Source organism: Candidatus Sericytochromatia bacterium, assembly GCA_035285325.1.
GTDB lineage: Bacteria > Cyanobacteriota > Sericytochromatia > S15B-MN24 > JAQBPE01 > JAYKJB01.
Window position 1 is genome coordinate 1 of the sequence record JAYKJB010000057.1, and the last position, 57,671, is coordinate 57,671.

The 57,671-nt window shown below is 64.1% G+C and carries 50 protein-coding genes (1 of these 50 running past the window's edge); 31 read left to right on the forward strand and 19 right to left on the reverse strand.

The genetic code is table 11. The features are described from left to right. From coaD to VKP62_07155, 3 genes are all read left to right on the forward strand, one after another. Positions 1-435 (forward strand): pantetheine-phosphate adenylyltransferase (gene coaD / locus VKP62_07145; GenBank protein MEB3196965.1); only part of this gene is annotated, 435 nt, incomplete at its 5' end. A 278-nt stretch (positions 436-713) separates the two neighbouring features. Continuing rightward, positions 714-1,121 (forward strand): hypothetical protein, encoded by a 408-nt coding sequence (locus VKP62_07150; GenBank protein ID MEB3196966.1) that lies wholly within the window; start codon positions 714-716, stop codon positions 1,119-1,121. A 118-nt stretch (positions 1,122-1,239) separates the two neighbouring features. Further along, positions 1,240-1,515, forward strand: coding sequence for a hypothetical protein (locus VKP62_07155; protein ID MEB3196967.1), 276 nt, complete (start codon positions 1,240-1,242; stop codon positions 1,513-1,515). Between the two features lie 23 nt (positions 1,516-1,538). Here VKP62_07155 and VKP62_07160 read toward each other — a convergent pair whose 3' ends face one another. Together VKP62_07160 and VKP62_07165 are read right to left on the reverse strand one after the other, a co-directional pair. After that, entirely contained in the window at positions 1,539-2,687 is a 1,149-nt protein-coding gene (locus VKP62_07160; protein ID MEB3196968.1) for a cystathionine gamma-synthase, read from the reverse strand. A gap of 31 nt (positions 2,688-2,718) precedes the next feature. After that, positions 2,719-4,080 (reverse strand): cystathionine beta-synthase, encoded by a 1,362-nt coding sequence (locus VKP62_07165; GenBank protein ID MEB3196969.1) that lies wholly within the window; start codon positions 4,078-4,080, stop codon positions 2,719-2,721. A 216-nt stretch (positions 4,081-4,296) separates the two neighbouring features. Between VKP62_07165 and VKP62_07170 the strand changes: the two genes are divergently transcribed. From VKP62_07170 to VKP62_07220, 11 genes are all read left to right on the forward strand, one after another. Further along, positions 4,297-5,814, forward strand: a complete 1,518-nt coding sequence (locus tag VKP62_07170) for an AAA family ATPase (GenBank protein MEB3196970.1) — start codon at positions 4,297-4,299, stop codon at positions 5,812-5,814. Positions 5,815-5,891: 77 nt separating this feature from the next. Beyond that, positions 5,892-6,920 carry a hypothetical protein gene (locus VKP62_07175; protein MEB3196971.1) on the forward strand — a complete coding sequence of 343 codons (1,029 nt, stop codon included), beginning with the start codon at positions 5,892-5,894 and terminating at the stop codon, positions 6,918-6,920. A 91-nt stretch (positions 6,921-7,011) separates the two neighbouring features. Beyond that, positions 7,012-8,307: a S8 family peptidase gene (locus VKP62_07180; protein ID MEB3196972.1), complete on the forward strand. Its 1,296-nt coding sequence runs from the start codon at positions 7,012-7,014 to the stop codon at positions 8,305-8,307. An 85-nt stretch (positions 8,308-8,392) separates the two neighbouring features. After that, the gene (hpt, locus tag VKP62_07185; GenBank protein MEB3196973.1) at positions 8,393-8,938 is read left to right on the forward strand and encodes a hypoxanthine phosphoribosyltransferase; all 546 of its coding nucleotides are present in this window, start codon (positions 8,393-8,395) and stop codon (positions 8,936-8,938) included. A 301-nt stretch (positions 8,939-9,239) separates the two neighbouring features. Then, positions 9,240-9,731: a ribosome maturation factor RimP gene (gene rimP, locus VKP62_07190; GenBank protein MEB3196974.1), complete on the forward strand. Its 492-nt coding sequence runs from the start codon at positions 9,240-9,242 to the stop codon at positions 9,729-9,731. 14 nt (positions 9,732-9,745) lie between these two features. Then, positions 9,746-10,879: a transcription termination factor NusA gene (nusA, locus tag VKP62_07195; protein ID MEB3196975.1), complete on the forward strand. Its 1,134-nt coding sequence runs from the start codon at positions 9,746-9,748 to the stop codon at positions 10,877-10,879. 379 nt (positions 10,880-11,258) lie between these two features. Further along, entirely contained in the window at positions 11,259-13,694 is a 2,436-nt protein-coding gene (infB, locus tag VKP62_07200; protein MEB3196976.1) for a translation initiation factor IF-2, read from the forward strand. A gap of 51 nt (positions 13,695-13,745) precedes the next feature. Then, a complete protein-coding gene (gene rbfA, locus VKP62_07205; GenBank protein ID MEB3196977.1) occupies positions 13,746-14,132 on the forward strand; it encodes a 30S ribosome-binding factor RbfA in 387 nt (128 codons plus the stop codon). A 94-nt stretch (positions 14,133-14,226) separates the two neighbouring features. Further along, positions 14,227-15,096, forward strand: a complete 870-nt coding sequence (gene truB / locus VKP62_07210) for a tRNA pseudouridine(55) synthase TruB (GenBank protein ID MEB3196978.1) — start codon at positions 14,227-14,229, stop codon at positions 15,094-15,096. Between the two features lie 27 nt (positions 15,097-15,123). Continuing rightward, positions 15,124-17,028, forward strand: coding sequence for an alkaline phosphatase family protein (locus tag VKP62_07215; GenBank protein MEB3196979.1), 1,905 nt, complete (start codon positions 15,124-15,126; stop codon positions 17,026-17,028). Then, positions 17,025-18,380 (forward strand): MATE family efflux transporter, encoded by a 1,356-nt coding sequence (locus VKP62_07220; GenBank protein ID MEB3196980.1) that lies wholly within the window; start codon positions 17,025-17,027, stop codon positions 18,378-18,380. Before VKP62_07215 ends, VKP62_07220 begins: the two co-directional genes overlap by 4 nt. Before the next feature lie 33 nt (positions 18,381-18,413). Here the strand turns inward: VKP62_07220 and VKP62_07225 are convergent, their stop codons facing one another. Next, complete coding sequence (locus VKP62_07225; protein ID MEB3196981.1) at positions 18,414-20,708, reverse strand: hypothetical protein; 2,295 nt, start codon at positions 20,706-20,708, stop codon at positions 18,414-18,416. A 219-nt stretch (positions 20,709-20,927) separates the two neighbouring features. Between VKP62_07225 and VKP62_07230 the strand changes: the two genes are divergently transcribed. Next, positions 20,928-22,238, forward strand: coding sequence for a clostripain-related cysteine peptidase (locus VKP62_07230; GenBank protein MEB3196982.1), 1,311 nt, complete (start codon positions 20,928-20,930; stop codon positions 22,236-22,238). Between the two features lie 2 nt (positions 22,239-22,240). Here VKP62_07230 and VKP62_07235 read toward each other — a convergent pair whose 3' ends face one another. Both VKP62_07235 and aroA read right to left on the reverse strand, forming a co-directional pair. Further along, positions 22,241-23,077 carry a hypothetical protein gene (locus VKP62_07235; GenBank protein MEB3196983.1) on the reverse strand — a complete coding sequence of 279 codons (837 nt, stop codon included), beginning with the start codon at positions 23,075-23,077 and terminating at the stop codon, positions 22,241-22,243. Positions 23,078-23,115: 38 nt separating this feature from the next. Continuing rightward, positions 23,116-24,450 (reverse strand): 3-phosphoshikimate 1-carboxyvinyltransferase, encoded by a 1,335-nt coding sequence (gene aroA / locus VKP62_07240; protein MEB3196984.1) that lies wholly within the window; start codon positions 24,448-24,450, stop codon positions 23,116-23,118. A 138-nt stretch (positions 24,451-24,588) separates the two neighbouring features. Here aroA and VKP62_07245 point away from each other — a divergent pair, with 138 nt between their 5' ends. The 8 genes from VKP62_07245 to VKP62_07280 all read left to right on the forward strand — a co-directional run bounded on the left by VKP62_07245 (position 24,589) and on the right by VKP62_07280 (position 31,977). Beyond that, entirely contained in the window at positions 24,589-25,500 is a 912-nt protein-coding gene (locus VKP62_07245; GenBank protein MEB3196985.1) for an isoaspartyl peptidase/L-asparaginase, read from the forward strand. 239 nt (positions 25,501-25,739) lie between these two features. Further along, positions 25,740-26,537 carry a hypothetical protein gene (locus VKP62_07250; GenBank protein MEB3196986.1) on the forward strand — a complete coding sequence of 266 codons (798 nt, stop codon included), beginning with the start codon at positions 25,740-25,742 and terminating at the stop codon, positions 26,535-26,537. A gap of 153 nt (positions 26,538-26,690) precedes the next feature. Next, the gene (locus VKP62_07255; GenBank protein ID MEB3196987.1) at positions 26,691-28,337 is read left to right on the forward strand and encodes a hypothetical protein; all 1,647 of its coding nucleotides are present in this window, start codon (positions 26,691-26,693) and stop codon (positions 28,335-28,337) included. A gap of 43 nt (positions 28,338-28,380) precedes the next feature. Next, the gene (locus VKP62_07260; GenBank protein MEB3196988.1) at positions 28,381-28,995 is read left to right on the forward strand and encodes an adenylate/guanylate cyclase domain-containing protein; all 615 of its coding nucleotides are present in this window, start codon (positions 28,381-28,383) and stop codon (positions 28,993-28,995) included. Beyond that, positions 28,988-29,797, forward strand: coding sequence for a hypothetical protein (locus tag VKP62_07265; GenBank protein MEB3196989.1), 810 nt, complete (start codon positions 28,988-28,990; stop codon positions 29,795-29,797). The genes VKP62_07260 and VKP62_07265 overlap by 8 nt, the downstream gene beginning before the upstream one ends. 21 nt (positions 29,798-29,818) lie before the next feature. Beyond that, the gene (gene lepB / locus VKP62_07270) at positions 29,819-30,475 is read left to right on the forward strand and encodes a signal peptidase I (GenBank protein ID MEB3196990.1); all 657 of its coding nucleotides are present in this window, start codon (positions 29,819-29,821) and stop codon (positions 30,473-30,475) included. A gap of 75 nt (positions 30,476-30,550) precedes the next feature. Beyond that, positions 30,551-30,814 carry a hypothetical protein gene (locus VKP62_07275; GenBank protein ID MEB3196991.1) on the forward strand — a complete coding sequence of 88 codons (264 nt, stop codon included), beginning with the start codon at positions 30,551-30,553 and terminating at the stop codon, positions 30,812-30,814. 8 nt (positions 30,815-30,822) lie between these two features. Further along, positions 30,823-31,977 (forward strand): SpoIID/LytB domain-containing protein, encoded by a 1,155-nt coding sequence (locus VKP62_07280; protein MEB3196992.1) that lies wholly within the window; start codon positions 30,823-30,825, stop codon positions 31,975-31,977. On the opposite strand, the gene VKP62_07285 is transcribed toward VKP62_07280, so the two are convergent. Together VKP62_07285 and dnaE are read right to left on the reverse strand one after the other, a co-directional pair. After that, positions 31,934-32,677 (reverse strand): hypothetical protein, encoded by a 744-nt coding sequence (locus tag VKP62_07285; protein MEB3196993.1) that lies wholly within the window; start codon positions 32,675-32,677, stop codon positions 31,934-31,936. The genes VKP62_07280 and VKP62_07285 overlap by 44 nt on opposite strands. 122 nt (positions 32,678-32,799) lie before the next feature. Further along, positions 32,800-36,825, reverse strand: a complete 4,026-nt coding sequence (gene dnaE / locus VKP62_07290; protein ID MEB3196994.1) for a DNA polymerase III subunit alpha — start codon at positions 36,823-36,825, stop codon at positions 32,800-32,802. A 289-nt stretch (positions 36,826-37,114) separates the two neighbouring features. On the opposite strand from dnaE, the gene VKP62_07295 reads away from it, so the two are divergent. Continuing rightward, positions 37,115-37,423, forward strand: a complete 309-nt coding sequence (locus tag VKP62_07295; protein MEB3196995.1) for a hypothetical protein — start codon at positions 37,115-37,117, stop codon at positions 37,421-37,423. Positions 37,424-37,615: 192 nt separating this feature from the next. Further along, on the forward strand, positions 37,616-39,451 hold the full coding sequence (locus VKP62_07300) for an AarF/ABC1/UbiB kinase family protein (GenBank protein MEB3196996.1): 1,836 nt from the start codon (positions 37,616-37,618) through the stop codon (positions 39,449-39,451). Between the two features lie 12 nt (positions 39,452-39,463). On the opposite strand, the gene VKP62_07305 is transcribed toward VKP62_07300, so the two are convergent. The 3 genes from VKP62_07305 to VKP62_07315 all read right to left on the reverse strand — a co-directional run bounded on the left by VKP62_07305 (position 39,464) and on the right by VKP62_07315 (position 41,589). Continuing rightward, positions 39,464-40,168: a DnaJ domain-containing protein gene (locus tag VKP62_07305; GenBank protein ID MEB3196997.1), complete on the reverse strand. Its 705-nt coding sequence runs from the start codon at positions 40,166-40,168 to the stop codon at positions 39,464-39,466. Positions 40,169-40,184: 16 nt separating this feature from the next. After that, positions 40,185-40,895, reverse strand: a complete 711-nt coding sequence (locus VKP62_07310) for a hypothetical protein (GenBank protein MEB3196998.1) — start codon at positions 40,893-40,895, stop codon at positions 40,185-40,187. A 94-nt stretch (positions 40,896-40,989) separates the two neighbouring features. Further along, positions 40,990-41,589 (reverse strand): lytic transglycosylase domain-containing protein, encoded by a 600-nt coding sequence (locus tag VKP62_07315; protein ID MEB3196999.1) that lies wholly within the window; start codon positions 41,587-41,589, stop codon positions 40,990-40,992. A gap of 88 nt (positions 41,590-41,677) precedes the next feature. Between VKP62_07315 and VKP62_07320 the strand changes: the two genes are divergently transcribed. Continuing rightward, a complete protein-coding gene (locus VKP62_07320) occupies positions 41,678-41,962 on the forward strand; it encodes a winged helix-turn-helix domain-containing protein (GenBank protein MEB3197000.1) in 285 nt (94 codons plus the stop codon). Between the two features lie 17 nt (positions 41,963-41,979). Here the strand turns inward: VKP62_07320 and VKP62_07325 are convergent, their stop codons facing one another. Continuing rightward, positions 41,980-42,690, reverse strand: coding sequence for a phosphodiester glycosidase family protein (locus tag VKP62_07325; GenBank protein ID MEB3197001.1), 711 nt, complete (start codon positions 42,688-42,690; stop codon positions 41,980-41,982). A gap of 233 nt (positions 42,691-42,923) precedes the next feature. Further along, complete coding sequence (locus VKP62_07330; GenBank protein ID MEB3197002.1) at positions 42,924-44,036, reverse strand: aminopeptidase; 1,113 nt, start codon at positions 44,034-44,036, stop codon at positions 42,924-42,926. Positions 44,037-44,114: 78 nt separating this feature from the next. Here VKP62_07330 and asnS point away from each other — a divergent pair, with 78 nt between their 5' ends. Next, on the forward strand, positions 44,115-45,431 hold the full coding sequence (gene asnS / locus VKP62_07335) for an asparagine--tRNA ligase (protein ID MEB3197003.1): 1,317 nt from the start codon (positions 44,115-44,117) through the stop codon (positions 45,429-45,431). 223 nt (positions 45,432-45,654) lie between these two features. Continuing rightward, positions 45,655-46,941 (forward strand): D-alanyl-D-alanine carboxypeptidase family protein, encoded by a 1,287-nt coding sequence (locus tag VKP62_07340; GenBank protein ID MEB3197004.1) that lies wholly within the window; start codon positions 45,655-45,657, stop codon positions 46,939-46,941. 76 nt (positions 46,942-47,017) lie between these two features. Here the strand turns inward: VKP62_07340 and VKP62_07345 are convergent, their stop codons facing one another. From VKP62_07345 to clpB, 4 genes are all read right to left on the reverse strand, one after another. Next, positions 47,018-48,220 (reverse strand): GNAT family N-acetyltransferase, encoded by a 1,203-nt coding sequence (locus VKP62_07345; GenBank protein ID MEB3197005.1) that lies wholly within the window; start codon positions 48,218-48,220, stop codon positions 47,018-47,020. Beyond that, positions 48,217-48,840, reverse strand: coding sequence for a cyclase family protein (locus VKP62_07350; protein MEB3197006.1), 624 nt, complete (start codon positions 48,838-48,840; stop codon positions 48,217-48,219). The genes VKP62_07345 and VKP62_07350 overlap by 4 nt, the downstream gene beginning before the upstream one ends. Beyond that, on the reverse strand, positions 48,830-49,753 hold the full coding sequence (ylqF, locus tag VKP62_07355; protein MEB3197007.1) for a ribosome biogenesis GTPase YlqF: 924 nt from the start codon (positions 49,751-49,753) through the stop codon (positions 48,830-48,832). Before ylqF ends, VKP62_07350 begins: the two co-directional genes overlap by 11 nt. 100 nt (positions 49,754-49,853) lie before the next feature. Further along, positions 49,854-52,472 (reverse strand): ATP-dependent chaperone ClpB, encoded by a 2,619-nt coding sequence (clpB, locus tag VKP62_07360; GenBank protein ID MEB3197008.1) that lies wholly within the window; start codon positions 52,470-52,472, stop codon positions 49,854-49,856. A 209-nt stretch (positions 52,473-52,681) separates the two neighbouring features. Here clpB and VKP62_07365 point away from each other — a divergent pair, with 209 nt between their 5' ends. The 3 genes from VKP62_07365 (at position 52,682) to VKP62_07375 (ending at position 54,618) form a co-directional block, all read left to right on the forward strand. Further along, positions 52,682-53,440: a hypothetical protein gene (locus VKP62_07365; GenBank protein MEB3197009.1), complete on the forward strand. Its 759-nt coding sequence runs from the start codon at positions 52,682-52,684 to the stop codon at positions 53,438-53,440. Continuing rightward, the gene (locus VKP62_07370) at positions 53,424-54,011 is read left to right on the forward strand and encodes a hypothetical protein (GenBank protein ID MEB3197010.1); all 588 of its coding nucleotides are present in this window, start codon (positions 53,424-53,426) and stop codon (positions 54,009-54,011) included. Before VKP62_07365 ends, VKP62_07370 begins: the two co-directional genes overlap by 17 nt. 184 nt (positions 54,012-54,195) lie before the next feature. Next, complete coding sequence (locus VKP62_07375; protein ID MEB3197011.1) at positions 54,196-54,618, forward strand: YlqD family protein; 423 nt, start codon at positions 54,196-54,198, stop codon at positions 54,616-54,618. Here the strand turns inward: VKP62_07375 and VKP62_07380 are convergent. From VKP62_07380 to recJ, 3 genes are all read right to left on the reverse strand, one after another. Further along, positions 54,594-55,403: a menaquinone biosynthesis protein gene (locus tag VKP62_07380; GenBank protein MEB3197012.1), complete on the reverse strand. Its 810-nt coding sequence runs from the start codon at positions 55,401-55,403 to the stop codon at positions 54,594-54,596. The two genes, VKP62_07375 and VKP62_07380, sit on opposite strands and share 25 nt — an antisense overlap. Positions 55,404-55,471: 68 nt before the next feature. Further along, entirely contained in the window at positions 55,472-55,750 is a 279-nt protein-coding gene (locus VKP62_07385; GenBank protein MEB3197013.1) for a hypothetical protein, read from the reverse strand. A 238-nt stretch (positions 55,751-55,988) separates the two neighbouring features. Further along, positions 55,989-57,671: the 3' portion of a single-stranded-DNA-specific exonuclease RecJ gene (gene recJ / locus VKP62_07390; protein MEB3197014.1), read on the reverse strand. The gene runs 600 nt beyond the window's last position; 1,683 of the gene's 2,283 nt are visible here — the last part of the coding sequence; its start codon lies beyond the right edge, outside the window — the gene reads right to left on this strand; it ends in the stop codon at positions 55,989-55,991.

Sequence of the window (57,671 nt, forward strand, 5' to 3'; positions counted from 1 at the left end):
GACATTCTGGAACGCGCGAGTCGTTTGTTCGATGAGGTGATCGTCGCCATTCTGGTGAACACCAGCAAACGCGGCCTTTTCACCCAGGAGGAACGACTCACCCTGTTGCGAGACGTCACGCGCGACCTGGCGAACGTCCGGGTGGAAGCCTTCTCGGGCTTGACGGCCGAATATGCCCGCCAGCAGCAGGCCCACGTCTTGATTCGTGGCCTACGGGCGGTGTCGGACTTCGATTCGGAGTTGCGTCTGGCACTCACCAACAAGAAGCTGAATCCAGGCCTGGAAACGGTGTTCCTGATGACCAGCGCGGAAAATTTGTTTCTCAGTTCCAGCACCATCAAGGAATTGGTCTCCCTGGGCGGGTCTCCCGAGGGCATGGTCCCCCCTGCGGTGGTCGGCCCGCTGGTCCGCAAGTTGACCTCCACCGACGCCTGAAGGCCGCGCGCACATCCTTCCCAGCCGTCCCTGGATTTCCGAACTCAGAGCTGCCAGCCGAGCCACTTCGGGAAAGAACACCTCGCTGCAGGCAAGGAACTTATTGACCAGAATCGGGTTATTCGGAACAATAACTGCTGCGTTCCGTCTGTGCGGATGCTCCCACAAATTTCTCATTCTTCACCATTGCCCGTCGCCGATTGAGCTTGCGACCCGGCTTTTTGGAGGGAATAACCATTCGTCTCGAGCAACTTTTCCGGCAGTTGGAAGACCTCATCTTGGGCTGCCCCAAGGTCCCCCTGACCAACCGCATCATTATCGACGAAGACGTCCTCATCAACCTGATCGACGACATCCGGCAAGAGTTGCCTGGAGAGTTTCGCAACGCCCAGGAAATTTGCAACACCAAGGACCAAATGCTGGCAGAAGCGCAGCGGGAAGCCGAGGCCATCCGGACGGGAGCTGAGCGTGACCGGATGCGCGCGGTGTCTGAAACCGAAGTCTATCGGCAGGCGCAAGTGGAGGCCGACCGGCTGATTCGCGAGGCGCACATTCAAGTCCACGAACAGCAGGCCAGCGCGGATCAATACGCAGACGAGGTGCTGGCTGAGCTCGAAACCAAGATCGGCAAGGCGCTGCAAACCATCAAAAACGGGCGTCAGCAACTCGCCGGCACGCGCAACTGACCGGCGCCACTGCGCGGCCGGACCAATCCTTCTCACGCAGCCCTGTTGGAGTCCCCAATTTGGGGAACAATCAACATGGGCGCCGGTTCCCACCTGTTCACCCAGAGAGGCACTCGCTATGCATCTGCGCGATCGCCTGATTCGGCTGAAAGACGATGGTCGTCTGGTTGTCCTGTTCTTCGGCCCTCACCAAGACTCTTACCTGGCACGAATCCTGCGCGTGGGAGTTGACTACATCGAATTCGAAGCCTGTGAGCCAGACGAAACCGTGACAGCGCATCAAATCATGCCGCTGTCCTTGCTCGTCGGCATCACGGTGTCTTCCGTGGAACGCCAACGGGAGCAGCTCGAAGTCCTCTACGAAAAAGAACCCGAAGAAGGGGAAGCGCGCTGAGCCACGGGCCCAGCGCCTCCTGCTCAGGCCAGGTCGTCGAGCGCCAGTTGAACGTCCTGCAGCAAGTCGCCCGCATCCTCGATGCCCACGGACAGCCGCAGCAAACCATCCACCACGCCACGCGCTTCCCTCACCTCCTTGGGAATCGACCCGTGGGTCATCGAGACCGGGTGGCACATCAACGATTCCACACCCCCTAAACTCTCGGCGAGTGTGAACAACTTGACGCGTTGTCCCACGTGTCGGGCGGCCTCAAGGCCGCCTCGCAAGGTGAAACTCACCATGCCGCCGAACCCGCGCATCTGCCGGGAGGCCAGCTCGTGCTGGGGATGGTCGGGGAGCCCTGGGTAGTAGACCCGTTCCACGGCGGCGTGCTCCACCAGCATGGCGGCCATCAAGCGGGCGTTGTGCTCGTGCTGACGCATCCGCAAGGCCAGCGTCTTCAATCCACGTAGCGTCAGCCAGCAGTCAAACGGACTCGGCACCCCACCCACGGCGTTCTGATGGAACTTCACCCCTTGAAACAGGTCTTCGCGATTGGTCAGGACCGCCCCCCCCACCACATCGGAGTGGCCCCCGATGTACTTGGTGGTCGAATGAACCACCACGTCAGCCCCCAGGTCCAGCGGGTTTTGAAGGTAAGGCGTGGCAAAGGTGTTGTCGACGGCCAAAATCACCCCAGCCTCCCGCGTCAGTTGGGAGAGGGCGGAGATGTCCGCCAGTTTTAACAGGGGATTGGTGGGAGATTCGATCCAGACCATCCGGCTATTTGGCAGGAGGGCCGCTTGCACCTGGGCTGGGTCAGAGGCATCTACCCAGCTGTAGGTGATCCCGTAGCGGCGGAAGACCTTGTCAAACAGCCGAAAGGTGCCTCCATACACATCGTCCCCCACCACCACGTGGTCCCCTGCCGAGAGCAGGTTCATGACCGCTGAGGTGGCTGCCACCCCGGAGGCAAAGGCGAGACCGAAGCGGGCATTTTCCAGGGAAGCCAGACAGGCCTCCAGCGAGGCCCGCGTCGGATTGGCCGTCCGCGAGTAATCGAAGCCCCGGTGCTCCCCGGGCGCTGCCTGGGCATAGGTCGACGTAGCGTAGATGGGAGGGATGACCGCCCCCGTGAGCGGGTCAGGGGCCTGGCCCACGTGGATGGCCTTGGTGGCAAAGTTCAACATGGCGTTCGTCCGTGCCTTTCGCGCGTCGGGTTCAGGAGGAAATGGTGGCCTGGTCGGCAAGGAAATGAATGAAGTCGATACGCGTCAAGACGCCGACGGGACGTCGCTCCGACACGACCAACACGGCAGAATCTCCCTCTGCCAAGGTGTAGCAGGCATCCGCGACGTCCACATCGGCGGACAGTTGCGGAAAGGGGCGCCCCATCACATCCCGCACCAAGGTGCTGGCCAGATCGACCTTTTCAAGGGCCAAACGCAGAACATCCCCCTCCTGGATCGCGCCCACGACCTCATCGCCAGCCATCACGGGCAACTGGCTGATGTTGTACTGGCGAAGCAGGTTGGCCGCCCGCTGAACCGGCTCGGAGGGCCCCACGTGAATGATGGGCTGAAGGCTGGCCTTCTGACGCAGCAGGTCCGCCAATTTGCTGGCGGGGGGTTCGTCGATGAAATGGTGGTCGGCCATCCAGGCGTCCGAGTACAGTTTGCTGACATAAGAACGTCCCCCACTGGGAAGGATCACGACCACCACGGCATCGGGCGGCAACTGACTGGCGACGCGCACAGCGGCGGTGACAGCCGTGCCACAGGAACCTCCGCAGAAAATGCCCTCCTCCCGAGTCAGGCGACGGGCCATCCGGAAGCTGTCCCGATCGCTGACGCGTTCGAAACGGTCCACCAAGCTCACATCCGCGGTGGGGGGGACGCAACTCATCCCAATCCCCTCCACGTAATAGGGTTTGGGCTCGTCTCCCGAATAAATCGACCCTTCCGGGTCCGCCCCGATCACGACAATCTCAGGATTCTGCTCCTTGAGGAAGCGGGCCACCCCAGAAAGCGTTCCGCCGGTTCCCATCGAGGCCACCAGATGAGTCACCCGACCCTCCGTGTCTCTCCAGATCTCCGGCCCGGTGGTCCGGTAGTGGGCTTCAGGGTTGTCGAGATTTTTGAACTGATTGGGCTGAAACGCGTTGGGCAGTTCGGCCGTCAGACGATCTGCCACCGAGTAGTAAGAGCGAGGGTCCGAGGCTTCAACATTCGTGGGGGTGATGATGACCTCGGCCCCATAGGCCTGCAGCAAACGGACCTTATCCTCCGACATCTTGTCAGGCATCACGAAGATGCAGCGATAGCCCTTCACCGCCGCCGCCTGCGCCAGGCCAATGCCGGTGTTGCCACTGGTCGGCTCGACAATCGTGGCCCCGGGCTTCAGCAACCCCCGCCGTTCCGCCTCCTCGAGCATGAAGAGCGATGGGCGATCCTTGACCGAATTACCTGGATTTTGCGCCTCTACCTTGGCCAGCACCAGGCAAGACGCCCCATCCGTCACCTTGTTCAAGCGCACCAGCGGCGTGTTACCGATGGCCTCCAGGATGCTCCCCAGGTAATTCAACACGGATCCTCCTCGATCAGTTGACCTGCACCTCCACGTCTTCGGGGAGGCCCTAGCGATTGTACATCAGCGGATGCGCCACCTGGGAAGCAGCCTCCTGCGCTGGTTCACTCCGCCCCTGGTGATCTGGCGCACCCACCACGTCGTGAGCCGGAGTGTCTGGCTCACGATTCGACCGGTACTCTAAAATGACGCGTCTGATCACGGAGCCGTTCCTTGCTGTTTGAAGCCCAACTCGACCTTCACGTCCGCGCTCGCTACCCGCTGCTCCTCTTGGCGACCTCGGAGGAGCAGCGAGCGCTGGCCCACATTCAGCGAGTCGCCCAGGCCGGCCCCCATCCCCGGGAAGTACTCGTGTGGGATATCGCCGAGGGGTTCCGCCCTGGCCACACCGCCAAGGGTGATCCCCTCGCGGCGCTGGCTCAAGTCAGGGAAAGTCCCGCCGCGCGACGCTGGGTGTTCGTCTTGCTGGACTTCCACCGATATTGGGAACAACCACAGGTCGCCCGGACCCTGCGCAATCTGGCCGAGACGCTCCGGGCCGAGCGAAAAACCATCGTGTTCATCTCGCCCGGCGCACGCGTCCCGGCAGAGCTGCAGGAGGACCTGACCGTCCTGGACTTTCCCCTTCCTGACCGAGCGGAGATCGCGCGGGAGATTGACCAACTGGTCCCCGCTGCGCATCACCAACTGACCGCGCCGGCGCGAGAAACCTTGATACAAGCCTGCAGAGGACTCGGCCTCCAGCGCATCCGGCAGGTGCTGGCCAAGGCGATCGCCGCGGACGGCCGCCTCGATGAGAGAGACATCGACCTGGTGCTGGAGGAGAAGAAGCAGATCATCCGTCAGACCGAAGTCCTCGAATTTTTTCCCGCCCACGAGAGTGTGGCGGATATCGGCGGCCTCAACAACCTCAAGGCCTGGCTGAACCTGCGCGCCGACACCTTCAACGAGGCGGCGCGCCGCTACGGGTTGCCGAATCCACGTGGATTGCTGCTCGTGGGCATTCAGGGCACCGGTAAATCACTGTGTGCCAAGGCGATCGCGCAGCTCTGGCGCTTGCCCCTGCTGCGTCTCGATGTGGGCCGCTTGATGGGGAACCTGGTGGGGGAAAGTGAAGCCCGCGCCCGCGAGATGATTCGCTTGGCCGAGGCCATGGCTCCTGCCGTGCTCTGGATGGACGAGATCGACAAGGCCTTCGCGGGAGCTGGCCACGGAGATGCCGGAACCAGCGCCCGGGTGTTGGGAACGCTGATCACCTGGATGCAGGAGAAAACTGCACCGGTGTTCGTGGTCGCGACGGCGAATCAGGTCGACCAACTCCCACCGGAGTTGCTTCGCAAAGGGCGATTCGATGAAATTTTTTTCATCGGCTTGCCCAGTGACGACGAACGTCGCGAAATTTTCGACGTGCATCTCCGACGCGTCCGTCCCCACGCTCGCCGCCAGTTCGATCTCGAGCGATTGGTGGCCGTCTCGGGTGGTTTCTCCGGGGCGGAAATTGCCCAGGCCATCACCGAAGCCATGTTTGGGGCTTACGCTCAGCAACGAGAGTTCGAAACCAACGACATCGTGACCGTCCTGCGGGAGAGTGTGCCGCTCTCCCGCACGGCCCAGGAGCAGATCGACACCCTGAAGCATTGGGCCAACAGCGGGAGGGCCCGACTGGCGTCACAGGAGATGCCACGCGTTCGAAAACTCAAACCCCACGCCAGCGACACGGAAGATGAATAGCGGCGCCCTGAGTCTCCCGACGGCCCCCTGGGCGCAGCCAGGGTATAGTGAAAGGGTTCTTCTCGAGGGAGGTGCGCTTGGAAGACGGCCGCAGGCCCACGCCGAAACCGACCTGGACCGAACAGGCGGGCACGGACACGCCCAAACCCCAATCAGCCACGCGACCGCTGTCGCCTGGCGAGTTGGAGGGAATGGTACCGGCCGCTGACCAGATCGTGAAGTCCGCCTACGGCCGCACAGGCGTCCTTCCGGTTCGTCCCCTGATGAGCCGAGGCGACCGTGGCACCGATGCCCTGGTCATCCAAAAGGCGGCCAAAGAAGCGCGCGTTCTGAATTTCGTCGTGGATGGAATCCACTGGCGCGCGGGATTCGCACCCGCCCTGAGTCAAACCCCGATCGGGCGCCACCTCCACGAGGCCCAATCCCCGCCCGAGGGCCTGGTCAAGCAGGCTGGTGGGTTTGAGTTGCGCCCGGCTCCCGAGACGTTTGAACGGGTTCTGCGAGACATCATTCCGCCCCCCCTGCTCCAGGAAGAGGAGCGGATGTTTGGCCACCATCGCCAACTCCTGGGCTTTCGCCTTTATTACATTCCGCAAGGCCAGGCGGCCCTCGCAGGGGCCTGCGTCTGGTACGCGGACACCCCCACGGGCAAAGCCCACCACCTCTACCTGCAAACCGAGATCAAGCGGGCCGACCCGCGCATCCTGGATGAAATGAACAAGACCTTCGCCGCCTCAGCCGTGGTGGTGGAGAAAAAGGCTGCCGCCCCTCGAGCATTCGATTTCTGGCGAGAATTGCGGGACGCTCAGAGCGAGGTCCGGGCCAGTTTGGATGAGTCCACCCTGGCCCGCAATGCAGAAGCCACCCGCCAGCGCGTCTCCCGGCTCAAAAACCGCACGGAGGAGTCGCTTTACCGGAATATCCTCACCGGCCTGGCTCGTCTCAACGCGCTGGGGACAGCGCTGTTCGTGACCTTGCCGCTCTGGCTCACGGCACGTGGCGTCAAAGCGGCCAGTGGAGGGGTCATCTGGTTGGTCGCTTTCGTCGACCGCGCACTCGCTCGCTTCGGAAATGGCGGCGAGCCCCCCGCCCCCCCGCCGGGCTGATTTTTCTGGCGAATTTAACCCTTCCATAAGAATGTAGCGAAGCGTGCGCCTCGATAGGAATCGCACCACGCGTTCTTGCGGAGACCCCTCCATGGCTCGGCTCTTGCCACTGTTCCTGATGGGCGCCTGTTTGTCGGCGTGCGGGCATCCCGCTCTCTCGACGCCTCCCAGGGGCTCGAACGCGCAGGTGCAGGCCCACGGCGTTCCCGGCAAGGTGCTCGTGGGTTGGAGGAAACCGGCGCTTGCCGAACGCGTTCTCAGCCGGTTGCAAGCGAGGCGGCAAGCCTCCAGCGAGCAGGCTGAAGCGGAGCGGGGCCTCCTTCCAGTCGACCTGGTTGAATTGCCCACCACCCTCTCCCCGGAGGACTTTGCGCGGGAAGCCGGGGAGGCGGCGGCTTGGGTGGAGCCCGAGCGCATCTGGCGACTCCCGCCCGTCTCCCCTGAGCCAGGAGTGTCCGAATTCCCCGGTGGCGAGGCGCTGCCGAGCAAACGCTTTTCGGCAAGGCAAGCCTGGCTGGAACAGGTCAAAGCGCCGGCAGCGTGGCGGATCAGCCGCGGTCGTGCCGAGGTCCGCATCGCCGTGGTCGACACCGGAATCGATGAGACGCACCCCGCCCTGAGAGGCCAAATCGCGGGAACCTGGCGCGCCTCCGGCACACTGGCCAAATTCGGTCTGGGCAGCGCGCGTGACGACAATGGACACGGCACCCACTGCGCCGGAATCGCGGTGGCCAATGGCACCGATGGGGCTGCGACCGGCGTGGCACCTGGCTGTCGCGTGCTGGCGATCAAAGCGCTGGACCGGCACGGGGCCGGTTCGACCTCGGATATCGTACGCGGCATCCGATGGGCGCTGGCCCACGAGGCCAAGGTTCTCAGCCTGAGCGTGGGCGGGGTGGAGCAAAGCCAGGCCCTGACGGCGGCCGTTTCCGATGCGCTCAGGGCCGGGGTGGTCGTCGTGGCGGCGATGGGAAATGAAGGCAAGGAGGTCAAAAACTTTCCTGCCGCTCTCGCCGGCGTGATCGCCGTGGGAGCCGTGAACCACGCTGACCAACCGGCCAGCTTTTCGACGAGGGGAAGCTGGATCTCGGTCTGCGCGCCTGGCGTAGGGATCTGGTCCACGTCCCCCACCTATCCCGTCACCTTGGGGCGAGAAAATTCCCACTTTCGCCTCGGAGAGGGCAAGCTATCGGGCACCTCCATGGCCACGCCGATGGTGGCAGGTTTGGCGGCTCTCATGCTGAGCGCCAATCCAAACCTCTCCCCCGCCCAAGTCAAAGTCTCCATTGAACGTCACGCGCATGGCTTGGGAGCTGGATTCAGTCCGCGCACCGGTTACGGCCGGGTCGACCTGAGTGCGAGCCTGGCGGCTGTGCGGAAGGATTGACCGGCCTCAGCGATCAAGACCGGCAGAATCCGGTACAATGAGCCGTCCGTCAGACGCCGCTGCCCAAAATCGCGGAAAGGCTCCCATGCACGATCAGATCGAACAGGTCCTGCTCTCTGAAACGCAAATCGCCGAACGGGTGAGCGCCCTGGGTGCGCAGATCTCACAGGATTACGCAGAGACGCCGAACCTTCTTCTGGTGGGCGTTTTGCGGGGGGTGGCGGTTTTCTTTGGGGACATGATGCGGGCCATCTCTCTGCCGGTCGACATTGATTTCATGTCAATTTCGAGCTACGGCGCGAGCACGCGCTCAAGCGGCGTGGTGCGAATTCTGAAAGACCTCGACGAAAACATCACGGGCCGTCACGTGCTGATCCTCGAAGACATCATCGACACCGGCTTGACCCTCAGTTACCTGGTCCGGTTGCTGCACGAGCGGCGCCCCGCCAGCCTGGAAATCTGCACCTTGCTGGACAAACCATCGCGTCGCCTGATCGAAGTGCCTGTCAGATATGCCGGTTTTACCATTCCAGACCAGTTCGTGGTCGGCTACGGCTTGGATTACGATCAACGCTTTCGCAACCTCCCTTACGTGGGGGTTCTGAAACCCGAGGTTTACACCAAGGGCTAAGCCCAGAGAAGGCCCGCGCGTGCCGCACGTTGCGCCCTGGTGGGGCTTGGCCTATAATGGCGCTAACCCTCCGCCGATGGTGGCAATCGTTCCGCAAGACCTCGGGGAGCACCTCACGTGTCTCTCCGTTCTCGTATGGATAATCGCCCGATGATGAGTTAGGCTCCAGGTTCGCCTGGGTGATGGACCCCAGACCCGTCGAAGGTCCGTCCTGACACTATCAACGAACCAATGGCAGGCAGATGCCTCGGCGGAGTGGGTTTCACCCACTCTTTTTTGTTCGCGTGAAAGGAGGCTGTCTGTGTCGGTCAAGGATATCTTGTTTCAGATGGCCGAACCGGTCGTGCAGCAGGAAGGATTCGAACTGGTCGAATTGGAATATGCCAAAGAAGGGCCCCGTTGGGTGGTCCGCGTATTCCTCTACGCGCCGGAGGGCGTGAGCTTGGACGACTGCCAACGGGTCAGCGATGCCCTCTCCACGCGGTTTGATGCAGACGATCCAGTCAAGACGCCCTACCACCTCGAGGTTTCCTCACCAGGAGCCGAACGGGTGCTCAAAACAGATCGTGAATTTCGAATCTTTGCAGGAAGGCTGGTGCGCCTGACCCTCAGTGAACCGGTCGACGTGGATGATTCGGGCAAGAAGGTTCAGGTCCTGCACGGGCTCCTGGAGGCCGTCACGGAGGAATCCGTCGCGCTGAAGGGGGAAAAGGGTCACACGATCACGCTCCCGCGAGGGGGCGTGAAGCAAGTCCGGCTAGCGTTGAAGTCCAGCGCTCCGGCGTTCAACTAGGGGGATCGCGGCAGGTGTCCAACTCGATCAAAGAAGCTTTTTCCGCCCTGGCCCGGGAGCGCGGCATCGCGCCATCGGTGCTGAAAGATGCCTTGGAGGCCGCGCTGCTCGCCGCGTATCGGCGGGACCCCAACGTGACCCAGAATGCCGAGGTAGACCTCGACCTGGAAACCGGCACCTTCAAGGTTTTCGCCCACAAGGTCATCGTCGAAGAGGTGCTGGATGCCAAGGAGGAAATCTCGCTCGAGGAAGCCAGGGCCTACCGGGAGGACGCTCAGGTCGATGAGACCATCGCCTTCGACGTCACGCCCAAGGACTTCGGTCGCCTGGCGGCTCAGATGGCCAAGCAGGTGATCACGCAGCGCCTGCGTGAATCGGAACGTAAGATTCTGTATGACGAATACAAGGACAAGCAGGGTGCCACCGTCATCGGAACGGTCCAACGGGTCGAAGGTCGCAACATCATCGTGAACCTCGGCAAGCTGGAGGCCCTGCTGCCCGGCTCCGAACAGATCCCCGGCGAACGCTGGCGGGTCGGGGAACGCATCAAAATTTTTGTGGAGGAAGTGCGCGACACGCCTCGCGGGGTCCAGGTCATTCTCAGCCGCGCCAGCGAAGGCTTGGTGCGAGAGCTGTTCGAACTGGAGGTGCCGGAGGTGATCGACGGTGCCGTGATCATTGAAGGCATCGCCCGTGAAGCGGGCCATCGCACCAAAATTGCCGTTCGTTCCCGGGATAGCGCCATCGACCCGATCGGCGCGTGCGTGGGAGCCCGTGGTGGACGCATCCAGGCCATCAGCTCGGAACTGCGGAACGAGAAGATCGAAATCATCCGATTCAGCCCCGTGCTGGAAACCTACATCGCCAACTCCTTGTCGCCCGCCAAGGTGGCCAGCGTGACGGTGAACGAGGAACATCGCCAGGCGCTGGTGGTCGTGCCCGACAACATGCTCTCGCTGGCCATTGGACGAGAAGGACAGAACGTACGGCTCGCGGCCAAGTTGACGGGCTATCGCATCGACATCAAGAGCGAAAGCCAGCTGGCCGAGTTGGAACGGCAAGCGGAGGCTTACGATTCGGAAACCGGAGATGAGGCAGCCGAGGGTCTCGCGACCGAGGAGGTGACCAGCCATCAGCCGGTGTCGTGATGGCAAGCAAGCACCACCCGGAAAGGCAGTGCGTGGCCTGCCGGACACGAGCACCTCGAGAACAACTCCTTCGTGTGCTGGTGACCTCGGATGGCAGGTTCGTGGTTGAACCAGGCCCTCGCGACCACGGTCGCAGCGCCTATGTCTGCCGCACCCGCGCCTGCGTCGAGACGGCGACCCGCCGAAAATCTTGGGAAAGAGCGTTCAAGCGCAACCCACCCTCAGACCTCCTCCAACGACTGACCTCCCTGGTTTCCTGACCCAGGAAAAGGCAACGCCAGACCAACCAGTTCAACACTTCAGGACGACAGGGAACCGCGTCAGGTTCCCGGCAAGTAAGCCAGAGGACAGGGTTCCTCCGGAAAGAAAGCGGTAAAACATGGGCAAGGTTCAAATTTGCAAAATGGCCAAGGACTTGAACATTCCTGGCAAGGACCTCGTGCAAGCCTTCAACGACCTGGGCGTCGAAGTGAAGAATCACTTGGCCTGGGTGGAGGACCACGAGGCCGAGGCGGTGCGCAAGAAGCTCCTGGAGCCCAAACTGGAGCCTGCCCCTGCCCCTGTTCCGGCGACGGCGGCACCTGCCGCTGCGCAGCCGCAGGTGGCCGTGCCGGCTCGCCCGGACGGCCGCCCCGGGATGGCCCCGCCCACGCCCTCGCGCCCGATTGCCCCCGGCATGCCCGTTCGTCCTGGTTCCAGCCTTCCGGGCGGCCCCTCGCCCGTCGCCTTGCCCCCACGGCCGGCAGGTTTCAATCCCAACCTCCGCTTCGAAATCCGACCTGACCAGCGCCCTGATCGCTTTGAGCGCGCTCCGGGGGCTCGTCCTCCAGGCGCGCCCGGCGCCGCCGCGCCTGGCGCTGCCGTGCCGGGAAGACCTGCACCGGGTGCCCCGGCCCGCAAGGGAGAAGGGCGGAGTGACCACGAACGCCGCCGCAAGGACGAAGAGGACATTCCCGCCGCCTTCAACAAGCCGAAGCCTGGGCGCAAGAAGTCCAAGGCCGAGATGAAAATGGAACGCGAAGAGCGTCGTCGCGCCCGGCAGGGCGGCGGCCTCGGCGAAGCCCCCACCACGATTGATCTGGTCGGCTCCCTGACGGTCAAGGAACTGGCGGATCGCATGGCGGTGAAGGAGACGGAAATTATCAAGCGCCTCTTCGTCAAGGGGATCCTGGCGACCATCAACCAGACCATCGAGAAAGAGACCGCCGAGATGATCGCCGTCGAGATGGGATACGAGGTCAACCTGATTGACCCCATCGCCCAAGCGCTCGCCGCCGTCACCGAGGACCACGATGCCCCGGAGGACCTGAAGTCACGTGCCCCAATCGTCACCGTGATGGGCCACGTCGACCACGGCAAGACCTCACTGCTCGACGCCATCCGGGAAACTCGGGTGGCATCCGGCGAAGCCGGAGGCATCACCCAGCACATCGGGGCCTACATGACCTCGATTCACGGCAATGAGATCTGCTTCCTGGACACCCCCGGTCACGAAGCCTTTACGGCGATGCGCGCCCGCGGCGCCAAGGCCACCGACATCGCGATTCTCGTGGTGGCGGCCGATGACGGCGTCATGCCGCAGACCATCGAAGCCATTTCGCACGCCAAGGCAGCCAACGTGCCCATCATTGTGGCCATCAACAAGGTGGACAAACCAGACGCGAATCCGGATCGGGTCAAGCAGGAACTGACCGAATACGAACTCGTGCCCGAAGAGTGGGGTGGGCAAACCGTGATGGTGGAGGTCTCTGCCAAAAAACGGCTGAACATCGACCATTTGCTCGAGATGATCCTGCTGGTGGCCGAAGTCCAGGAACTGAAGGCCAATCCGGACAAGCCGGCGCGCGGTATGATCGTGGAAGCCAAGCTGTCCAAGAGCATGGGGCCGGTTGCGACGGTGCTGGTCCAGAACGGCACCTTGCGGGTTGGCGATGCCTTCGTGGTGGGCTCCGTGTACGGCAAGGTCCGGGCGCTGATCGACGATCGTGGCCGCCGCGTGAAGGAAGCGGGACCAGCCCACCCGGTCGAGGTGCTCGGTTCATCGGACGTCCCGCACGCCGGCGACGTCTTCCAGGTGATGCCCAGCGAGAAAGAGGCGAAGGCCGTGGCGGACCAGCGCGCCCTCCAAGCCCGCAGCGAAGCGCTCACGGCGCGGAGCCGCGTCCACCTCAAGGACTTCTACACCCGCATCCAAGAGGGTCAGAAGGAGTTGGCCGTCATCATCAAGGCCGACGTCAAGGGCTCCAACGAGGCCATCGAACAGGCCCTCAGCCAGCTCAACCAGCGCACCGAGGGAACCACCATTCGGATTCTCTTCTCGGGCAACGGCGACATCTCCGAAACCGATGTCAGCCTGGCAGCGGCCTCGGACGCCCTGATCATCGGGTTCAACGTCAAGGCCGACGATCGGGCCGTGCGTGCGGCCGAAGAAGCCGACGTCGACATCAAGCTCTACAGCATCATCTACAAGATGATCGAAGACCTCGAGAACGCCATGCTGGGCCTGCTCGAGCCCGAATATGAGACCGTCAAGGTGGGTCAGGCGGAGGTTCGCGCCATCTTCAAGGCGGGCAAGCAGACCATCATCGCCGGCTGTATGGTGACAGAGGGCAAGATTGTGCGTCAGGCTGAGGTCAAGGTCCTGCGTGCAGGCAAGCTGATTCACGAAGGCAAGCTCGAAAGCCTCAAGCGGTTCAAGGATGACGTCAAGGAAGTCGCCACGGGCTACGAGTGCGGTATCGCCGTGGAGAAGTACACCGACCTGGTGGAAAACGACATCATCGAGGCCTACATCACCCAGGAAAAGGCGCGCTGATCGCAGGCGTCCATTGGGCTCCACGCCTTGGAGCCGCGGAGGTACCTCACTATGTCGCACCGTTCCACTCGCGTTGCGGAGGCCATCAAGGTGGAGGTGGGGGCGCTGCTCCTGCATCGCCTGAAAGACAGTCGCGTGCCCAGCGAACGGGTATCGGTCACCAATGTGGAAGTCAGTGGCGACTTGCGTCACGCGACCATCTTCGTGAGCGTACTCGGCGATGAAGACCAGCAAAAGCAAGCCCTCGAAGGCCTTCGTTCCGCGGCCGGTTTCATCCGCAGTGCCTTGGGAAAAGCCATTCAGTTGCGCAGCACCCCTGAAGTCCACTTCAAGCTGGACCATTCCATCGAACATGGCGCCCACATTCTCGCGCTGTTGAACCGGCTCAGTCAGGAACGCGAGCAGAGCGGGCAACGGGAAGGCCAGGACGCCAGTTGAACGCCCGGATGGGCTCGTTCGGGAATTTGAACCATGTGACGGGGGCCCAGCTGGCGCGATCCAGGCATTGGATGATGCCTGCGGAGGCCTCGGGATGACCGAGTTGCCTCCCTTCGGAATGCTGTCGCTGCTCAAACCCCCAGGGATGACGGCCCACGATGTCGTCGGGGTGGTGAGGCGGCGCTTGCGACATCGCCAGGTGGGCCACAGCGGGACCCTCGACCCGGCGGCCGCCGGCGTGACCGTAGTGGCGGTGGGCAAGGCCACCCGCCTGCTGCGGTTTTTACGGGGGGGCAAGCGCTATCGCGCCGAGGTCCTGTTCGGTCTCGGCACGGATTCCGCCGATTTGGAAGGCCATGTCGTGGAGCGCCAGGATGCGAGCCGGTTGAACGGCCAAGCGCTTGAGGAGGCCATGACGGCCTTCCGGGGAGACATTCGCCAGCGCCCCCCCATGACCTCGGCGGTTCATGTGAATGGCAAGCGCCTGTACGAACTGGCCCGGGCAGGCCAGACGCTGGCCCCCGAAGCCATTCCGGAACGCCGGGTCACCATTGAAACATTGGATTTGCTGTCCTTCGAGCCCGGGGCGATCGCCCGGGCTCACCTGGACGTGGCGTGTTCGGCCGGAACCTACATCCGCTCTCTGGCGGTGGATATCGGGGCAGCCGTGGGGCTCCCCGCGTGTCTGGGATTCCTGTTGCGCACCGAAGCTGGCGATGCGCACCTCGGGACGGCCCAAACGCTGGAGGCCTTCGAAGAGGCACCACGCTGGCTGCCACAGGAGACCTGGTTGGGGCATATGCCGGCCCTCACCATCGACGCCGCGGCCGTGGAGGATATCCGGCACGGGCGACGCATCAATGGCCACTTGCCGGGCGAGGGGCGCCTGCTGGATCCGGAGGGGCAACTTGTGGCAATCGCCGCGCCACAGGACGATCAACTGCAACCCCTGCTGGTGCTTTGAGCCCGATTGCCTTATCGTAGTCCCACCATGAGGCCCATCATCGCTCTGTCCCTGTCCGTCCTCCTCTGCACGTCCGCCTGTGCCGTGCGCTTGGGACACTCCGGTCACGCCACCAAACGCGCCGTGGTCGTGACGCTGGATGGAGCCGGCGAACGCATTGTGGAGGCCATGCTGGCGCAAGGTCACATGCCCAACCTGGCCCGCTTGAAAGCGCGAGGGGTGTGGCCCGATTACAGCCGCACGAATTTCCCCTCCAAGACGGCGGCGGGCCATGCGGCCTTGTGGACCGGCGCCATGTCCGACGTGAATGGCATCACCAGCAACCGCGTCTTCCGGATGCCTCGCCACGCCCATACCATCACCGAGGTTACCGACGGTTTCAGCAGTGAAAACCTGCTGGCTGAGCCCATCTGGGTCACGGCGGCCCGTGCAGGCAAGCGCGCCGTGGTGGTGCAAGCGACCCACGTGGCGCCGGTCAGCACCTACGAACCAGGCGGACGCTGGGGGGGGCCCTTCCCCGGCAGCCTGACCCTGCTGGACGGTTATGCCGGGGAGATGGGTCAGGATGCCGTTTATAACGACAGCTTGAACTGGCGCCCAGCGTCCGGGTGGACCGACCCGATTCCTGGCCCCGAGCCGATGGAGCATGCCATCAAGCTGGATGAGCGGAACTGGTGGGCGCTGGCCTTCGATGACCCGGATGACCCCACCGTCGGTTATGACACATTGGCCTTGGCTCCGCACAAGGCCGGCAGCAGAACCCTGCTGAAAGTCGGCGATTGGACCGAGGGCCTCCGTCTGGACACGGCCCGTGGCAGGGCCTACACCACCTTCCACCTGTTCGACCTGCATCCCCAACTCGCCAGCTGGAGCCTGTACCGCTCCGGAGTCGCGATGGGCGTCTCCAACCATCCTGAAGCGGCCGAGACCTGGTACGGCAAGGACACCCCGTTTTTCCCACAGGGCCCGGCCAAGCTGTGGTCCAAGGGGGCCTTCGGTCGCACGCTGTTTGAAGCGGGCGATGGTGTGGCCGAACGTCGCTATCTCGGCGTGGTGCAACACATCACGAGCCTGGCCCGTCGTCGACTGGAAAAGCTCCTCCAGCGTCAAGACTGGGAACTGGGCGTGTACTATTTGCCGTTTCCCGATGAAGCCCTCCACCAGATGTACGGCGCCGTCGACCCCACCAGCCCCAGCCGCGATGAGCTACATTCTGCCGCCACCGAGCGGCAGTTGGCCCAGGTGTGTCGGGCAGTGGATGGCGCCCTTGCGCCGCTTGCCGACGCGGAGGACACGGTGGTGGCGATCGCCTCGGACCACGGCATGGCTGGCCTGAAATGGAACTTTTCTCCCAACTTTGTCCTGCGCCAGGCTGGATTGTTGGCGCTCGACCGCCAGGGCCAGGTGGATTTGAAACGCACCCGGGCCCTCTACCCGGACACGGACGGAGGGTTCGTGGTGCTCAACCACCGTCGATACAAGGGCGGAATCGTCACCGCCTCCGAGACTGAAACGGTGCTGAAACAGGTTGAGGCCGCCTTTGCCAGTGCCAGAGACGCGCAAGGAAACCCGATCGTCGTTCGTACGCTGCGCGGAAGCGGAGCCGAAGCCCAGAGTTTGGGAATCGGAGGCCCACGTTCAGGTGATCTGTACCTGGATCTCGCCCCCGGCTACTACTTCGATGCCGCGCTGGAAGCCAGGGCCCTGGTCTCACCGCAACCCTTCGGGCGAGGGGGGCATATTTTTGATCCGCGTCGAGCCGATATGCACGCCTTCATGGTGCTGGCCGGACCGGGCCTGAAACGAGGCGTGGAAATCCCCGCGGTGACCAATGCCGACCTCGCGCCCACGCTCTGTCGCCTGCTGGGCATCCCGAAGCCGGCGCACGCCACGGGCGCGGTGATTGAGGCCGGCCTGACCCCGACCGAATGAGCCCCACCGCCGCCCTGGCTGAACCCCTGCCATTCCCCCGCCACTCCTGGACCGCCATCTGGCAACTGTGCTGGCCGCTGGTCCTGACCATGACGGCCAGTGCCGCCGTGGGCCTGCTCGATACCTGGATTGCAGGGCAGTTCAGCCCCCAGAGCCAGGCCGTCGTGGGCCTTAGCATGCAACTGGTCTTGCTGATCAACGCCACGACCACCGCAGTCGCCATCGGCGCCCAGGCCATCGTGGCTCGTTTCGTGGGAGGCGGCGACTGGCTTCAGGCCGGCCGGGCGGCCCGTCAGGCCCTCTTGCTCGGAGGGGGATTGTCGCTGCTGGTCCTTCCTCTCGTCTGGGTCGGCGCCCCGTGGTTATTTCAGGTCATGGGCACCCAGGCAGCCGTCCAGGAAGTGGGCACCCAATACCTGCGCCACCTGGCCCTGGGCTTGTTGCCGATGGACCTGCTGATCGTGGCCCACGCGATCCTCCGCGCCCGGGGACATACCCGGGCCGTGCTGGCCGCCACCCTGGTTGAGACAGGCCTGTGGAGCCTGGTGTCGCTGACCTTCGGATGGATCTGGGGCGGAGGCCTCGCCGCCCTGGCGACCGCCTTCATCGTCGGCAAGTTGGGAGGGCTGGCCGCCGCCTGGCACTTCGTCAGGCAGACGCGGCTGTATCGCGTCTCTGCTGCACCCTGGCGTCTCGATCTGGGATGGTCCCGGCGCATCCTGCGAGTAGGCCTGCCCGCGGGCGCCCAGGTCATCCTGAGGAACCTCGGCATGATGGCTTACTTCTGGATCCTGGGACGTCTGAATCATCCGACCGAGGTGGTTGCAGCCTTTTCGATCGGCTTTCGAGTCGAGTCCCTGGCCTTCCTGCCCGTCTTCGCCCTGAACATCGCCGCCTCCACCCTGGTGGGGCAAAGCCTCGGAGCTGCCCATCCAGACCAGGCCGAAGCGGGCACCTGGCGCATCGTTGGCGCGGGCATCGCGGTCATGACGGCCTTCGGGTTGGCCTTCTTTTTTGGCGCCGAACCGTTGGCCGCCCTGTTCACCTCCGACCCGCTGGTGCAGGGCTACGCGGTCGACTACCTGCGCATCATGGCCGTATCCGAACCTTTTTTGGCCCTTGCGATGGTCCTCAACGGCGCCCTGCAAGGAGCGGGTGATGCGCGCGCCCCGCTGGTGGCAGTGATGATCTTTCAGATCGCGCTCAGGGTTCCCCTGGCCTACCTGGCGGCCATCACGCTGGGTTGGGGTGCCGTCGGCGCTTGGTGGGCCATGACCGCTTCGATGGTGGCGCAGGCGGTCGGGATGTTGTGGTATTTCCGCCTGGGAAGGTGGCGTCACCAGTCGGTCTGAGACGACCAGCCCCTGCCCCGCTGATGGCGGCGGTCAGCGGGTCTGTCGCATGGCCAGCTCGATCCGCTTGACGTCGGCTGCCCGCCCGCCTCTCCGGGGATCATACTGGGAGGCCGCCACATATTGACGGGCCGCATTCAGCGCTTCCTCACGCTGGTTCAAGGCGGCGTGGGCAAAGGTCAGTTCGAACCACGCATCCGCGACCACCACCGGCTTGGCTGCCGCCGCATCGGAGAGGGCCTCAGCCAGCGCCGCGATCGCCTCTCCGTGGCGCCCCAGTTGTCGCAGGGCGCGCCCCTGGCGCAAACGAAGTGGCGCGTAAGGTGCATCGGCGGGTTGGGCCGTGCCGGATAGGCCTGCCAGGCAAGCATCCAGGGCCTGTGCGGGATGGTTCGCCGCCAGGCGGGCATCCGCGAGGACCAGGGACAGCTGAGGATGCGAGGGCGCGAGCCAGGTGGCAATCTGGGCCACGCGCTCCGCCCGGCTGGCCTGTCGCTGCGCCAGCAGGGCGGCTGCCAGGTCGCGGGAAATCTGAATGGCACGCTCCGAGGCTGGCCCCGTCGGTTCCAGCGCCAACGCGTGCCGGGTGGCATCCAGCGCGGCTTCCAGATGCGTGACGGCCCTGATCCCGCGATGTTGCGCCGTCACCGCCAGCTGAGCCTCCACCGTGGCCAGACGGAGCCAGAGCGAGGCCTGGGGACCGTATTCCAGCGCCTGCAGCAAGGCTTGGCGTGCCAGGCCGAGTTTGCCGGACGCCCTGGCGAGTTCAGCCCGCAATTCCGCACGACGCCCCACCCCCAGCCGGAAAGCGTCCGCCAGCTTGACCAGGGAAGCGGCCTCCTGTTTCTTGCCCGCCTGCGCCAAACCGTGGGCCAATCGCCCCAGCACGGCGCCCAATTCGGGCTCCTTGACGAGCCGCGCACAGGTCAAGGCGGCCTTGAGCGGCGAAGCGGGCTGAAGCACTTGATAGAGGCGGGCCAGCAAGCCGTCGTCCTCGGGATGCAACTGAACGGCCCGGCGAAGGTGACCAATGGCTGCCTGCCGCTGGCCCGCGGACAGCAATGTGACGCCCAGCTCTGCCTGCATGCGGGCCAGTTCGACGCGGGCGGGATGTTCAGGAACCAGGCGCACGGCCGATTCCAGGGAGCGGGTGGCATCCTCCAAGCGCCCCGTCAAGGTACAAAAGCGGGCGTGTTGGGCGAACAGGTCCGCTTTTTTCGCCCGGTCCTGAGGAGCGCCTTCCAGCAGCTTCAACGCGCGGGCCACCTCGTTGCGCGCACCTTCCATATCACTTCGGTCCACCCAGCGCTGCACGCGCGCGGCGTGAGCCTCCAGCATGATCTGGAGCGCATCCTGCCGTTCTGCCGGGGAGGCCACGGAATGCGGATGCCGAAGGCGGGCCACCAGTTCCCTGACGCGCTCGAAGGAATCACGATTCCAGTTGGGGTTGGCTTTGTAGTGGTAAAGATAGGCTCGGGCCATGGTCAGCTGCCTCGCCGAGGAAGCGAGCGTGGGAGCATCCTTGGCCAGTTGGCGCCGCAACTCTTCCAGGCCAAGGCCTTGATGCAGGTAGATCCGCGCCAACCCCGAAAGCGCACCCGCGAGGTCGGGACCGGACAGCAAGCCGCGGTAGGCCGTCAGGGCAGCGGGTACGGCCCGATCTGCGTGGCCGGCCGAGACCTGGATGTCGAACCAGAATGCCAGCGTTTCCGCGGATTGCGGATTCTGCTCCCGCGCTTTTTCGGCGGCGATTGCCGCAGCCGGGTACTGGCCGGACAAGCGGTAGGCCTGCGCGTAGGCCTCTTGAAGACCGGGCTGTTCGGGCACCAGTTGGGCGGCCGCGTCCAGATGCAGCAGGGCCTGTTGCGGACGGGTCCGGAGCAATTCACGGCGCGCCAGTGCCAGCAACAAGCGGGCCTGAGCACCGGCATCGGGCAAATAAGCGGCAGGGGTAGGGGACTTGCCGTCCGGCTGCAAGAACGTCGCCACGGCCAGGCGGTCCCAGGCCTCCAGCCGTTCGGGCGCCCGCTGCAAGGCCTCGGCATAGCGCATTTCGGCTGCCCGAGGCTCATAGCGAACCAGGTGGCCATCACCCTGCGCCAGCAAGGCCGCGGATTCGAGGACCCGCTCATCGGCCACCGCTGGCCTGCCGAACATCCAGGCCCCCAAACGCTGCGTCACGTCGAGGCGCAGGAAGCCCCAGCCCAGCCCGCCCAGCAACACAGTCAGGGAAACGGCGGTGGCCAACGGAACGCGCAGATTTCTTCCGCGAGGATTGCGCCGATGCAAGGGCGACGCGGGCGTCGCTTCGTACTTGTACGACTTCAAGGTCAGGGGGCTCCCAGGGCAAAACAAAACAATGAGCAGGGAACTACACCCAAGCTTAGGGTTATTTTAATTTATCTTGGGAGTGGGATCAATTCGTCGCGCCATCCCCGCGTGAGGTCCCGCATTTTCAGAAACCACGCAAGGGTACGCCCCGAAAGCGGGATAAGAATCTGAAGGACAGATTAAGCTTCCGTTGTGCGCAGAGAAGTGAGGCCCGGGTTGAACTTCCAATCATCATTGCCCCACCTGGCGTTGAGCCTGGCCCTCTTGCTGACCGGCTGCGGAATGGCGCCGGCGTCGGCTCCGCTCGCCGCGGAACGCGAGGGGAGTGAGCTCACCACGCGTTCGGACTCGCCGGAGATTGCCGCCCAGATCAAGGCCAACTTCATCTCTCAGGATGAAAGCGGCACCCTCGTGAAAGCGCTGCCCGTTCCCAAGAAGCCGAAGGACGTGACCTTTTTCTCCTTCAAGGCGCTCGATAACAACCTGGCCGTGACCTTGCCGATGCACCTCAATGTGCTCGAGAAAGCCGGCTCGAACACGGCCGTCAACACGGTCGTGCTGACCGACGATGTGGGTCCCAAAAACTCCCGCTGGTACTACATGACGCAGGACCAGAACCTGGAAGCGGTCGTGAGCCCCTGGGTCCCGGTCGGCAAGCGCGGAGAAGTCAACTCCGGACACGGAGGGGCCCTGGCCAGTGCGATGCGCCAGGCCTTCAGCAACTACCCATCCCGCCTGCGCTGGCTGGACGTCAACAACCACGGGGGTGGGTATTACGGGATCGCACAGGACGACCGCTCCGACGCGATGATCCGTCTGCCGCAGCTGGCCCAAGCGCTGCAGCGCGGACGCGGCGCTCAGAAAATCGACGTATTGACCTTTGACGCCTGCCTGATGGCCACACTGGAGGTGGCCTATGAACTGCGGGATGAGGCCAAGGTCATGGTGGCCAGCGAAGATTCCTCTTACGCGCTGGGCATGAATTACGACACAACCCTGGCCGCCCTCGGCAACAAGGTGCCCGCGGAACCGGCGGCCCTGAGCCGTGACTTGGTGCTGCGCGCGCAGCGAAAGGGCAAGCAGGTGGCCCTGTTCACGATTTCCGCCCTCGACCTGAGCAAGGCCGACAAGGTCACCCGAGCGGTCGACCAGCTGGGCAAGGCGCTGCTCGCAGCCATGCCCCGGCACGCTCCGGCCATCAAAAAGGCCCTGGCGAGCGTCAAGCCTTTCTACGTCGCCGGCCCTGACCAGAGCGACTTCAACCACCGCGACCTGCACGAGGTGATCGTGCAGCTGCGGGAACGCATCGATGACCCGACCCTGCAAACCGCCTGCGCAGGGGTCCAAGATACCCTGTTCAATCGGGGCGGGGTGATCATCATGTCCCGGGCTGCGCGGGAGGAGGGGAAAATCGCGCGAGGCCTCTCGATCTACCTGCCGACGAATGGCGTGGTGGACCCCATCTACAAGGAAACAGCGTTTGCACGTGCGACCCGCTGGGACGAGTTTTTGGCCAGCCTTCGCTGAGGTCACGCCCCGTCTCGAGGGGTCAGGAGATTCAACCCGCGCGTGATGATCTCGGCCGTCAGTTCGATGTCCCCCTTGGTCTGCAGTTTGCACCACTTCGTTTTGCCCGCGTCTGCCACGATGTGAAGGCCGTCCTGGTAAAACTCCACACGGCGAATCAATTCTCTGCCCAGCAGGAAGGTCTTGCCCTCCGCCCAATAGATGAGGCGCTGGTTGGTCGCGATCAGCTTGCCCTGGCTGGCGGTCTTGCCATTCGGGAGGGGCTCCTTCTTGTAGCGGATTCCCGACGCCTGAGCCTTAGCTGGTGCTGAAGCAGGCGGGGCGTCCGCCGCCGCAGTCGGCTCCTCGATGCCCTCGATCAAGGCGACCTGAGCAGCCCAGTGCGCCACCTCTCCCTTTTTGAAGGAATACCCCGGCACCTCGATCTCCGGAAGGTTGCCGCTGCGGATCTCGTGCAATTCCTGCATCCGACGAATCTGCTGCTTGTACCGCCGCACACGCTTGTCGTCCGAAAGTTCGAGGTAGTTCTCGATGCGAAGCAGTTCCTTCTCCTTCCGCTTGGAATAGCTTCCCTTCTCGAAGGCAGCACGAAAGGCCACCTGATAGGCCGCGAAACCGAAGCGAGCGATGTCCTCGTCCGTCAGACGATACTTCTCCTTGATCGCCTCAAGATCATCCACCTCCTGGTCGGTCAGGATGCCATCCGCCATGGCCTCCAGCAAGCGGGCCCGAAATTGCCGCATATCAGGCTTTTTGTCCTTCTCCAGGACGACCAGGTCCATCAACCGTTGCCACAGGCCCATCGATTCACACTCCAGGGGATGCGAGCGTTCCGCCAAGCCCTCTCATACCCCGGCGGGAATCCCTTTGAGTCGCCTCAACGCTGCACAATCCGCTGAAGGTCGGAAAAAAAAGCCGGGTAACTGGTGGCCACACAGGCCGTATCCACCACCGTCACGGGTCCGGATGCCAGCAATCCCAGAACCGCGAGGCACATGGCGATGCGATGGTCCCCCCCCGACGCCACCTGCCCCCCAAGAATCTGGGCGCCCCCCTGGATGGACAGTCCCTCGGGTGTTTCTTGCACCTCCACGCCCAGCGCGGAGAAACAGCGAACAATGGCCCTGAGACGGTCACTCTCCTTGTGCCGCAGTTCATCCACATCGGTGAACAGCGTGCGGCCATCCGCACAGGCGGCCGCCACCGCCAGAATCGGCAACTCGTCGATCAAGCGCGGGACGATCTCCCCTCCGATCGTGGTGCCACGCAGACAAGCACTGCGGACGACCAGATCGCAGAAGGGCTCTCCGCCGCCAATCTGCTCATTTTCGCGCCGGATGTCGGCACCCATCGCCAACAACACATCCAGCACCCCGGTACGGGTTGGATTGACGCCGACCCCGCGGATTCGCAGTTCGCTTCCGGGAAGCACGCTGGCGGCCACCAGCCAGAAAGCCGCCGAGGAAAGGTCGCCAGGAACGCGGAAGTCCAGTGGGGAGGGCGTCACCCGACCACGCAGCGCCACGGTCGTTCCTTCCCGCCACACCGGCACCCCCGCTCCCGTCAACATCCGTTCCGTGTGGTCGCGGGAGATGGCAGGCTCGCACACGCTCGTCTCGCCCTCCACGAACAAGCCCGCCAGCAGGACCGCGCTTTTGACCTGGGCACTCGCCACCGGCGATCGCCAGCGCAACGGCCGCAAGGGGCCCCCGCGAATGACCAGCGGGGGGAACCGTCCGCCCTCACGTCCATCGATCCGAGCCCCCATGGCCAGCAGCGGTTCCCGAATTCTGGCCATCGGACGCCGCAGCAAGGATGCATCGCCCCGCAGCACGGTCAAGCCGGGAATTCCCGCCGCCACCCCGGCCAGCAGGCGCATCGTCGTGCCGGAATTTCCGGCCCAAAGCGCATCCGCCGGCTCCCGCAGGCCATCGAGCCCCACCCCGTCCACCAACAAGGTCGTCGGCCCCGCCCAGCTGACGGGGACGCCCAGTAACTCCAGGCAGGCCACGGTGTCCAGGCAATCCTGGGCGGTGAGGAAGTTTTCGACCCGACTGCGTCCCCGCGCCAGCGACGCCAGCAAAGCAGCACGATGTGACATCGATTTGTCGGCCGGCACCACCAGCTCACCCTGAAGGCAGCGCGCGGGCTGAACCTCACGGCATTGAGGCGTGTCGGAGGCCCCCAACGGGAATGGCGACGAGGGCGACATGGGAGTTCCCCTGACAATCTGAGCGGTGCCGCCCGAAAAGGGGTCCAGGACAGCCTGCCGGACACCTGCGGCGCCAGGCCATGATGACACACCCGCAGGATGGTACAATCCGGGCCATCTTCAGGAAGGAGTCAAATCGTGCCACAGTGGGCGATCGCCGTGCATGGCGGCGTGGGGAATTCCCCCGATAATCTGGACGGCTGCCACGCGGCAGCGGCATGCGCCGCGGACTTGTTACGCGACGGGGCAGACGCCCTGGAAGCCGCAGTCGCCGCGGTGGTCAAACTGGAGGATGACGGCCGCTTCAACGCCGGTCGTGGTTCCAGCCTGCGCATGGACGGCGAGACCGTGGAGATGGACGCGGCCTGCATGGATTCCTCCGGCCGGCTGGGTGCCGTGGCGGCGCTGCAACGCGTGCGCAATCCGATTCTGGTGGCCCGAGCGGTCCTGGATACGCCCCACTGGCTCATGGTGGGAGACGGGGCGGAACGCTTCGCGCGGACCCTGGGACACGCCGTTTTCAAGGAAGTCACTCCCCGGGCCCGCGCCATTCACGCCAGGGTCATGGAAGCTTTGGCGTCGGACACGCCCTACGACTTCCAAGACGAATGGCGCACCTTTGACTACAAGGCGCAGTGGAACTTTCCGACGGCCTGGCAGGAGGTTGTCCGGGCGCACGGGACCAGCACCGTGGGCGCCGTGGCCATGGATGCGAACGGTCTGTTTGCCGTGGCCGGCTCGACCGGCGGCTCGAGCCCGATGCTGTACGGTCGTGTGGGCGACACGCCGATTGTCGGCTGTGGGTTCTATGCCGGGCCAGCCGGGGCGATCGCCTGCACGGGCATTGGCGAAGAGATCGTCAAGGAATTCCTCGCCCGAACCGTCTACGGCTGGCTGGCAGAGGGAATGCCCCTGCAGGAGGCGCTGGATAAGGGCGTGGCACTGTTCCCTGCCGAGAGCATCGACATCGGACTGATCGGTGTGACGCGCGAGGGTGGGGCCTGGGCTGACAACCGGCAGATGCCCGCCAGCGTCCTTTCGGCCGTCTGAGCACGGGACAAGGCGGCAAGCCGCGCCAGAACCGGCACCCGCTTCGACCATCGATGTGGTTACAGCACCCCCAGCATGTGTGATAATGATCGACGTTTCTTGACCGGCAGGCGGAGCCTTGGCAACGGGCGTGGACCACGTCCAATGCGAGCCTTCCTCCAGATGGATGTGGGAAACCTGGTCTGTCAGTGTCTCCAACCGTGAGGCAACTACCGACATTTCGAAGGAGTCAGAGTTCGATGAGTGGGATCCAACGGGCCATCCTGGCCGCCGCCGTGCTTTCCTCGACTGCCGCCACCTGGGGCTGCAACACGGAGTCGTTCAACGCCATTAATTCGACGCTTGCCAGCGTCAACAAAACCGCCAACCTGACGCAGGGCAGCGCGCGCCTGCCGACCGCCGCAATCGCCACGGCGATGGGCGGGGTCGAACTGGTCAAGGCGCTCTCGAGCAAGTCGACGCCGTTGATCGCCGCCGGCAGCCGCAATTACAGCCTGCAGCAGTTTGCGCCGGGCACCAATGTCACCGAAACCATCGATCAGAATGGCGTCAAGGCGACAGTGACCTACAGCAGCAAGGTCGACGAGGCGAATCAAACGGTGGAGTCGGAAATTACCTCTTTCAAGGGCAACACCCAAGGGTACGCAATCAACGCCGCTGGAAAGTTCACCTACAAGCCCCGCACCCGGAGCATTGGCGATGTGTCGGCGATGTTGAAGGGTGACCTGAGTTACAAAACGCTCAAGGTTGAACTGCGGGAGGTCTCCTTCGCGACGGAAGACCCGATGCCCAAGGATGCCGCCACCATCGGCAAGTTCGTGCTGTTTGCCGACGACGCCGGCGACAAGACCTTGTTCGACGCCTCAGTGGGCATCAAGGCTGGCAAGATTGTCGCCAAGGCCGAAGTCACGGTCAATGGCAAGAAGCAGCCCAACCTGGTCGACTTCAGCGAAGACAGCACCACCGACCTGGAAGCGCCAGCCAAGTCAGCTGGCAACCTGGGCCCGGCTGGACCGAAAGGCCCGCAGAACATCTAGGCACTTCCCGCGTCAGGGGCCACGCGCCACGAACGCTGCCGCCCCTGACCGGCCCCCCGCTGCGATATCAGTCACCGGGGCAAGGCACCGTCTCGGCTGCGCGTTGCACCCATTCGACCGCGTGGCACTCAGGAAGGATAAACGATCCGCATTATGCGTCACTCAACTCTTTTTGCCGTTCCCCTGGCGGCCACCTTGCTGGTGAGTGGACTGGCCACCCCCGCGCAGGCCTCGATCCCGGTGTATGACGCCAGAACGCTGGGCATGGGCGGAAATTCGGTCGGCTACGCCGCCAACGGTTCGCTGGTCTACTGGAACCCCGCAGCCGTGGCCAACAGCCAGAACTTCGGGTTGTTCCTGCCCACCCTGGGCGTCTCGGTGAGCAACACCGTGCTCGGCGTGGGGCAACTAACCCCCTTGCTGGGCGCGGCCAGCGGGGGCTTCACGGCCCTCGGCGGCCTGCTCGGCAACGGAAATGACAGCCTGCTGGGGAAACTGGGCAGTGCGGATGGTCTGAACATCCAGGCCCGGGCCCTGATCGAACCGTTCGGCATTTCGCTGGGCAAGGTGGGGCCGGGCAGCCTGGCCCTGCGCGTCTACGGCAACGTGAACGGCGTGGCCGGGCTCAATCTGAGCAGTGACTTCGCGCAGGACATCAATGGCTTGGTGCTCCAGAATGGCTTCTCGGAGATCGTCAGCGCAGCCCAAGGCGTCGGCGCGGGAGCCGCCGCCGGCCTGACCGGGGACACCACCGCGCTGAACAAGAGCGTCGGTGACCTGCGGGGGGCCCTGGAAAAGAACATGAAGTCCTTCATCATCGACGGGAAAAACAAGACCAGCGGCACCAAAAAGAGCTTCAGTGCCACCACGATGACCGGCACCACGGGTGCCGTGGCGGCCACCTATGCGCAGCAGTTTCCGCTGCCCGGGGCATTTTCCGAACGCTTTCCAGACGCCCAGCTGAGTGTCGGCGTGACGGGCAAGGTGCTGCAAAGCGGCAGTGGCTTGCTGGCGGGTGTCGTTCCATCCTTGCCCTTGCCGGGTGGTCCCAGCGGCGCCAGCTTCAATCCGCTGGCCGGTTCCGCGGCGATTTCGCTGGACATGGACCAGGAAGTGACGGCCCTGGTGAACTCGATCGCCGCCTTCCAACAGGACGGCACCAACCTCGCCACGATCGGGGACCTGCTGGGGTCCGTGCAGGGCTTCCTGACTAAAGGCTTGCCCAAGACCACCGTCAACTTTTCCAGCTTGACGCCGGCCAACACCGGCGTGGCTGCTGACGTGGGCGCGCACCTGAGAATCGATCGCTGGTGGTCGCTGGGCCTGACGTTGGTAAACCCGGTGCTGTTCTGGAACGCCCAGCGGGTGAACTACAAGTACGTCTTCAACCCCAGTTCGACGACGACCCCCTTGTCCTTGGTTCAGGATGGCGCGCCGCAGAATGTCGCCTTCCGGGTGGCGGAGCCGTTCGCCGTGCGGGCGGGCCTGGCCTTCACCCCGCAACTGGAGGGCAAGGGCCCTGGCTTCCTGGTCAATGACATTCTCCTGACGGCGGGTCTTGATGCGCCGATCATCACCGGTCTGGACCTGCCCAACCGGCCGGTGCTGTCCCTCGGATTCGAAAAGCTGTTCGGCCCACTCGCCCTGCGTCTGGGCACGCAGCAATTCGGTTACGCGCCGTTTTACACGGCGGGCCTGGGCATCCAGACCCGCTGGGTTCAGCTCAATGTGGGGGCAGGGACAGACCTGCCGGCTATCCGCGGGGGTGCCGTGTCCGCCACGATGGGCATCGGCTTCTGAAGCCAGGAGGCCTCCCACGCGCATCTGGCGACGCCCGGTTCCTGTGTCGAATCTCTCGGAGGCGCCTCTGCCGGTCAGAGGCGCCTATCGTGATGTGACGGTGCTGTTCTCCGACCTGGAAGGCTTCACCTCGATGGCGGAACGCCTCCCGCCGGAAGCCGTGGTGGCGCTGCTGAATGAATACTTCGCCGGCATGGCCGAGGTAGTTGAACAATTCAGGGGGCGGATCGACAAGTACATCGGTGACGCGATGCTGGTGGTCTGGGAGCAAGAACAAGCCGAAGGCGCGGGCCTGGCCACCCAGGCCGCCCTGCGGATGCAATCAGACCTCGCGGCCCTGCAATCAAAATGGCTCAGCGAAGGGAAATTACCGCTCAAATGCCGCATCGGCATCAGCAGTGGCAAGGTCATCGAGGGCATGATCGGAGGCCCCGCCCGACAGGAGCGAACCGTCATCGGGGACGCCGTCAACACGGCTTCTCGCCTGGAGGCCCTCAACAAGGTCTACCACACCGACATCATTCTGGGGCGTAGCACCTACGACCTCGTCGCCGAGCGCGCGTGCGTGAGGCCCTTGGGCATCGTGACCATCAAAGGCCGCCAGGAGCCGCTCGAGGTGTTTGCCCTGACGGGTTGGGGGGGGCAGGACCTTGGCTGAGTCCGGCGGCACCCTCGCGATCTTCCTGAGTGACCTGCGATTGGTCGGAACAGCCGGCGCGCTGGCACTTTATCTGCTCTGGAGTGCCTGGCCTCGACCCGGGATTGCTGCGCTGGGTCGCATCAGCCTGGCCGTCACGGCGCTCTGCGCCGTCCTGCTGAGCGTGGTGGGGGATGCCCCCTACGCCCCCATTCGAGACACCCTCGTGCTGGGTGTTCTGGGGCTCTTTCTGGTGATGTCAGCCTGGTTCAGCATCGCCCCGCTGGGCATCCTGGTCAGCCTGATGGTCCTGTTCGGCATCAGCTGGCCCGAGTGGGCCCCTGCCGCTTGGGGACAATTTTACGGTGCGCCCCGTGCCGGCGCCGATGTATCCGCCTACTGGGGGCGCCTCCGAGACATCCTCGGCAGCCTGGCACTCGTGGCGGCAGTCCTGTGCCTGCAGGCCCGATTGGCCACCGGCCTTTTCACCGAACGCCGGACCGGTGGAGGCCTGGCCTCACTCGATGTGCAGCACGCGGGCCAGTTGCTGGCTCGCCTGGCGGCTCCGCTCTTCCTGCTGGCCGTTGGGGCCGGTAGCTGGAGTGTTTACTTCCAGTCTGGCCTGCGCGTGGTCGAGGGCTTGCGGCTGGCCGGTCTGGTAATCCTCGGGGCAGCCTCCTTGACCCTGCTGTTCCCGCCGAGTGGACGCCAGCGGAGGCGAAAGTTGCTGCAGCTGGTGCTGGCCCTCGGGCTCGGCAGCGCACTCTGGATGGCCGCCCCCCAAGGGGCCCCACACTTGACCCCGACCGGCATCGCTCCGTAAACTCCAGACTGAGGACCACGCGTGAGCGAAAAAACCTACCATCTCGGACCGGACGAGGCGACCAGCCCATCTTTGCCGCCCCCTCCGCCGCCGTCCAACACGCTGTGGCGACGGGCTGTCGCTTACTGGAAGGCCCCCAAGAGCAAGAACCGCGAGTACATCGAAACCTTCGTCATCGCGGTGTCATTGGCGCTTTTCGTGCGCGCCACCGTGGCCGAGGCTCGCTTCATTCCATCGGAGTCGATGCTGCCGACGTTGGAGGTTGGCGATCGCCTGATTGTCGAAAAACTGACCTACCTGTTTGCCCCGATCGAGCGCGGAGACATTGTGGTCTTCACGCCGCCGCCGCGCGCCATGAGCAATGGCAACGCCTTCATCAAGCGCGTCGTCGGACTACCAGGCGAGACGATCGACATCCGCGATGGCCGGGTTTTCATCGACGGGCGCCTGCTCAAGGAACCATACATCCTGGAGGCGCCCCGCTACCCCGACCCCGATTGGGAGCGACTGGGCATGCCGGAGGGCCGCATTCCCTCGGACGCTGTTTTCGTGATGGGGGACAACCGCAACAACAGTCAGGACAGCCACGTCTGGGGGGCACTCCCGATTCGCAACGTGATTGGCCAGACGGTCTTTCGTTTCTGGCCATTTCCCAGACTCGGCCCGATCGCCTCTTGAACGGTAGGCCGGCGGCCCGTTGGACGTGTGACCCGCCGCCTTGAACTGCCCCCCTCCGCAAATTAAGATGAAGTCATGCCGACGCTAACAGCCGAACAAGCCATCTCACGCTTGCTTGCCGACGAGGGCTGGCAAGCCCCGCTCAGCGCGGAGGCCGTCGCGCGCGTCGTGACCCAGTTGGAAGCCACCCTTTCGCCGGAAGCGCGTCTTTCCGAAGCAGAGCTGGAAAGGCTACAAGGCGCCCTGCGGAGTCTGGGCGATCTCGCGACAGCGCGACAGGCTGGTCCACTCACCGAGATGGCCCTGCTGGACGCTTGGCTGCCGCTGATTCAACGATGACGATGCCCGTGTTATCCCGTTCCGCCCTGCTGGGGCTCGTACTGTTCTCAACAGCCACCGGTGCGGCTGAGGCCATGCCGGCCGAGTTGCGCGTCGGGGTTCTGGATGGCGTGTCCCGCGCCGTGGTGGCCGCCTCCACGCCCGCGCAGATTTTCAATGCGCAGGGACAGGCGATCGGCAAGATGGACGCCCTGCAAGGCTGGTCGGCGTCAGTTCAGGCCGGACAGGTGCGTTTGCAGGGCCCCCGCGGTCAGGCCGTGACGCTCGGTCAGGTGGGCTACATCATCGGCACGGCGGCCGAAAATACCGTTCCGCTGGTCTTCGCCGGGCCACGCTGGTATCGAGGTAACCTGGAGTTGCGCGCGGGGAACACAGGCTTGGTGGTGATCAATCGGACCGATCTCGAGAATTACCTCAATGGCGTGGTGCCGTCGGAAATGTCGGCGACCTGGCCGATGGAGGCCTTGTCGTGTCAGGCGATCGCCGCGCGCTCCTATGCCCTCGCCAACCTCAACAAGCACGGGCGTCGCGGCTACGACGTTTGCGACACGGATGAGTGCCAGGTCTATCGGGGCGTGGGAATCGAGGCGGCATCCACCAATCAAGCCGTGGCCGGCACACGGGGCATCGTGCTGATGCAAAATGGGCGGGTCCTGCCGGCCTTTTTCCACGCCTCCTCAGGCGGCTACACCGAGAACAGCGAGGACGTCTGGATCCAAAAGCTGGATCACATCCGGGCGGTGCCGGACTATGACCAGAACTCACCACACTTCACCTGGTACAAGAACGTGCCGGCGGCCACCCTGGCCAACCGACTCGCGAATCGGGGCGTGCGCGTCGGGGGGCTACGGGAACTCCAGCCGGTCTCTCGCTCCTATTCGGGCCGCGTGCGCACGGTACGTGTCGTGGGCACCCTCGGCACCGCCACCATTTCAGGGGAAACGCTGCGCACGGCGGCTGGACTCGCCAGCACGCTCTTCAATCTGGCGCCACGCGGCCACGCCAACGGCAAGCCCACGGAATTCGCCTTTGCCGGGCGCGGCTGGGGCCACGGCCTCGGCATGTCGCAGTGGGGCGCCCGCCGACTGGCAGAAGGTGGCTACAGCGCCAGCCAGATTCTCAGCCATTATTACCCTGGCGCGACCCTGCAGCCTGCGCCTTGAGCATCCCGGCGCGGTCCGACGCCGTGAAACGCCTCTGCGACCACTCCAGGGCCTGCATCAGGACAGCCGACTCGACCCGTTCCGGGGCCCCAGTGCCATCGACCTTGCAGTGGATGGGAATGTCATCCACCAAGGCCTCGGTGGCATCCAGGCTCCAAGCCGGGTCCCAGGCGCCGTCACGCTGGATGATGCGGCGTTGACGCTCGGCCAGAGGAACTTCCAGGAACGCCAGAAAAAAGCCGCAACGCCCCAACCAATCGCCCTCGATCGGAAAGCGCAAATCGTCCACCACCACGGGTTTGGTCTGGCGCAGAAAGTCTCGCCGCCAACGCGTCAGCCAGTAGTTCGGGTCCCCCCAGCCGTAGGCATAGCCCTCCTGATACAGGGCGCGATAGAGGGCCTCAATCCGTTCTGGTGGTGCCTCCGGGAACAGGTGATGGGCCAGCGCGTCGACTCGTTCCCGGCGTGCGGGCTCATAAGGCGTATCGATGCCACGCCAGGCAGGTGACCTGGCAGCCCCGCCTACCCGTTGCAAGACGGCCCGATCGACCTTCTTGTCGATGGCACGCCCCAACAGGAGCGTGGAGAGGTAACGCAAAGGCGTGGCCAAACTCATGCGGACGTAGCCGTGTTCCGCCTCGAGGCGTTCCGCCACGGTGGTCTTGCCCGCCCCCATGGGGCCCGCGATACCGATGTTCACGCGCATGTTCCTCCAGGTCGACCTGCCAGGTCATGATAACAGTGCTGGCGTCGTCCGACGGTTGGCAGCCCCGAATGTCCCTCCGGTGTCGAGCGAGCGGGGCTTCGACGAGCGTAGCAGGGTCAGGAGGAAACGGCCAATTCACGCATGGGTTCCGCCTGTTCCAGGCGCACCGCCGGGACTCCCAACATGCGCTTCAACTCGAACAGCAGTTGCTCGTTCGGGTCGACGCGGAAGGGTTCCCCGGCGAGCACGACCTCGGCGCGATGGGGAAAATGGAACACCAAGGGGGTATCGCCAGGATGCGCGGCGACCAGGTTTCTCATGGCCAGTAATCCTCCCCCCTCCACATCCTCCGGCAAATCAAGATGCAGGATCGGCAAATGCGCGAGTGGCTTGATGCTGGCCGCAAGAATCTTGCGTTCGTCATCCCGATTGGAGAACTTCCCCTTCACGAGCAACTTGGCGTCGTCCCTCAGCAGCAAGGCGTGCTTCTCGTAGCATTCCGGGAAGAAGACGACCTCGATGGACCCTGTCAGGTCCTCCAGGACACCGCTCATCATGGTCAGGCCCTTCTTGGTGACGGCCTTGCGCGTGGCCAGTAGCAGACCTCCCACCACGACGGCGGCGCCATCGCTCACCTCTTCGACCTCGGCCAGGACGTGGGTGCTGTACATGGCCAGCTTGGAGCCAAACACCTGCAGCGGATGGCCGCTGACGTAAACGCCCAGCAATTCCTTCTCGAGGGCCAAGGCCTCGTCAGGGGCCAGCGGGGGAACGGTGGGCAATTTCGGTTTCGGGGCCTGAAAGGCGTTGTCACTCGAGGCTTCCGTCACCACAGCAAAGAGTGAGATCTGTCCGGAGGCCTTCTCCCGTTGCTGCCGCGCCGCCCGCTCCACGGCCTCATCCAAAGCCGCCAGCAACTGGGCGCGATGGGGACGTTCGGGCAATTCATCGAAGGCTCCTGCCTTGATCAGGGATTCGATACAGCGTTTGTTGACCGCTTTCATGTCGACTTCTTCGCAGAACTGATAGAAGTCGACAAACTCCCCCACCCGCTCGCGCGCCTCAAGAATCGACTCCACCGCCCCGGTCCCCACGTTTTTGATCGCGGCCATGCCAATCCGGATGCGGCCCTCCTTGATGGTGAAGTCCACTTCCGAGGCATTCACATTTGGCGGAGCCACATCGATACCCATCTGATGACAGTTATGGATGTAAAGCTGGACCTTTTCCTGCGTCCCCATCACGCTGGACAGCAGGGCGCACATGTATTCGATCGGGAAATGGGCCTTGAGATAGGCCGTCCGGAAGGTCACCACCGCATAAGCCGCCGAGTGGGACTTGTTGAACCCGTATTCGGCGAACTTGGCCAGGTTGTCGAACAGGGCTTCGGCCTTGTCGGACGGGTGGCCCTTTTCCGTGGCGCCGGCCAGGAAAATGCCCTTCTGCTTTTCCATTTCCTCGGGCTTCTTCTTGCCCATCGCGCGCCGCAGGAGATCGGCCTGGCCCAGCGAGTAACCGCTGTAGACCTGCGCAATCTGCATGACCTGCTCCTGGTAGATGCAGTTATGGACGTAGAGGCCATTGGCCACGAAGTTGTGAATGCCCTCGACGGTGATGTCGTAGACCCGCTCCCGCCCGGCCGGTGTGATAGTGGCAATCGACACCCAGCGCACCCGCGACAGGCGTTCCAGTTCAGAGGCCTCCCCAGCGGGCGCCACGCGGATGGCCGAACTCTCCGGGTCGAGTTCGCGGAAAAGCGCATCGAAGGCCCGCAACCCTCCCACCTGGAACCTGGTTTTGGCCTGGAACGCATAATCATCCAGCAGGTAGGTGGCCACGGGGGCTCCAATCAGGTCGCCAGGCCGCAGGTCCTGCAGTTCTCGCCACCCCTGGGCCGTCAAGAAGCGGTGGTCGGCAGTGGCCTTGATCTGGCGACCATCAACCGTCACCAGTTCCCAGACCGCCTTCACGCCCTGGTCGAAAAAGTGTGTGACCCGCGCGACACTCGGGGTGAGCGCATCATCCACTCCTTCGACCAGCATGTGATCCCGACCGCGAATCGCGTCGAGCCTGACGTGCTTGCCCGAAATGGCATCCCGGACCAGGGTGTCCCCGGTCAGGCAGGTCCCGTAGGTATCCTTGAGAATCGGCTCAAGACTGTCGTGCGGATAATCGATGGCCTCCCGCCCGTGTTTGCGATTGATGAAGCCGTCCACCATGCCCGATTGCAAGGGGCCCGGGCGATACAAGGCCAGCAGCGCGGCCAGGTCTTCAAACGTGCTCGGCTGAAGCTGAGCCACCAGCTTGCGCATGCCCTCCGATTCCAGCTGAAAGATGCCGACCGCATCCCCACTGCACAGCAGCTCATAGGTTTTGGGATCGTCCAGCGGCACGAGGGCCCAGTCGATATCCAGCCCCCGGAATTGCTTGATGAACTTGAGGGCCTTGGCAATCATCGTGAGATTGCGCAGCCCCAGAAAGTCCATCTTGAGCAGGCCCATCATTTCGAGGTATTTCTGCTCGTACTGGGTGGCGACGAACCCGCTGTCATCCTTGCCGGCCTTTTGGAGCGGCACCAGCGTGTCGAGCGGATCGCGCGAGATGACGACACCCGCAGCATGGATGCCGGTGTTGCGGACGTATCCTTCCAGCTTACGGGCCAGCGAAATCAGCTCGCCAACCTGCGGATCGGCCTTGGCTGCCCCATCCAGCTCGGTGCCCTGTTCCGTGGCCTTTTCCAGCGTGATGCCCAGTTCGGGGGGCACCAACTTGCAGAGACGGTTGGTCTCGGAGAAGGGAAACTCCAGGACACGCCCCGTGTCCTTGATGGCCGCTTTGGCGCCCAACGTCCCGAACGTCACAATCTGCGCCACCTTGTCGTGGCCATACTTGTCCTGGACGTATTTGATGACCTCGCCCCGACGTTCGATGCAAAAATCGACGTCAATGTCAGGCATGCTGACCCGCTCGGGATTCAAAAAACGCTCGAACAGCAAGTTGTATGGCAATGGATCCAGGTCGGTGATGCCCAGGCAGAATGCCACGATCGAGCCGGCGGCCGAACCGCGTCCAGGCCCCACCTCGATGCCGTTGGACTTGGCCCAGTGAATGAAGTCCCAGACGATCAGGAAGTAACCGGGGAAGCCCATCCGGGTCATCATGTCGAGTTCGTATTGCACCCGTTCACGAATGGTGGGCGTGAGATCCGGATAGCGCTTCTCTGCGCCCTGCCAGGTCAGGTGGGCGAGATAGCTGCTCTCGGTGAAGCCTTCCGGCAGCGGGTACTGAGGCAACTGCGGCCGCCCCAGTTCGATGATGAGATTGCACTTGCGCGCAATTTCGAGGGTATTTTCCACCGCCTCCGGCGCGTCGGCGAACAGGGCCCGCATCTCCCCGTCGCTTTTGATGTAAAACTGGTCGGTCTTGTAGAGCTTGTTGGGGTCTGAGAGGAGCTTGCCCGATTGGATGCAGACGAGCGCGTCGTGCGTCTTGTAGTCTTCGTGGCAGGTGTAGTGGGCATCATTCGAGGCCACCAGCTTGACGCCGAGTTCCTTGGAAAACTCCCGCAGCACCTTGTTGACCCGCGCTTGCTCGTCAAAACCATGGTCCTGGAGTTCGAAATAAAAATCGTCACCACGCAGCGATTTGAACCATTCGGCACGCGCGTAGGCGCCATCCACGTCGCCCGCCAGGATTTTTTGGGGAATCTCGGAGCCAAGACAACCCGATAGCAACACGAGGCCCTCGTGGTGAGCCTCCAGCAGTTCGTAGTCCACCCGCGGCTTGTAGTAATAACCCTCGAGATGGCTCTTGCTGACCATCTTCACCAGGTTTCGGTAACCCGTGCGGTCCTTGACCAGCGCAATCAGATGGAAGGTTCGATTGGGGCTTTGCTTGCCGTGACTGCTGCGATCACGGCGGTCTTTGCAGATGTAGAGTTCACAGCCAATGATCGGCTTGACCCCTTTTTTCTTGGCCTCGCAGTAAAACTCGAGGGCCCCGTACATCACGCCGTGGTCCGTCAGGGCGATCGCCGGCTGCTCCAGTTCCGCGACCCGTTTAACCAGCTTGGAGGTGCGATTGGCCCCATCCAGCAGGGAGTATTCCGAATGCACGTGAAGGTGAACGAACTTCCCCGCCACGACGCACCTCACTCTTCCATCGCTCGTCTCGTCGCGATGGGCCGCAGTCCGACTTCCTGAGGGCATGGTAGATCGGGCCTGGTTGGTTGTCTATGACTCACGCACGGTTCAATGAGCCGTCATCGCGCCGTTCCGTCGAAAGGCGAAGGGAAACGCGGCGCCATTGAGAAAAACAGAAGAACATGGAAAAAAACACGCAAGATTTCCTTAAGATGGGGTATAAGATTAATACCCGGTTAAACTGGTGACCTTTTCTTAATCATCTGACCGTCTGCAAGCGAGGCGTCCCATGCGCAACATGTTGTCTTTCGTCTGCCCTGAACTCGATACCACCTACCAGGATGCGTATCGCGAGCTGGCCCAACACCTGGAGATGAGCATCGATGAGACGATGGAGCGCTTTGCTCCGGACGATGCCGTGGCCGGTCTGCGGTATCACCGTCGGCAGGCCCGCCGTCGGGCGGTGTTCCAGGAACTCGCCACCGAACTGGGCGTGGACGCCACCACGGTCTTTGCGGCTTGCTCCGCGGATGGTGCGCAGATTCTCCTGGACGCCATCCGTGAGAAGCAATCGTCGGTGGCATTGAGCGCCTGCTAGACGCCCTTGCGAGGAAGCGAAGGGCAGCACGCCTCCGCAGTCCCCCGGTGATATCGCCAACGCCCTCGCGGGCCCGCCACTTCGTGGGAAGGAGCGGGCCTTTTCTTATGGGGGTGTGCGCCTCGCCGCAGCCAGGGCCTGGGCGCGTGCGGTAGACTGGGGGCCCGTCCCGTTTGCTCCCGAGATTGCGCCATGGCCGAGTTCAAGACTGCCCTTGCTGCCCCGACGCCTGCCCAGCGCCGCTCCGAGATCGCGTCGATTCTTTTCAAGCACGGGCTCGACACCCTGCTGTATCACCTCAGCCTGGTGGATTTTCTTCCTGCCACCTTGCGCGGCCGACTCTCGCGTTACGTCGTCACCGCGCGAAATCTGACGGACGAAGGCGATGAGGTCGAACTGCGGCTGCCGCTGCCGCAGGTGTTCCGGACCGTCCTGGAAGAACTTGGGCCCACTTTCGTCAAACTGGGCCAGGTGCTCTCCACCCGAGCCGACCTCTTACCGCCGGCCTACATCCAGGAACTCTCCAAACTCCAGGAGAAGGTCACGGCGATTGACTGGTCCCAGATGGAAGCCGTTCTGCTGGAAGAATGGAACGGAAAGATCAAGGAACGCAATCTGGGCGAGGCGGAGGTTTCTGCCGCGCGCGAGATTTTTCAGGAATTCGACCCGTTTCCCCTCGCAGCAGGCAGCATCGGGCAGGTTTACAAGGCGACCATCTATGACCCGGAGATCAAAAAGCCGCAACAGGTCATCGTGAAGTTGCAGCGACCGGGCGTGGAAGGTGTGGTCGAAGCGGACCTGGCGCTGCTGAAAGACTTCGCGCGCACGCTGAGCAAGAACTTCGAATGGGCGCGTTTTTACAACATCCAGGAGATTGTCGAGGAATTCGCGGGGGTGATTCGGGGGGAGATGGACTTTACCCGCGAGGGCACCAACACCGAGATCATCGGCGTTTCCCTCAAGAAGCACTATGCCAAGCAGGTGTCCACCCCGCGCGTGTTCTGGGACTATTCGGGACACCGCATGCTGACGCTCGAGTTTGTCGAAGGCGTGAAGATCTCGACCCTGTTCCCGGGTTACCAGCCGCCCCTGGGCAGTGCGCCCCCGTTAAGTTTGAGTGTCGAGCAGAAGAAGGTGCTGGCCCAGACCATCACGAACGTCTTCCTGCAACAAATTTTCGTTGACGGTTTCTTCCACGCGGATCCTCATCCCGGCAACCTGATGGTGCGCTGGGACTGGAAACTGAATCGCCCTGAAATCGTCATCATCGACTTCGGCATGGTGGGACGCCTCGACCCCCGCTCACGTGACCTGCTGATCGACTTCCTGCTGGCGATCGTCCAGTTCGATGCCGCACGCGCCACCGAACGCATCCTCGAGTATGGACAGCCAAGCCGCAACATCGATCGGCACGCCCTCGCCACGGAACTGGACCACCTGCTGCGCTCGGTGCTGGGCAAGCCCATCAAAGAGGTCGAGGTGGGTCAACTGCTGCAGCAGATCCTCAACCTGATGGTCCAGTATCGCGTGCGGATGCCGCCCAGTTTTCTGATGATGGCCCGCGTATTCGTCACGATTGAAGGCATCAATCGGCAACTGGATGAGGAGTACATGCTGATCAAGGTCGCGGAACCGTTCATCATGCAGACCCTGACAGACCAGTTCTTCGCGCAACTCAACCGACAGGAACTGGCCCGAACGGCCATCGATTGGCGCAACATTGCGGTGCGCACCCCTCGTCAACTCGACGATATCCTGACCCAGCTCAACGCAGGGCGACTGCGCTTCGAGCACAACCTACTGGGCACCGAACAACTGCAGCGCACCATCGCCGTGATCGGCAACAAGATCAGCTATTCGCTGCTGGTGGCCGCCATGATCATGGGCGCGGCCATCGTGATGCACGCGCCGACCACCTATCGTCTGCTGGGCTATCCGGTCCTCAGCCTGGCCATCTTTTCGGTATCGGCGTTGATGGCATTGTGGCTGCTGGTGTCGATCATGCGCTCAGGCACCCTGCGCCAGTAGCGTCCACCCCGTCTATCGCTTGCCGGCGGCCCGCCCCTTGGCGCTGCCCTTGCCCTTCTTGCCCTTGGCATCCTTCTTGCCGCCACCAAACAGCGACATGATGGCGGCCAGCAGCCCCCCCTTTTTCTGCTTTTCTTCGCCCGGCGCGATATAGTACTGGCGAACGATTTTATGGCGTTTGTCAATTTTGTAAGCCTGCTCGAGGGCCTTCTGAGCGGGGGTTTTCAACCCCTGCTGGATGTAGGCCAGCCCCAGGAAGGCATGGTAGTCAGCCACTGACGGGTCCAGCCGTGCCGCCTCCTTGTAGTGTTGAATGGCCTTGGCCCAGGACTTGTTCATGTGAGCGTTCTTGCCAAGGTCGAACTGGTTGATGGCCTGATTCTTGCGCGCCTCACTCAGGACGCCTTCATCCTCCCCGGAGGCCACACGCCCCCCGGACGCCCCACCTTTGGCACCCGGAGGCGGGCCTGCACTGGCAAAGCCGAGGCGACGAGCAAAATCGTATTCGGCTCGCTCTTCCTCATCCTTCAGAATGTTGTAGGCATTCGTGATCTTCCCGAACTGCACGGTGGCCTGATCACGTCGCTCTGGGTCATCCGGGAAGCGATCGGGGTGCAACTCGATGGCGAGTTTCTTGTAGGCCTTCTTGATCTCCTCCGGCGTGGCGCTCTCCTCCACGTTGAGAAGCTCGTAAAGGTCCTCCTCCCACAGTTCCAATCGACGTTCCTCGGGCTCAAGCCAACAGACGGCGAGCGGTGTCGATGCGGGTGGTGTAATCCGCAGCAAACAACTCGTCCGGGGGAATTTCCTGCACGGGGCGAATCTCCACCACCGGGCCCAGACAGCGAATCACGGTCTGCGTGACGGGATGATAGGCCCATTGAAACAGGGCTTCCGGACGCATCCGAGCCGCTTGCCCCCAATACCTCTGGGCTGCGTGATAATAGTCGATTCCATCCGAATCGTCGAGAGCGACGCAGCAATGGCCGGCCAGTTCGAACGCGATGCCGAGGCAGACCATCTCCCCGTTATCGACCCGGTCGAGCCCCCGGATGTTGCGAATCGCCTCCTCCACGAAGAGCAGGGCCCGACGCACCGCCGCGCGGCTGGTGCGCTGCCGCCCGGAGCTGTGATACAGGGCGCCGGCCCGCAGCAAGTCGTAGATCACCTGGTGGAACGACCCAAACCCGGGAAAGTGATAGTTCAACAGTTCGTCGCCCGTCAGGTCGAGCCCGAGGCGATGCTGGGCCAAAATCTCGAGGCACCGGGCTGCCGAGTAGTGCTGGCCCACCTGGACCAGGTGGTTGACCAGCCGGGCCACCTCCTTGTCGGAGGTGCGAATCGCGCGCAATACGGCGTCGCTGATGGCCTGGTGGCTCGACAGGTCGAGCGCGGGGCCATCGGCATCAGGCAACCATAGATTGAGAGGTTCTTCAGCGTCCAAGGCGTTCCTCACGCTTGCGATCCCAAGACCCCCGACCGTCGGCGCCGCGCCATGAGGTCCATCCCGCTCTTCTCATACCCAGTCGACTTGCCGCTTAGACGCGCCCGGACAAGCGAAAGATCCGGTTGATGTAGCTCACTTGCTCCCGGGTGAAGGGTTGACCCGCCTTCTGCTGGCGGGAGACGGTGCCCACGCCGGCGAGGTACGACGCCAGAACCAGTTCCCAACGCTGCGGATGCTGACGCCAGAACCCCGCTAGCCAGGCCAGGTAGCGCGCCGTGCCGTCGATATTTTCCTCGACGTCGAAGGGATCGCGCACGCCCATTTCGCGTGCCGTCGCGGGCATCAGTTGCCCGAGCCCCTGCGCGCCCACCGGGGAACGCGCCAGCGGGTTGAAGGCAGACTCGGTGGCAATCAAAGACACCAACAGATGGGTCGGCACCTTGTGCTGAGCCGCCCTCGCCACCATGGCCGAGGCCTGCCGCCTGGCCTCATCCGGTCGCAGGCCCGGATTGATGGTCAACGCGAAGGCCACCACGCGCTCGACCGGGACGGATCCCCGTTCCGGCTCGAAGGCAAATTCGACCCCGTCAGCCGGAGGCGCTGGTGAGTCCTCGTAGTGGGCCAGCCGCGGAAAACAACCGCCCAGCATCGGAACCAACAGCAAGGAAGCCAGCAAGACACGGGAACGCATACGGGGTATAGGATAGGGGCAAGTCGACAGACACTTGCGTAACCGCGATCACGGCGCCCCCCAGGCGCCTCAGCCCCGGTATTACCCCATGCTCGAAGCGCTCCGCCAGTTTCTTCAGAACAACCCCAAGGCGACCAACTTCCAGGTGGCTCAGGCGTTTTCATTGAGCCGTGACATGGCCAACCGCTACCTTGAATGGCTCGAAGACGCCGGGGACTGCATCCTGGATCGTCCCGCGGAGGTATGCACTGGCTGCGGGCCGAAACCCGAGACGGCGCCATCGGGAGGTGCCTGCGGCGTGAATGGCCCCGCAGCCCGCCTGAACGCGCTGGCAGAAAACGCGCGGCGGCGGCGCGACACGGTGGCGGGCTAAGGCACCCGTCCATACGGTCAAGGGGCACAACCGGCGACCAGCTGGACCTGCCAGCGTGGGTCATCCCACACCAGCGCAGACGGCAGTGGCCGGGGGGCTCCTCCAACCCCCACCAGACGCCGGACGACGGCGCCCTCGCGCCAGGCCAGCGTGCTGGAGCCGCCACCGTCCAGGGCCATGGCGGCCTGGCATTGCAAATGGCGCATCACGTCGGCCATTTGCCGCACCGTCAGGCCAGGCGCGGAGGCCACGGCCCAGATCATGCCACCGTCCGGGCGCAGCCCCAGCGCGGAGCGCGCCGCAGGCTGCTGGCTCTGAATGCCGTCACGCCAACCCGTCGGGCCACGGAAACGAAACGCCTCCTCGGCCAGTCCGAGTTCAGGAAGCAATTGTGGGCCCGCCTGCAAGGCGTGGACCCAACGGGTCGGGGCGTCAGCCCACGCGCGGATCAGCCAGGTTGTCCCTGTATCGAACCAGGCGACCCGACGCGTCAGCACCGCATCCAGTCGGCCCCGCAGATGCGGATTGCGGAGCAGAGCGCGATTGCGCTCTGGATGGGTCAACCAGTGACCGTCCGTCCCCACATGGGACACGGCCACCCCGTCCGAATGGTTGAAATAGCCGCCATTGATCGCCAGCACGCCGCCGACGCGCTTCAACCAATCAGGAAGCGAGGCCCCGGGCGTCGCCGCCACGGGGCGCACCTTGGCCCCAGGTGGCAGTCGCACCCACCAGACCCGAACGCCTGCGTGGCGACAGGTTTGTAACTGAACACGCGCCGTCAGAGGCTGCAGGACGGGAGGCATCCGAGTGGACGGAGTCGGCGGAGCGGGCTCGGCCCTGACCGGAAACGCGCACCACAGTAGCGAGGTCAGACCCAGAAGAGCGGCTTCAAGCCGCCGCCGAGGGGCGGCGGGAGGGAGGCTCACTGAACCTGTCGCCGCAGGGGCCGCGGAGTAGGTCACGGCGCGATCCAGCGTTCCAGGAAGCCCTCTGGGTCGGGGGCCTGGGCCACCTGGTCCCGAAAGAATGCAATCGTGCGACGAAGATCGCCGCCACACCTGGTGTGCGCCCGCTCAAACCGATCCAGGCGACGATAGTAGGTTCGGTAAGCCGACAACACGGCATTGTTGAAACGGCCCGCGGACACGTGGCGAAAGCCGTGCCCCTGCATCTTGACCGCGTAGGATTGCCGAAATCGCGCCTGCGCCCAGGCAAAGACGGCCTCCCGTTGGCGCAGTTTCTCGTCCCGAGGAATCGATGAGGCATACAACGCTTCGAGTCGCTGTGAGACCTCCTCCACGAACGCCGTGAAGGTGCGCGTGTCCGCCTGGGCGGCCCGCGCGGCCAGCCAGGCCTCCCGGCCCCCCGGCCCCAGCGAAGCAAAATAGGCCAAGGCCCCCTGATTCCCGACGAAGGTGGCAAAGCCCTCATTGAAGCTCGAACGCCCCGCGAGATACACGGTGGCATGCGTCGTCTCATGAATCACGATGTCTGCCAGGGTCGGTTCATCGCGCGCGAGCAAGGGGGAATAAATCGGGTCTGGTAGCCAGCCGAGCAGGCTGAAGGCTGCCACGCCCCGCACCGAGGTGTCATAGCCGGCCCCATCCATGCGCGCCTGCTCGTCGAGGGCGTCCTGCTTGCGAAAATACCCTTTATAGGGAACCTGCCCGACCACCGGGAACCACCACTGGTAGGCATCCAGACTGTCTTTCGGGGCGGCCGAAACCACGTAGGTGACGGCGTCTCGGTCGAGCGCCACAAAGCTCTCGAAATGATGAGTGCCGGCCAGACCGAGCTCCCGTTGCGCAAATTGCTTCACCTGGGCGACAAACTGAAGTTTCCGCCGCCACTCAACAGGCGTCTCGGGCCGAGCAAGGAGGGTCGCCACAGGTTCCCGGCGCCACAGCAATTCCGCCTGCCCCCAGCCCTGGCGCCACACATAACATCCTGGCAGCGCAAGCGTCAGCAGGCCCAGGCCCAAGGCGGCCAGCGTGCGCCACGCGCGAGACCGGCGGGCGCCCCCTGAAGGGCCCTCATTCCGTCGCCCCAACGAGGGGAGGAAACGCCGCATGGAGCCTCCTGACGTGCAAAGCGCCCCATGGTAGCATGGTCCGGCGACGGCCTGCGAGCCGCCCACCGGAGGCTTTCAATGACGACTGCGGCAAACATTCCCACCACCACCATTCAACGCCTGGCGGCCCACGTTGGCCAGGAGGTCGAACTTCAGGGCTGGCTCTACAACAAGCGTTCCAGCGGAAAAATCCAGTTCCTGATCGTCCGCGATGGGACCGGCCTGGTTCAGGTCGTGGTCGTCAAGAAGGAGGTGGATGAGGCCACCTGGGAAGCCGCCTCATCGCTCACGCAGGAGTCGTCCTTGCGTCTGCGCGGCCTCGTGCGGGCCGATGACCGGGCGCCCGGTGGCTTCGAACTCACGGGCACCCACGTCACCGCCGTGCATGTCGTGGAAGGGGAATACCCGATCTCGCACAAGGAGCACGGGGTCGACTTCCTGATGAGTCACCGTCACCTCTGGATGCGGACCCCTCGTCAGGCCGCCATTTTACGGATTCGCCACACCATCATCCAGGCCATGCGAGGCTTCCTGGACGGGCAAGGATTTACCCTGGTCGATTCGCCAATCCTCACGCCGGCAGCCTGCGAAGGCACCTCCACCCTGTTTGAAACGGATTACTTCGGAGAACCCGCCTTCCTGTCCCAGAGCGGCCAGCTTTACAACGAAGCGCACGCCCTGGCGCTCGGCAAGGTCTACTGCTTCGGCCCGACGTTCCGCGCGGAAAAGTCCAAGACGCGCCGCCATCTGATGGAATTCTGGATGTTGGAACCCGAAATGGCCTTCGTAGACCTGTGGGGCAACATGGAAGTCCAGGAACAACTGGTCGCCCACGTGGTCGCCACCGTGCTGGAGAAACACCGCCAGGAGCTGGTGGACGTGCTCGAACGAGACATCTCCCGGCTTGAAAACATTCAAGCGCCCTTCCCGCGCATCACCTACGACGAAGCCCTCGCCATCCTGGCGGACAAGGGTCAGGTGGTGGAGTGGGGCAACGACTTTGGGGCGCCCGATGAAACGGCCCTGGCCGAACATTTCGAGCGTCCCGTGTTCGTAACTCACTACCCCGCGGCCTGCAAGGCTTTCTATATGAAGCCTGACCCCGCCCGAGAAGAGGTGGTCCTGTGCGCCGACCTGCTGGCTCCCGAAGGCTACGGAGAAATCATTGGGGGCTCCCAACGCATCGACGACCTGGCCACGCTCGAACGCAAAATGGCGGAGCATCACGTGCCCGCCGAACCGCTGCAATGGTATCTCGACCTGCGACGCTACGGGTCGGTTCCGCACAGCGGTTTCGGCATCGGCCTTGAGCGCACGGTGGCCTGGATCTGCGGCCTTGACCACGTGCGCGAGACCATTCCCTTCGCCCGGATGTTGACCCGCATCTATCCTTGAAAAGACGTGGCCCCTGTCACATCGAACAGCGCTTGCCGTTTTTTATGATGAGGTGCCGACTGGAACTTTCTTATATCCTGGAAGCCTCCAGGGACGCCAGAACCAGTCGCAGCGCCCCTGGAGAGTGGGTATAAAACCCTGGGTACGGAAGCACGCAAGTGGTGCCACCGGCCCGCTCCGAGCGGTGCAGAACCTGACCAGCTTCCTGTGGAGGAAACGCGTTTTGTCCTGGATCAAGGTCATTACCGGGTGTGCCTTGGGCCTTGTCAGCAGCGCCTGGACCATCTCGGCGGGGGCGGCGTTCGCCTACCCTGCGGCGCCCGGCATCAAGGCCGCCGCCGCGGTGGTCATCGATGCGGACTCGGCGCAGGTGCTGTTCGAACGGAACGCCCACGCCCGTCGGGCCCCGGCCAGCACGACCAAGATCATGACCAGCTTGCTGGCAGTCGAAAGTGGGCGGCTGGATGAGTACGTGACCATCAGCAAGCGCGCGGCCTCCATCGGCGAGTCCACCATCTACCTGAAGGAGGGTGAGCGTCTCACGCTTCGCCAGCTGACCTATGGGGTTCTCCTCAGCAGCGGAAACGATGCCAGTACGGCGGTGGCGGAATTCCTCGGCGGTGGGTCTGAAGCGCGCTTCATCGAGATGATGAACGCCCGCGCGGACGCCATTGGTATGCGGGACACGCATTTCAGCAATCCGCACGGTCTGCCGACGGACAACCACTACTCGTCGGCCTATGACCTGGCCATGTTGCTGCGCGAGGCGGCCATGCAACCGGAGTGGAACCAGATTGCCGAGACGAAGTGGAAGCGGATTCCTGGGTTCGGGAAAGTCGACGGCCGGACGCTGAAAAACCACAACAAGCTGCTCTGGAACTATCCCTACGCCACGGGCGGCAAGACCGGTTTCACCAACGCCGCCGGGCGTTGCTTCGTCGGGTCCGCCAAGCGCGGCTCCAGGCGAGTGATCCAGGCCTCGTTGGCCTCCTCGGACCTCTGGCGGGACACCCAGTCGCTGCTGCAGTATGGCCTGGACAACTTTGAAAACGTGGCCGTCGCCAAAGAGGGGGAAATTGTCGGCACGGTTCCCATCCAAGCGGGCAGCAGCCGGATGGTCGAGGTGATTGCGCCACGGGACGTGACGGTGAGCCTCCCCAAAGGCCATTTCGACCGCACGGCGCTTCAGCAGGTCTGGCAACTGCCGGATGAACTGGTCGCGCCGGTGAATCAGCGGCAACCCGTGGGTCAGCTGATTGTGCGGCAGGGCGAGCGAGTCCTCCAGACGGTTCCTCTGGTGGCGGCCTCCGCCGTACCGATCGCCGCATCTCCCTGGGAACTCCTCTCTTCGTGGTTCTTCCCGGGCATGGTCACGGCCTCGCTGCTCTCGCTTATGCGGCTCAAAGGCCTCCGCCGGCGTCGCTTGAATGCGTCGCTGGACAAGCTGCCCAAGGCAGCGGGGAACAAGCGCAACCCCCTCGCGCGCGAGTCGTTCCCACGCGCCTCCTGATGCCCAGGTCCCTGACAAGCGTGAGGCCCCCAGCAGATGGGGGCCTTGTCGCATGGCGCCAAGATTCCGGAGGCCGTCAAAACCGCTCGGGCATCCAGGGAATGGGGCCCGCGAAGGCGGCCGCCAGCTTGGCCAGGTCCACATCCGCCCCCTCGAGCAATCCGAGGCCCCGCACGGCGTAGGGAGAAAGATAGCCACTGTAGAGCGCCGCGAGCCCCCGCACGTCCATCACCACGCGCGCCTCCCCCCCGATGCGGACCGCTCCGCGCCCCGCCTCGATCGTCAACACCAAGGGGCGCTCATTCTCCGCCAGCAAGGGGTCTTTGACCCCCAGGTGCAACTCCGCGGAAAGCCCCGGAGGATATCCCCTGGCCTCCAGCGCCCCCTGGACGTCAATCAGGCGCAGCATCCACGGGTGAGTCTGCGCGATCGCCGAATGCGCCCGGTCCCGCATCAGCATCACGGGTTCTTGCGGCCCCGCCAGAAGTTCCGCCACGGCGCAGGTGGCCCGTTGCTCGCGAAAGAAACCGAGCAAGCGGCGGCGCGCAGCGGCCGTGACCGCGACCCAATCCCTCACCCGGATCATGGGGGGGTGCCCGGGCACTTGAGGCTGACTGTAGATGAGATAGCCCTCCGGCCCTTGCCCCCCTTCCAGCAGAAATGAGTAGAGGCGCTTGCCGGCCCCCTCCTGAGGCAATTCGCGGAATATCCGGGCCCAGTACCAGTCGCTGCGCTCAAGCCAGCCATCCGTTCGCTGAGCATGCGCCTCATACAGTTGACGCATCGCGGACATTCCGGCGGCATTGCCGAGGTCGAAGGGCTTCAGGTTGATGTGTCGCTCGACCGGTAAGGTCTCATCAAGCGGAACTTGCCAGCGCGTGCTTTCCCCAGCCACCTCGTAGCCAGCCTTTCGATACAGTTGTCGCATCTCAGGGAACAGCGTGGACAGCAACCAGCCGCGCTCGCGCTGCTCTCGCACGGCCGCTTCCATCAGCGTGGAAGCGGCCCCTTGCCCCCGCATATCCGGGGCGATCGCCACGAGCCGCACCCCGGCCATCGAAACGGGACGCCCGCCGAAATATTGGCGGCAGGCCTGGAAGGAGAGGCCCCCGATCACCCGCGCAGACTTGCGCAGCAGACGAAGGTTGGGGAGGCCTTCCTCGGCCGCCGGATTCAACTGGGGGTCGGAGGGCCAGCCAAAGGCCTGGGTGAGGATGCGGTGATAATCCCCCACTTCCCGCTCATTGAGCGGCTTTCCATAGATGAAGGTCGTGTTCATAGAGGCTGTAACGCCACGCGCGCCGGCGCACCGTCGGGAGCATCGAGCTTGAGGGGCATACAGACCATCCCGTAGGGCCCGGCCGCGATGCCCCGCAGGTCGAGTCCTTCGATGATCAGACAATCTGCTCCGAGCAGGGCGTGATGGACAGGAAAAAGACCGGTGTCGTCGCATTCAATCGAGGGTGTGTCGATGCCCACCAGGCGCACCCCTCGCTCGAGCAACCAGACCGCCGCACGCAGGTTCAAGCCGCTGGAAGGATGGGCCAGCGCGGTGGTCCGGGTGTTCAGAAGGACCCGTTCCGGCGCCCCCGCGCGCGGCCAGGCCAGTGCCAGGTCCGCCTCGTCGATGGTGGCGGAAGCTGGAATCTCCAGCACCCACACGGGGCCATTCCAGCGGCCCAGGGGCACCTCCGAGAGGGTGGCGCCGCCCCGCACGAAGTGCGCCGGCGCGTCCACGTGCGTGCCACTGTGTGACCCCATCGACAGCCCCGTGACGTGGCAGCCGTGGGAATCCAGGGTGGCGTGGGGATGTAGCTGAACAGGCGGATCGCCGGGAAAGACGAAGGTTGCGGCCCCGAGGGGGCGGGTCACATCGAGCCAGGGAGTCTCAAACCTCATCGCGGCCATCCCCTGCAGCGAGCGTGTCGAGAGCAGGCTCGAGCCCCTCTGGCGGTGGCTCGGTGGAGGAGGGGTCGGGACGTCCGCCCACTCGCACCAGTTCATCGAGGGTGAAGGCGCCGAGTTGCCCCGTTCGCAGGTCTTGCAGGAACATTCTGGCCGCCCGTCCCAGGTCCGAGGCGCCACCAGACCCGATGATGCTGCGCTTGCGGGCGTAGCCCTCGATGGTCGGGTCCGTCCAATCGGCCAGCAGGCTGGGCGCCAGGCGCTGCAACATGGCGATCGCCTCCGCTGCCACCAGCGCCGGATCATAGCTTTCGTTACTGACCGACCCCACCATGGCGAGCTTGAGCGCGAGGACCTGGTCCTCCAGCTTGGGTGGGATGATGCCCGGGGTGTCGAGCAGTTCCAGCGACTTGCCCAGGCGAATCCAGCGGACATCCCGCGTCACGCCAGGCTTGTCGCCGACCTGAGCAGCCCGTTTGCGGGCCAGACGGTTGATCAAGGACGATTTGCCCACGTTCGGCAGGCCCACCACCATGACCCGGCTGGCCCGCGGAAGGCGACCCCGCTGCCGCATCCGGGCGTCGATCTTGGCAGCCTCCGCCCCCATCTGGGCGTGCAAGGGGGCCAGGCCCTGGCCCGTCTGCGCATTCAGCACCACCACCGACAGGCCTTCCCGCTTGTAATGCTGAAGCCACGCCTGGGTGCGGGATGGGTCGGCCAGGTCGACCTTGGTCAGGACCAGCAAGCGGGGTTTTTCTCCGAGCAGCTGGTGCGTGACATCGAAGCGCGAACTGGCCGGCAGCCGGGCGTCGACCAGCTCCAGCACGAAATCGATCAGCTTCAAGCGCTCGCGAAGCGTTGACTGGGCTTTGGCGATGTGGCCCGGATACCAATTAATCAGCGACATGCTAGCCACCATTAAACCACAGCCGGCCACGCCGACAGGACGCGCTGCCGCGGAAAGGCCCGCCCGGCGATCGAGCCGGGGGGCGCCCGCGCCGCAGCGATCAGCCGGCGGACGCCGGCGTGGCCGCCGCGCGAGGCTCGAACACGAGCTGACCGGCCTCCAGCCGGACCTGGACCGCATCTCCCGCCTGGATGCGCCCTTCCAGCAGGGCCTTGGCCAGCGGATTGAGCACGTGGGCCTGTAGCGCCCGCTTGAGCGGACGGGCCCCGTAGATCGGGTCGAAGCCGATCTCCGCCAGCCAGCGCACGGCTTCCTCCGACAGGCTCAAGCTGACCCGGCGGGATTGCAGGCGCTGCATCAGTTGCGCCAGTTGCCGCTCGACGATCGATTCGATGTGCCCGCGTTCGAGGCCATGGAACACGATCGTGTCATCCACCCGATTCAGGAACTCCGGCCGGAAATGGTCCCGCAACGCTTCCGTGGCGATCGCCTGAAGCGCCTCCAGGCCTCGACCGACCGCCGCCTGAATCGCCTGCGCGCCCAGGTTACTCGTCATGATGACGACGGTGTTGCGAAAGTCTACCGTTCGCCCCTGGCTGTCCGTCAGACGACCGTCGTCCAGCAATTGCAGCAAAATATTGAACACATCCGGATGGGCCTTCTCGATCTCGTCCAGCAGAAGCACGCTGTAAGGCCGGCGACGCACGGCCTCGGTCAATTGCCCCCCCTCGTCGTAGCCGATGTAGCCTGGGGGCGCGCCAACCAGACGGCTGACCGCGTGCTTCTCCATGTATTCGGACATATCCAGCCGGATCAGCGCCTGCTCGGAATCGAAGAGGAATGCAGCCAGCGCCTTGGCGAGCTCCGTCTTGCCCACCCCCGTCGGGCCCAGGAAGATGAAACTACCGATCGGGCGATCGGGGTCCTGAATACCCGCCCGCGATCGGCGCACGGCATCCGACACGGCCGCGATGGCATCGTGCTGCCCAACGACCCGCTCACCCAGGCGTCGTTCCATTTGCAACAGTTTCTCCACCTCGCCTTCCAGCATGCGCGAGACGGGAATGCCGGTCCATTTCGAGACGATCTCCGCCACGTCCTCGTCGTCCACCTCCTGCTTGAGCAGCTTGCCCCGCTGATGCAGCGCCGCCAGCGCCGCGTGCTGGCGTTCCAGTTCCTGCTGGAGGGACGGCAAGGTGCCGTAGCGCAGTTCGGCCGCCCGCGTGAGGTCGCCCTCGCGCTCGGCGCGCTGCGCCTGCCCCTTGGCGGTTTCGATCTGCTCCTTGGCGTTTGAGATGGCGTCAATGACGGCCTTTTCCTCCTCCCACCGGGTCCGGAGCGTGTCTCGCTCCTCCACCAGCTGCGAGCGTTCCTGCTGAATGTGAGCCAGGCGTTCGCGGGCGCCTGCATCTTCGGGGTCCTTGGCGACGGCCGTGCGCTCGATCTCCAGTTGCCGGATGCGGCGCTCCAGCGCATCCAGCTCCGTGGGCATCGAGTCGATTTCGATGCGCAACCGACTGGCTGCCTCATCGACCAGGTCGATGGCCTTGTCCGGCAGAAAGCGATCGGCGATGTAGCGGTGGGAGAGCGTGGCAGCGGCCACCAGCGCGCTGTCGAGAATCTTCACCCCGTGATGGACCTCGTAGCGCTCCTTCAAACCGCGCAGGATCGAGATGGCATCGGCCACGCTGGGCTCGCCAATCAGCACGGGTTGAAAGCGCCGTTCCAGGGCGGCATCCTTCTCGATGTGCTGGCGATACTCCTCCAGGGTGGTGGCCCCGATCGCTCGCAGTTCGCCGCGTGCCAGCGCAGGTTTGAGCAGATTGGCCGCATCCATGGCGCCATCCCCCCGGCCGGCCCCCACCAGGGTGTGCAACTCGTCGATGAAAAGAATCACCCGCCCATCGGCATCGGCGATTTCCTTGAGAACGGCCTTGAGACGGTCCTCGAACTCACCGCGATACTTGGCGCCGGCAATCAGCGCCCCCATGTCCAGGGCGATCACCCACTTGTCCTTCAGGCCCTCCGGCACGTCCCCCGAGACGATGCGCTGCGCCAGCCCCTCGGCGATCGCCGTCTTGCCCACGCCGGGTTCGCCGATCAGCACAGGGTTGTTCTTGGTGCGCCGCGACAGCACCTGCACGGCCCGGCGAATTTCCTGGTCTCGGCCAATCACCGGGTCGAGCTTGCCCAGCCGGGCCTGCGCCGTCAGATCGCGCCCGTAGCGCTGCAGGGCCTGGTACTTGTCCTCCGGATTGGCATCCGTGACCCGTTGTCCCCCGCGCAGCGCGGCCAGGGCCTGGTAAACCCGTTCCTTGGTGGCACCGGCCGCACGCAAACGGTCCCCCGACTTCGACTTGAGGGTCTCGTCCGCCAACGCGAGCAGCAGGTGCTCCGTCGACACGAACTCATCCTTGAGCCGCTCCATCTCTTTCCAAGCCAAATCGAAGGCCGTCTTCAAGCCTGGAGACAGATAGAGATTGCCCGGCACGCCACTGACGCGAGGCACCCGCGCCAGATCCGCTTCGACCGCCTGTCGCAGGGACTCCCGATTGACCTCAAGCTTCTGCAGCAAAGGCTGCACGATGCCCTCACGCTGCAGCAGCAAGGCCAGCAGCAGATGCTCAGGTTCCAGTTGCTGATGCCCCCGCTGATCCGCCTGGTCCTGGCAGGCTTGAACGGCTTCCTGAGCCTTCAAGGTGAAGCGGTCGAGTCTCATGTCGGTCGTGCCTCCTGTGCTTGCGAGAGCCTTCAATCAACATATTAATTTAGTCTATCAATGTCAAGTGAAATAACTACGCAAAGCCCATCCGTGGAGAGGGATGGCTTCAATCTTTCTTCCCCAAAGCTTAACGTCACTTTCCCGAAAGGCAGGGGGATAAATCCCGTGGTGCCTTTCAGCGAGCGGAAAGGCGGAGGAACGGAAGCGTGCGAAGCAAAAAGCAACTGAAGGCCAGGACTTCCGCCATGGCGATCGCCTGTCTGCTGGCGGGTTGCGGCATTCAGCCTTTTGCGCCCACCACGGGTGACTACGGCTACGGCTCGGATCCCTACGGCGGGGGCTACGGCTCCGACCCCTACAGCGGCGGCTACGGCTCGGACCCGTACGGCGGCGGCTACGGCTCATCCCCCTCGGGCGGCGGCTACGGTTCCGATCCCTACAGTGGCGGCGGTTTCGGTGGGGGGAGCTTCACGTCCCCCGGTGGCAACTACGGGGGATCCTTCGGCACGGTGCCGACCCCCGCTCCCATCACGGGAAAATTGCAGGTGAGTCGCCTCAACAAGAACAGCAAGGGGGTTCTGCTCTGGAAAAAACTGACGGTCTCCGGCCAGATCACCAATCCCTCTCAGGGCGTCCTGTCCGGTGAACTGCAGATCAGCTTCACCAAGGGTGGAAAGGTGGTCGAAACCCAGACCGAATTCGTGACCGATCTGGCCCCCGGGCAGGCACAAGGGTTCACGGTGAGTTCCAAAAGGTCGGCCGATGACGTGCAGATCGGCATCACCTCACTGCCCGGCCAGTTGCCCGGCTCCAACTACACAGGAGGCGGCTACGGTTCAGGCTATGGAAACGGCTCCGGCACGGGCTACAGCGGTGGCTACGGCGCCGGAACGGGCTACGGCGGTGGCTACGGCTCCGGAACATCGGGCTATCCCGGGGGAAGTGGCTATGGCACGCCCTACTGATGCTGCTCGGGCCAGGCTGGTTCGCTTCACGCTCTCGGGTGTCGCCTGGCTGAGCCTGGTCGGCTGCGGTCGGGTCGCCCCGGTCGGGGGCCTGCCCGTGGCCCCCATGCCTCCCGCCACGCCTTTGGAACAACCAGCGCTGACGCCGCTGGAACAGCCCATCGCGCCAGGTCTGAATGTGCCTGCGTTCGTGGGGCCCGGGGGTGCCGCGCTCCCCGTGAGCACTCAACCCGGCGCCGGGACTGGTTCGTCCCAGATTGGCGGGCAGACACCCACGGCCGGCTGTGACCCCCTGAATGGCTGTAACATCCACGCCCTGCTCGTGGTGGGCGGAATTCAAAAGGCCAAGATGGGCTTCCTGTGGCGCAAGTTGCGGGTCAAGGCCACCATCTCCAACCGTGGAGCTCAGGCCCTCGACGGAGAAGCCATCGTTCGCTTCAAGAAGGGGGGACAGGTGGTCCAAAGTGAGTATTTCCCGTTCGCCGTGCTGGCCCCTGGGCAAAGCAAGGCGTTCGAAGCGGTCTCCGCCGTGGCCGCCGACGACGTGGAAGTGACCAGCCGCGCGCTGTGACTCGCGGCTTCCGGGGGCGAGCACTGCCCGCAACGGCCCCGAATAATCAGGAAGATACAGCCTTCGTTTCGGCACCCTCGCTTTCATTGACAGGGGCCGCAAGGCGCCCCTAAAATGAGCCGCCCCTTTGTTGAAAGGGCGCCGCTCGACCATCCAGCCATTTCTCCCCAAGGAGCCGCCACCTATGCAGTCGATCTCGCTGCGCCGTCAGGTCACCATCGTGGCCATCGTGACGGAGCAATTCCGCCAGCAGGCCACCGCCGAGTTGCAGCAAGGCTTGCAGCAACTGGATATGGAGGCGCAGCAACTGGAGTTTCAGGGCAAGCGCGCCCTGAGCGACTTCGAAAAGCGGGGGGCCTCCGCGGCGGAACTCGAGAACATTCGGGCCCAGCTCGAGGAACAACGTCAGCGCATCAAGGGCCAGAAAGCGGACTTGCTCTCCAAGCTCGATATGGTGGGCAAGCTGGAAAATGGCAGCGAATTCATCCAGGGCACCGTCGACAACTTCGTGGAAGTCAAAGTGGGCGACCACCTCTACGCCAAGCTGGCCAATCCTCAGTTGATCGTGAAGGACGGCCTGGTTCAGGAAATTCGCGGCGAGGAGTGAGGGCGATCGCCCTCTCTCCATTCCTCCTCGAGCAGGCGAATGCCCTGCTCGTGGACCGGGGAATAGTCGTAGCTGAGCAGCGAAAAATAGCCCTCGAGCTCCGCAGCCGGAACGCCCAGCCGCGCGGCTGCCTCCGCCGACCAGTGCGCCAGATTTCCGAGGCCGTCCGCCTTGGCCTGAAGGAAAAGCGCGCTCAAACGCTCTGACATCTCAGTCGCGAGATCCCACCGCGTCACCCACAGGCTGGTCACCAGCGGGGTATGCGTCATCTGCCACCAGGCTTGCCCGAGGTCCAGGCGATGCAGGCCGCTCTCGGCTCGGCCGGCCAGAATGGCAGCATCGCCGATCAGCAGCGCCGCATCGTAATGCGTCAGAAGGTCCGCCAAGGAACCGTCCCGGGCCTCGAAGGTCGCCTCCACGCCGAACAAGCGATGCAGCAAGCCTCGCACGAGCTGGTTGGACGTTGCGCCGAATTCCGGCACGGCGATCGCCGCACCAGAGAGCTGGGCGAAAGAGCGCTTGCTGAACAGGATGGCACTGCCCAAACGCCCCCAGGCGCTGATGGAGAGGTTCGGAACCAGGCGATAAAAGTCGCGTCGTGCCAGGTATTCAAACGTGGAAACGGGCGCCACATCCAGCTCACCTGCCGCCATCCAGGCGTCCAGCTCCCCCGGGCGGCCTGCACGAAAGGTGAGCGGCGGCTGTTCCGGCAAGCCTCGCCGCAGCGGGGCCTGGATGGGCCATCCGCTGACATAAGCGAGTTCACCGACCCGGATTTGCGACACGCTGGCCCCTCCGAAGGCCAGATTATACGTCTGCCGGGTGTGGCTCGCAACTCAGGGCGCAGCGGACGTCAGCCGGCTGCGAAGCCACCCCAGAGGTCCTGGTCGTCGCGCAGTTTTTGCTCCTGCTCGCTCAGCTGGGCCAACTGGCGACTGAGGTCCTGAACCCGAGACACCGCCTCATGGATGACCCGCTGCTTTTCCGCGATGGCAGCTTGGGCACCGGCGATTTCCCCCTCGAACATGCGGATGCGCGCCCGCACCCGAAAGGCTTCCTGACGAATGCCCCGAAGGAGTGCCTCGTCGGCCTCGATGCGTCGCTGAGCTTCCGTGCGCTGGCTGTGTGACATGGGCTTCACATCCTTGAAAGGTCGTGGGTGCCGTGACAACCTTGCCGGTCCAGACGTGTTGAAGAGAGCCAAGAGAACACTTCGATGGTTCGGTCCTGCCATCACATTGTACCCGTGCCGGACAAGGGTTGAACCGGGCCGGGTGACGAAATATTTGACGAAATTGACCAGATTATGGTAACCACAAGCTCTCGATCGGAGCGCCCGTCGAACATCTTGGGCCGGGCCCACCGGGCCATCAGCCCAGCGAGGCCTGCAAACGCGGCATGGGCTGCCCCCGCAGGGCGCGGCGAAAACGCAGCCCATTCAGGGCCTCCTGGTAGCTCTGGAGGTCCACCAAGGCGATGTCTTCGGGGGGGGCGGCCAGCAGTTGCCAGTGAGTCCCCTGGCGGAGCAAGAGGCCGGCCTCTTCAAAGATCCGCAGGGCGTCCAGGCAGGCTGACCCCAGACTGACTTGCGCCTTCTGAAGGGCCTGACGCAGCGTTCCTTCGCGGTGGCGCGCCAGCTGCCCCCAGAGCGAACTGAGGGCCTGAGGCGTGGGAAGTTCCTCACCAGCAGCCCCTTCACAGGTCTGAGTTGGCCAGGCGAGCGTGACCTGAGCGGCCTGAGCCAACAACTGCTGCCAGGTCTGCTCGTCATGAGGCGGGTCGCAAAACCAGAGATGAGCGCCAGCCGGCACCGAGGGGGCCAGAGGGTCCACCCAAAGGCCGGCGGTCGGCGGATCGATCGCGTACACGTGGGCGTCGCGCGGGGGCTCGGCGGGCTGACCCCGGCGGTCGTTCCAGACCGGTGCGGTAGCACTCGCCAAGGCAGCGGCGATGCTGGGTTCAACGGCGGAGGCAGGGGCCAAGCGGTCGGCGATGAACTGAATGCGGGTTTGCCCCTGAAAGGTATTCCAGCTGGGCCGGTAAGTGAAGCGGATCCAGTCCCCGAGGCTGTCCGCCATGTCGGCCTTGCCCCAGGCAATCACTTCAGCGAGCGAAACCCCGTCGTCGACCTTGAGAAACAGATGATTCTTCACCACCCGACGCCCCACCACCCGCGCGCGCAACAGGCCAAACACCGGTGACGGGTTGCGTTGCCCGAACGGTTCCAGGCGATCCAGCGCCTCGAGCAGGGCGGCATCAGCCTCTGCGAAGGGCAGTTCGGCATCCAACGCGATCACATCAGCGGGCCGGTTCCAGCCCACCTCACGTACGTAGGCATTCAACGCCCGCCGCACCAGAGGAATGGCCGATTCCTCCGCTGCGCAGCCAGCCGCCCCTGCGTGGCCCCCGAACCCGACCAGATGAGCCCGGGCATGGTGTAGGGCATCGTAGAGGTGGAGGCCGTCCGGGCTGCGCCCCGAGGCCTTCCAGAGCCCGCCGGGATGCCCCGAGAAGAGCAGCACGGGACAGCGGTAGCGGTCCTTGATGCGACCCGCGATGATGCCGGTGATCCCGTGATGAAAGCCCTCGTCCGCCAGCACGATGAAGGGTTCGGACTCGAGGTCCCAGTCCGCATCAAGGCGCTGAAAGATGTCGGATTGCAAGTCGGCCGACATGGTCCGCCGCTCCCGGTTGATGCGGTCCAACACCTCAGCGTGAACGGCCGCTTGCTCGTGGTCGTTGGTGGTGAGCAACTCGAAGCCGACGCGCGGCGTTTCCAATCGGCCGGCCGCATTGAGCCGGGGCACCAGCTGGAAGGCCAGATCCTCCGCCCGCACGGAGGTCAACTGAGTTCCGGCCGTTTTCGCAAGCGCCGCGATGCCCGGAAAGCGGCTTTTGCCCTCACGAAAGCGCGCCAAACCGGCCCAGACCAGCGCCCGGTTGGGACCACTGAGCGAGACGACATCCCCGACCGTCCCGATGCTGACGAAATCCAGGAAGTGGGCGATGCGGTCGTTGAAACCGCCCTCCAGCGCGATCACGAACAGCAACGC

Bases quoted from the DNA above. Each gene is read 5' to 3' on its own strand.
- VKP62_07155 (MEB3196967.1), top strand. From the start codon at position 1,240: ATGCATCTGCGCGATCGCCTGATTCGGCTGAAAGACGATGGTCGTCTG.
- VKP62_07160 (MEB3196968.1), bottom strand. From the start codon at position 2,687: ATGTTGAACTTTGCCACCAAGGCCATCCACGTGGGCCAGGCCCCTGAC.
- VKP62_07180 (MEB3196972.1), top strand. From the start codon at position 7,012: ATGGCTCGGCTCTTGCCACTGTTCCTGATGGGCGCCTGTTTGTCGGCG.
- hpt (MEB3196973.1), top strand. From the start codon at position 8,393: ATGCACGATCAGATCGAACAGGTCCTGCTCTCTGAAACGCAAATCGCC.
- infB (MEB3196976.1), top strand. From the start codon at position 11,259: ATGGGCAAGGTTCAAATTTGCAAAATGGCCAAGGACTTGAACATTCCT.
- rbfA (MEB3196977.1), top strand. From the start codon at position 13,746: ATGTCGCACCGTTCCACTCGCGTTGCGGAGGCCATCAAGGTGGAGGTG.
- truB (MEB3196978.1), top strand. From the start codon at position 14,227: ATGACCGAGTTGCCTCCCTTCGGAATGCTGTCGCTGCTCAAACCCCCA.
- VKP62_07215 (MEB3196979.1), top strand. From the start codon at position 15,124: ATGAGGCCCATCATCGCTCTGTCCCTGTCCGTCCTCCTCTGCACGTCC.
- VKP62_07220 (MEB3196980.1), top strand. From the start codon at position 17,025: ATGAGCCCCACCGCCGCCCTGGCTGAACCCCTGCCATTCCCCCGCCAC.
- aroA (MEB3196984.1), bottom strand. From the start codon at position 24,450: ATGTCGCCCTCGTCGCCATTCCCGTTGGGGGCCTCCGACACGCCTCAA.
- VKP62_07250 (MEB3196986.1), top strand. From the start codon at position 25,740: ATGAGTGGGATCCAACGGGCCATCCTGGCCGCCGCCGTGCTTTCCTCG.
- VKP62_07255 (MEB3196987.1), top strand. From the start codon at position 26,691: ATGCGTCACTCAACTCTTTTTGCCGTTCCCCTGGCGGCCACCTTGCTG.
- VKP62_07275 (MEB3196991.1), top strand. From the start codon at position 30,551: ATGCCGACGCTAACAGCCGAACAAGCCATCTCACGCTTGCTTGCCGAC.
- VKP62_07295 (MEB3196995.1), top strand. From the start codon at position 37,115: ATGCGCAACATGTTGTCTTTCGTCTGCCCTGAACTCGATACCACCTAC.
- VKP62_07300 (MEB3196996.1), top strand. From the start codon at position 37,616: ATGGCCGAGTTCAAGACTGCCCTTGCTGCCCCGACGCCTGCCCAGCGC.
- VKP62_07315 (MEB3196999.1), bottom strand. From the start codon at position 41,589: ATGCGTTCCCGTGTCTTGCTGGCTTCCTTGCTGTTGGTTCCGATGCTG.
- VKP62_07320 (MEB3197000.1), top strand. From the start codon at position 41,678: ATGCTCGAAGCGCTCCGCCAGTTTCTTCAGAACAACCCCAAGGCGACC.
- VKP62_07330 (MEB3197002.1), bottom strand. From the start codon at position 44,036: ATGCGGCGTTTCCTCCCCTCGTTGGGGCGACGGAATGAGGGCCCTTCA.
- asnS (MEB3197003.1), top strand. From the start codon at position 44,115: ATGACGACTGCGGCAAACATTCCCACCACCACCATTCAACGCCTGGCG.
- VKP62_07345 (MEB3197005.1), bottom strand. From the start codon at position 48,220: ATGAACACGACCTTCATCTATGGAAAGCCGCTCAATGAGCGGGAAGTG.
- VKP62_07350 (MEB3197006.1), bottom strand. From the start codon at position 48,840: ATGAGGTTTGAGACTCCCTGGCTCGATGTGACCCGCCCCCTCGGGGCC.
- ylqF (MEB3197007.1), bottom strand. From the start codon at position 49,753: ATGTCGCTGATTAATTGGTATCCGGGCCACATCGCCAAAGCCCAGTCA.
- clpB (MEB3197008.1), bottom strand. From the start codon at position 52,472: ATGAGACTCGACCGCTTCACCTTGAAGGCTCAGGAAGCCGTTCAAGCC.
- VKP62_07370 (MEB3197010.1), top strand. From the start codon at position 53,424: ATGGCACGCCCTACTGATGCTGCTCGGGCCAGGCTGGTTCGCTTCACG.
- VKP62_07375 (MEB3197011.1), top strand. From the start codon at position 54,196: ATGCAGTCGATCTCGCTGCGCCGTCAGGTCACCATCGTGGCCATCGTG.
- VKP62_07385 (MEB3197013.1), bottom strand. From the start codon at position 55,750: ATGTCACACAGCCAGCGCACGGAAGCTCAGCGACGCATCGAGGCCGAC.